The sequence below is a fragment of the Plantactinospora sp. ZYX-F-223 genome, from assembly GCF_039649625.1.
Taxonomy (GTDB): Bacteria; Actinomycetota; Actinomycetes; order Mycobacteriales; family Micromonosporaceae; genus Plantactinospora.
In genome coordinates, this window is sequence record NZ_JBDJAV010000006.1 from 1 (window position 1) to 56,518 (window position 56,518).

Annotated in this window: 51 protein-coding genes and 1 riboswitch (1 of these 52 cut by a window edge); of the genes, 17 read left to right on the top strand and 34 right to left on the bottom strand. The window is 71.8% G+C overall.

All coding sequences use genetic code 11. The features are described from left to right. Nucleotides 1–276, top strand: a 276-nt coding sequence (locus AAH979_RS07725; RefSeq protein ID WP_346257348.1) for a hypothetical protein, incomplete at its 5' end; no start/stop codon positions are given. A 307-nt stretch (nucleotides 277–583) separates the two neighbouring features. Here AAH979_RS07725 and AAH979_RS07730 read toward each other — a convergent pair. Together AAH979_RS07730 and AAH979_RS07735 are read right to left on the bottom strand one after the other, a co-directional pair. Beyond that, a complete protein-coding gene (locus tag AAH979_RS07730) occupies nucleotides 584–1,315 on the bottom strand; it encodes a DUF6766 family protein (protein WP_346257349.1) in 732 nt (243 codons plus the stop codon). 173 nt (nucleotides 1,316–1,488) lie between these two features. Next, entirely contained in the window at nucleotides 1,489–1,767 is a 279-nt protein-coding gene (locus AAH979_RS07735) for a DUF2188 domain-containing protein (protein ID WP_346257350.1), read from the bottom strand. A 17-nt stretch (nucleotides 1,768–1,784) separates the two neighbouring features. On the opposite strand from AAH979_RS07735, the gene AAH979_RS07740 reads away from it, so the two are divergent. Next, entirely contained in the window at nucleotides 1,785–2,762 is a 978-nt protein-coding gene (locus AAH979_RS07740; RefSeq protein ID WP_346257351.1) for a DNA topoisomerase IB, read from the top strand. Between the two features lie 105 nt (nucleotides 2,763–2,867). Here the strand turns inward: AAH979_RS07740 and AAH979_RS07745 are convergent, their stop codons facing one another. The 6 genes from AAH979_RS07745 to AAH979_RS07770 form a co-directional block, all read right to left on the bottom strand. Further along, nucleotides 2,868–3,521, bottom strand: a complete 654-nt coding sequence (locus AAH979_RS07745; protein ID WP_346257352.1) for a DUF3618 domain-containing protein — start codon at nucleotides 3,519–3,521, stop codon at nucleotides 2,868–2,870. After that, nucleotides 3,518–3,961 (bottom strand): phage holin family protein, encoded by a 444-nt coding sequence (locus tag AAH979_RS07750; RefSeq protein WP_346257353.1) that lies wholly within the window; start codon nucleotides 3,959–3,961, stop codon nucleotides 3,518–3,520. The genes AAH979_RS07745 and AAH979_RS07750 overlap by 4 nt, the downstream gene beginning before the upstream one ends. Continuing rightward, the gene (locus tag AAH979_RS07755) at nucleotides 3,958–4,638 is read right to left on the bottom strand and encodes a hypothetical protein (protein WP_346257354.1); all 681 of its coding nucleotides are present in this window, start codon (nucleotides 4,636–4,638) and stop codon (nucleotides 3,958–3,960) included. The genes AAH979_RS07750 and AAH979_RS07755 overlap by 4 nt, the downstream gene beginning before the upstream one ends. A gap of 250 nt (nucleotides 4,639–4,888) precedes the next feature. Further along, nucleotides 4,889–5,497, bottom strand: coding sequence for an NAD(P)H-dependent oxidoreductase (locus AAH979_RS07760; protein WP_346257355.1), 609 nt, complete (start codon nucleotides 5,495–5,497; stop codon nucleotides 4,889–4,891). A 153-nt stretch (nucleotides 5,498–5,650) separates the two neighbouring features. Next, entirely contained in the window at nucleotides 5,651–6,109 is a 459-nt protein-coding gene (locus AAH979_RS07765) for a hypothetical protein (RefSeq protein WP_346257356.1), read from the bottom strand. Nucleotide 6,110: 1 nt separating this feature from the next. Then, complete coding sequence (locus AAH979_RS07770; RefSeq protein ID WP_346257357.1) at nucleotides 6,111–8,594, bottom strand: nitrate reductase; 2,484 nt, start codon at nucleotides 8,592–8,594, stop codon at nucleotides 6,111–6,113. A gap of 515 nt (nucleotides 8,595–9,109) precedes the next feature. Between AAH979_RS07770 and AAH979_RS07775 the strand changes: the two genes are divergently transcribed. After that, complete coding sequence (locus tag AAH979_RS07775; protein ID WP_346257358.1) at nucleotides 9,110–9,526, top strand: CBS domain-containing protein; 417 nt, start codon at nucleotides 9,110–9,112, stop codon at nucleotides 9,524–9,526. A 146-nt stretch (nucleotides 9,527–9,672) separates the two neighbouring features. Here AAH979_RS07775 and AAH979_RS07780 read toward each other — a convergent pair whose 3' ends face one another. The 6 genes from AAH979_RS07780 to AAH979_RS07805 form a co-directional block, all read right to left on the bottom strand. After that, nucleotides 9,673–11,196, bottom strand: a complete 1,524-nt coding sequence (locus AAH979_RS07780; protein ID WP_346257359.1) for an FAD-dependent oxidoreductase — start codon at nucleotides 11,194–11,196, stop codon at nucleotides 9,673–9,675. Between the two features lie 35 nt (nucleotides 11,197–11,231). Continuing rightward, nucleotides 11,232–11,780 carry a DUF6098 family protein gene (locus tag AAH979_RS07785; protein ID WP_346257360.1) on the bottom strand — a complete coding sequence of 183 codons (549 nt, stop codon included), beginning with the start codon at nucleotides 11,778–11,780 and terminating at the stop codon, nucleotides 11,232–11,234. Between the two features lie 187 nt (nucleotides 11,781–11,967). Next, entirely contained in the window at nucleotides 11,968–14,487 is a 2,520-nt protein-coding gene (locus AAH979_RS07790; protein WP_346257361.1) for a glycosyl hydrolase family 65 protein, read from the bottom strand. Continuing rightward, the gene (locus tag AAH979_RS07795; protein WP_346257362.1) at nucleotides 14,484–15,464 is read right to left on the bottom strand and encodes a PfkB family carbohydrate kinase; all 981 of its coding nucleotides are present in this window, start codon (nucleotides 15,462–15,464) and stop codon (nucleotides 14,484–14,486) included. Before AAH979_RS07795 ends, AAH979_RS07790 begins: the two co-directional genes overlap by 4 nt. Nucleotides 15,465–15,667: 203 nt before the next feature. Continuing rightward, entirely contained in the window at nucleotides 15,668–16,027 is a 360-nt protein-coding gene (locus AAH979_RS07800) for an STAS domain-containing protein (protein ID WP_346257363.1), read from the bottom strand. A 108-nt stretch (nucleotides 16,028–16,135) separates the two neighbouring features. After that, on the bottom strand, nucleotides 16,136–17,332 hold the full coding sequence (locus AAH979_RS07805; RefSeq protein WP_346257364.1) for an MFS transporter: 1,197 nt from the start codon (nucleotides 17,330–17,332) through the stop codon (nucleotides 16,136–16,138). A 5-nt stretch (nucleotides 17,333–17,337) separates the two neighbouring features. Between AAH979_RS07805 and AAH979_RS07810 the strand changes: the two genes are divergently transcribed. Continuing rightward, nucleotides 17,338–17,868, top strand: a complete 531-nt coding sequence (locus AAH979_RS07810) for a MarR family transcriptional regulator (protein WP_346257365.1) — start codon at nucleotides 17,338–17,340, stop codon at nucleotides 17,866–17,868. A gap of 76 nt (nucleotides 17,869–17,944) precedes the next feature. Beyond that, nucleotides 17,945–19,720, top strand: a complete 1,776-nt coding sequence (locus tag AAH979_RS07815) for a glycoside hydrolase family 15 protein (RefSeq protein WP_346257366.1) — start codon at nucleotides 17,945–17,947, stop codon at nucleotides 19,718–19,720. An 83-nt stretch (nucleotides 19,721–19,803) separates the two neighbouring features. Here the strand turns inward: AAH979_RS07815 and AAH979_RS07820 are convergent, their stop codons facing one another. The 3 genes from AAH979_RS07820 to AAH979_RS07830 all read right to left on the bottom strand — a co-directional run bounded on the left by AAH979_RS07820 (nucleotide 19,804) and on the right by AAH979_RS07830 (nucleotide 23,485). After that, entirely contained in the window at nucleotides 19,804–20,754 is a 951-nt protein-coding gene (locus tag AAH979_RS07820; protein ID WP_346257367.1) for a nucleoside hydrolase, read from the bottom strand. A 239-nt stretch (nucleotides 20,755–20,993) separates the two neighbouring features. After that, a complete protein-coding gene (locus tag AAH979_RS07825) occupies nucleotides 20,994–21,836 on the bottom strand; it encodes a S1 family peptidase (protein ID WP_346257368.1) in 843 nt (280 codons plus the stop codon). A gap of 137 nt (nucleotides 21,837–21,973) precedes the next feature. Next, nucleotides 21,974–23,485, bottom strand: coding sequence for an SMI1/KNR4 family protein (locus AAH979_RS07830; protein ID WP_346257369.1), 1,512 nt, complete (start codon nucleotides 23,483–23,485; stop codon nucleotides 21,974–21,976). Nucleotides 23,486–23,684: 199 nt separating this feature from the next. Between AAH979_RS07830 and cpt the strand changes: the two genes are divergently transcribed. After that, nucleotides 23,685–24,218, top strand: coding sequence for a chloramphenicol phosphotransferase CPT (gene cpt, locus AAH979_RS07835; protein WP_346257370.1), 534 nt, complete (start codon nucleotides 23,685–23,687; stop codon nucleotides 24,216–24,218). Between the two features lie 42 nt (nucleotides 24,219–24,260). Here the strand turns inward: cpt and AAH979_RS07840 are convergent, their stop codons facing one another. Then, nucleotides 24,261–25,061: a TetR/AcrR family transcriptional regulator gene (locus tag AAH979_RS07840; protein WP_346257371.1), complete on the bottom strand. Its 801-nt coding sequence runs from the start codon at nucleotides 25,059–25,061 to the stop codon at nucleotides 24,261–24,263. An 87-nt stretch (nucleotides 25,062–25,148) separates the two neighbouring features. Between AAH979_RS07840 and AAH979_RS07845 the strand changes: the two genes are divergently transcribed. Both AAH979_RS07845 and AAH979_RS07850 read left to right on the top strand, forming a co-directional pair. Beyond that, on the top strand, nucleotides 25,149–26,159 hold the full coding sequence (locus tag AAH979_RS07845; protein WP_346257372.1) for an ATP-binding cassette domain-containing protein: 1,011 nt from the start codon (nucleotides 25,149–25,151) through the stop codon (nucleotides 26,157–26,159). Continuing rightward, nucleotides 26,156–26,998, top strand: a complete 843-nt coding sequence (locus AAH979_RS07850) for an ABC transporter permease (protein ID WP_346257373.1) — start codon at nucleotides 26,156–26,158, stop codon at nucleotides 26,996–26,998. Before AAH979_RS07845 ends, AAH979_RS07850 begins: the two co-directional genes overlap by 4 nt. A gap of 17 nt (nucleotides 26,999–27,015) precedes the next feature. On the opposite strand, the gene AAH979_RS07855 is transcribed toward AAH979_RS07850, so the two are convergent. Then, nucleotides 27,016–27,252, bottom strand: a complete 237-nt coding sequence (locus AAH979_RS07855; RefSeq protein ID WP_346257374.1) for a hypothetical protein — start codon at nucleotides 27,250–27,252, stop codon at nucleotides 27,016–27,018. 333 nt (nucleotides 27,253–27,585) lie between these two features. On the opposite strand from AAH979_RS07855, the gene AAH979_RS07860 reads away from it, so the two are divergent. Continuing rightward, nucleotides 27,586–28,005 (top strand): GntR family transcriptional regulator, encoded by a 420-nt coding sequence (locus AAH979_RS07860; protein WP_346257375.1) that lies wholly within the window; start codon nucleotides 27,586–27,588, stop codon nucleotides 28,003–28,005. Nucleotides 28,006–28,044: 39 nt separating this feature from the next. Here AAH979_RS07860 and AAH979_RS07865 read toward each other — a convergent pair whose 3' ends face one another. From AAH979_RS07865 to AAH979_RS07910, 10 genes are all read right to left on the bottom strand, one after another. Then, nucleotides 28,045–28,773 carry a GntR family transcriptional regulator gene (locus tag AAH979_RS07865; RefSeq protein WP_346257376.1) on the bottom strand — a complete coding sequence of 243 codons (729 nt, stop codon included), beginning with the start codon at nucleotides 28,771–28,773 and terminating at the stop codon, nucleotides 28,045–28,047. Nucleotides 28,774–28,871: 98 nt separating this feature from the next. Further along, nucleotides 28,872–30,074 carry a membrane dipeptidase gene (locus tag AAH979_RS07870; protein WP_346257377.1) on the bottom strand — a complete coding sequence of 401 codons (1,203 nt, stop codon included), beginning with the start codon at nucleotides 30,072–30,074 and terminating at the stop codon, nucleotides 28,872–28,874. Nucleotides 30,075–30,107: 33 nt separating this feature from the next. After that, nucleotides 30,108–31,100 (bottom strand): dipeptide ABC transporter ATP-binding protein, encoded by a 993-nt coding sequence (locus tag AAH979_RS07875; RefSeq protein ID WP_346257378.1) that lies wholly within the window; start codon nucleotides 31,098–31,100, stop codon nucleotides 30,108–30,110. Then, nucleotides 31,087–32,085, bottom strand: a complete 999-nt coding sequence (locus AAH979_RS07880) for an ABC transporter ATP-binding protein (protein WP_346257379.1) — start codon at nucleotides 32,083–32,085, stop codon at nucleotides 31,087–31,089. The genes AAH979_RS07875 and AAH979_RS07880 overlap by 14 nt, the downstream gene beginning before the upstream one ends. Beyond that, a complete protein-coding gene (locus AAH979_RS07885; RefSeq protein ID WP_346257380.1) occupies nucleotides 32,085–32,954 on the bottom strand; it encodes an alpha/beta hydrolase in 870 nt (289 codons plus the stop codon). Before AAH979_RS07885 ends, AAH979_RS07880 begins: the two co-directional genes overlap by 1 nt. Then, nucleotides 32,951–34,126 carry a Xaa-Pro peptidase family protein gene (locus tag AAH979_RS07890; protein WP_346257381.1) on the bottom strand — a complete coding sequence of 392 codons (1,176 nt, stop codon included), beginning with the start codon at nucleotides 34,124–34,126 and terminating at the stop codon, nucleotides 32,951–32,953. The genes AAH979_RS07885 and AAH979_RS07890 overlap by 4 nt, the downstream gene beginning before the upstream one ends. 3 nt (nucleotides 34,127–34,129) lie before the next feature. Continuing rightward, entirely contained in the window at nucleotides 34,130–35,020 is an 891-nt protein-coding gene (locus tag AAH979_RS07895; RefSeq protein WP_346257382.1) for an ABC transporter permease, read from the bottom strand. A 160-nt stretch (nucleotides 35,021–35,180) separates the two neighbouring features. After that, nucleotides 35,181–36,134: an ABC transporter permease gene (locus AAH979_RS07900; RefSeq protein ID WP_346257383.1), complete on the bottom strand. Its 954-nt coding sequence runs from the start codon at nucleotides 36,132–36,134 to the stop codon at nucleotides 35,181–35,183. Nucleotides 36,135–36,169: 35 nt separating this feature from the next. Next, nucleotides 36,170–37,807: an ABC transporter substrate-binding protein gene (locus AAH979_RS07905; RefSeq protein WP_346257384.1), complete on the bottom strand. Its 1,638-nt coding sequence runs from the start codon at nucleotides 37,805–37,807 to the stop codon at nucleotides 36,170–36,172. Continuing rightward, nucleotides 37,804–39,006 (bottom strand): membrane dipeptidase, encoded by a 1,203-nt coding sequence (locus AAH979_RS07910; protein WP_346257385.1) that lies wholly within the window; start codon nucleotides 39,004–39,006, stop codon nucleotides 37,804–37,806. Before AAH979_RS07910 ends, AAH979_RS07905 begins: the two co-directional genes overlap by 4 nt. 661 nt (nucleotides 39,007–39,667) lie before the next feature. On the opposite strand from AAH979_RS07910, the gene AAH979_RS07915 reads away from it, so the two are divergent. Next, nucleotides 39,668–40,321 carry a class I SAM-dependent methyltransferase gene (locus AAH979_RS07915; RefSeq protein WP_346257386.1) on the top strand — a complete coding sequence of 218 codons (654 nt, stop codon included), beginning with the start codon at nucleotides 39,668–39,670 and terminating at the stop codon, nucleotides 40,319–40,321. 155 nt (nucleotides 40,322–40,476) lie between these two features. Here the strand turns inward: AAH979_RS07915 and AAH979_RS07920 are convergent, their stop codons facing one another. Then, entirely contained in the window at nucleotides 40,477–41,841 is a 1,365-nt protein-coding gene (locus AAH979_RS07920) for a condensation domain-containing protein (protein WP_346257387.1), read from the bottom strand. Between the two features lie 385 nt (nucleotides 41,842–42,226). Next, the gene (locus tag AAH979_RS07925) at nucleotides 42,227–43,066 is read right to left on the bottom strand and encodes an NAD(P)H-binding protein (RefSeq protein WP_346257388.1); all 840 of its coding nucleotides are present in this window, start codon (nucleotides 43,064–43,066) and stop codon (nucleotides 42,227–42,229) included. A 263-nt stretch (nucleotides 43,067–43,329) separates the two neighbouring features. Next, nucleotides 43,330–43,561: riboswitch (cobalamin riboswitch) on the top strand. Nucleotides 43,562–43,744: 183 nt separating this feature from the next. Between AAH979_RS07925 and AAH979_RS07930 the strand changes: the two genes are divergently transcribed. From AAH979_RS07930 to AAH979_RS07940, 3 genes are all read left to right on the top strand, one after another. Beyond that, nucleotides 43,745–46,180, top strand: coding sequence for a ribonucleoside-diphosphate reductase subunit alpha (locus tag AAH979_RS07930; RefSeq protein WP_346257596.1), 2,436 nt, complete (start codon nucleotides 43,745–43,747; stop codon nucleotides 46,178–46,180). 83 nt (nucleotides 46,181–46,263) lie between these two features. Beyond that, nucleotides 46,264–47,259 (top strand): ribonucleotide-diphosphate reductase subunit beta, encoded by a 996-nt coding sequence (locus tag AAH979_RS07935; protein ID WP_346257389.1) that lies wholly within the window; start codon nucleotides 46,264–46,266, stop codon nucleotides 47,257–47,259. Between the two features lie 87 nt (nucleotides 47,260–47,346). Beyond that, entirely contained in the window at nucleotides 47,347–48,672 is a 1,326-nt protein-coding gene (locus tag AAH979_RS07940) for a cytochrome P450 (protein ID WP_346257390.1), read from the top strand. A 163-nt stretch (nucleotides 48,673–48,835) separates the two neighbouring features. Here the strand turns inward: AAH979_RS07940 and AAH979_RS07945 are convergent, their stop codons facing one another. The 3 genes from AAH979_RS07945 to AAH979_RS07955 are packed head-to-tail and all read right to left on the bottom strand — an operon-like array spanning nucleotide 48,836 to nucleotide 52,565. Further along, a complete protein-coding gene (locus AAH979_RS07945; protein ID WP_346257391.1) occupies nucleotides 48,836–51,274 on the bottom strand; it encodes an FtsX-like permease family protein in 2,439 nt (812 codons plus the stop codon). Nucleotides 51,275–51,277: 3 nt separating this feature from the next. Next, entirely contained in the window at nucleotides 51,278–52,015 is a 738-nt protein-coding gene (locus AAH979_RS07950) for an ABC transporter ATP-binding protein (protein ID WP_346257392.1), read from the bottom strand. Next, nucleotides 52,008–52,565 (bottom strand): PadR family transcriptional regulator, encoded by a 558-nt coding sequence (locus tag AAH979_RS07955; protein ID WP_346257393.1) that lies wholly within the window; start codon nucleotides 52,563–52,565, stop codon nucleotides 52,008–52,010. Before AAH979_RS07955 ends, AAH979_RS07950 begins: the two co-directional genes overlap by 8 nt. Nucleotides 52,566–52,902: 337 nt before the next feature. Here AAH979_RS07955 and AAH979_RS07960 point away from each other — a divergent pair, with 337 nt between their 5' ends. The 4 genes from AAH979_RS07960 to AAH979_RS07975 all read left to right on the top strand — a co-directional run. Further along, nucleotides 52,903–54,015: a glycerophosphodiester phosphodiesterase gene (locus AAH979_RS07960; protein ID WP_346257394.1), complete on the top strand. Its 1,113-nt coding sequence runs from the start codon at nucleotides 52,903–52,905 to the stop codon at nucleotides 54,013–54,015. Between the two features lie 161 nt (nucleotides 54,016–54,176). Next, a complete protein-coding gene (locus AAH979_RS07965; RefSeq protein WP_346257395.1) occupies nucleotides 54,177–55,376 on the top strand; it encodes a low temperature requirement protein A in 1,200 nt (399 codons plus the stop codon). Nucleotides 55,377–55,461: 85 nt separating this feature from the next. Next, on the top strand, nucleotides 55,462–55,908 hold the full coding sequence (locus AAH979_RS07970) for a VOC family protein (RefSeq protein ID WP_346257396.1): 447 nt from the start codon (nucleotides 55,462–55,464) through the stop codon (nucleotides 55,906–55,908). A gap of 225 nt (nucleotides 55,909–56,133) precedes the next feature. Then, nucleotides 56,134–56,518, top strand: partial view of an acyl-CoA synthetase gene (locus AAH979_RS07975; protein ID WP_346257397.1) — the 5' end (the start) only. The gene runs 1,013 nt beyond the window's last position; 385 of the gene's 1,398 nt are visible here — the first part of the coding sequence; it begins with the start codon at nucleotides 56,134–56,136; its stop codon lies off the right edge, out of view.

Sequence of the window (56,518 nt, forward strand, 5' to 3'; positions counted from 1 at the left end):
CCTGACCTCCTCGGGGGTTGCCCGTCGTCGTCCGAGGAGGTCCCGTTGACCTGGAACAAGTGGATTCGGCAGAGCCACCGCTGGCTCGCCGTCGCCTTCACGCTCTCCGTCATCGTTGTCATCGTCGCCGTCGGAGCACAGCAGGAACCCGCCGCCTGGGTGTACTACCTGCCGCTGCTCCCGCTCGTCCTGCTCATGTTCACCGGTCTGTACCTGTTCGTGCTGCCGTACATCACCAGGTGGCGCGGCGGGCGGCGCGCTGCTCGCGGGGGCTGACCCGGGTCAGCGCGGGAACGACAGCGCCAGGTCCGAGATCCGCCGGTACTCCATCGTGGAACTCTCCCCGGCGACTCTCAGCAGCTCAGCGGTGGCAGCGTGATGCGGGCCGACGTCCGCCGGGACAGGACTCCTACTCCTTGGCGGTCCGCACATCGACCCAGAGTTGCCGCCGCGACCGCAGGTCGGGCTCTGGCCCGGGATGGGTGAGTCGGTGCCACGTGCCGGGGTCGCGGCTGCCGAACACCGCGGTCAGGTAGGCGACGATCGCGGAGTCGAGGTCGAGTCCGCCGGCGCCGAGGTCCTGTCACGCCCCGGTTTCGTGATGCGGGGTGTTGACCGGCTTCGACTCCGGTGACCCATGCTGGCGTAGGAAGACACTGAGCACGATCAGTGTGCCGACGGCGAGGAATTCGCTCTGCCAGTTCTGCATGGACTGGAACCAGAATTCGCTGCTGCCGAGGAACTGCCATGCGGTGATCGGCGGCGCTCCGGTTTCCAGCGCCTGCTGTTCGTTGTATTCGGCGGTGCCGCTGAGCAGGTGCAGGACGAAGGAGGCGCCGAAGAGCAGGAAGAGCGCGATGGACAGGCTGTTGCGGTACAGCGCCAGCAGCAGGCCACCGGCGCGTACCGGCCAGGGGGAGTTCGATTTCGCCTTGACCGGGTTGTCGCCTGGCCGGTCCTGGTCCGGATCGGGCTTGGACTCGGCCGACCCGCGTTGCACCAGATAAACCGTGAGCAGCACGTACGCGCCCATCTGGAGGAATTCCGACTCCCAGTTCTCGAACACGGCCTCGGCGAAGTGTCCCGTGCCGAGGTAGTCGAGATAGCCCTCGGCACGCGCGCCGGCCTGGACCAGTTCGTCGTTGTGGGTCTGCCAGCCGAAGAGGCTCTGTAGGGCGAGGAAGATCAGGAAGGCGCCGAACATCGTCACGGCCAACCCGTGGTCGCGCAGCCAGTGGCGGGCCCGGGTGGCGGGCTGCGGGCCCGCCTGGCGCCGCGCTCTGGTCCGCCCTGGTGTGACGGTCTGTTGTCCCATGCCGGGACCTCCTTTCCCCCCGGAGGTGCCCTTCCCGGGTCAGGGAATCCCTCCTGCCCGGGCCTTGCTTCCCTGCACGGATTCGCGGAAAACCTGGTCACGGCGTGTCGCGGCGTGTCGCGGCCGGGGTGGGCGGAGCCGGGCGGCGCGCGCGGGTGATCGGCGTCGGGCGGTCAGCCGGCCGGCGGAAAGGGGTCGTGCTGATAGACGTGTACGGTCTCGATCCGCCCGAAGGGCTTGTGCACGACGAGCCGGCTCGGCTGATTCGCTCGCGCCACGTCACGGCCGGCGACGACCGCGCTCACCTTGCTGCCGTAGCGCCCGACGACGAAGCTACCCAGCAGGCGGTATGGGAAAACGGCGATCCATGTCGATGGATATATGTCACCGTGCCGGTGGGGCTTGCGGACCTTGGCGTGCCGGAGCGGGCCGGGGGGTAGAAGGGCGGGCATGACAGCGATGGTGAGACATGCGGTTGCGTCGCTCTGACCTCGGCGCCCCCGGTTACCGCCGCCGACGACGGGGACGTGGGGTGACGTTTCTCGACTCCGCAGGGCGGGCGATCACCGACTCGGCACAGCTGCGCCGGCTGCGTGGCCTCGCCATCCCGCCGGCCTGGCGGGAGGTGTGGATCTCGCCCGACCCCCGGGGTCACATCCAGGCCACCGGCATCGACGAGGCCGGGCGCAAGCAGTACCTCTACCACCCGGTGTGGCGACAGCGGCGGGATCGCGAGAAGTTCGCGCACGTCCTGGAGGTGGCCGGACACCTCGGTCGGCTGCGGAAGCAGGTCGAGGACGATCTGCGCGAGCGCGGCCTGACCCGGTCGCGGGTACTGGCCGTCATCGCCCGCCTGCTGGACCTCGGGATGTTCCGGATCGGCGGTGACCAGTACGCGGCCGGGGAGGTGCCGACGTTCGGTGTCGCGACGCTGCGTCCAGAGCATGCTCGGGGGGTCGCCGGCTGCGTGGTACTGGAGTTCCCGGCCAAGGGCGGAGTGGAGCAGAGCCGGCGGGTGACCGATCCGGACCTCTGCCAGGTACTGCGGGACCTGCGGCGCCGTCGTCGGGGTCGGGACCGGTTGTTCGGCTACTGGGAGCGGCGGCGCTGGTGGGACGTACGTGCCGAGGACGTCAACGACTACCTCCGGGAGGCCAGCGGCACCGACATGACGGCGAAGGACTTCCGCACCTGGCACGCGACCGTGCTCGCGGCCACCCGCCTGGCCGCGGCCGGGCCACGGAACTCGGAGGCGAAGCGGCGACGGGTCGTGGCCGGGGTGATGCGGGAGGTGGCCGAGCTACTCGGCAACACCCCGGCGGTGGCCCGGGCCTCGTACGTCGACCCCCGCCTTCTCGACCTCTACCGGGACGGCCGGCTCGGGCCGCTGGCGGGAACGTCCGGCCAAGCCGCCGAGCAGGCCGTGCTCGGCCTGCTCGGCGACTGATCCCGCCACGCCCACCCATCCGACGCCAGCAGAGGAATCCACCCGGGCGAGCAGCCCCGTCCCGGTACCCGCTCGGCGGGCCGCCCAGAGCGCTCGCCGGCCCGATCAGCGTCGGCGTACCTCGCCCATCGTCTCCTGGGTCTGCCCGCGCAACTCCTCCGCCGACGAGCGGGCATGCTCCCGCATCTCGCCCGCGTGCTGACCGGCGCGGGAACGGACCGACTCGACGGCGTGCTGGGCCGGTTCCCGTAGATTCTGCTGTGTCTGCCGGGCCATGCCGCTGGCCTGCTGCTTGAGCTGGTCGGAATGCTCGGCGACCTCGTCCCGGAGCCGGCCGGCCACCCGCTGCTCCGCCGGACTGGCCGGCAGCAGCGCGGAGGCGAGCACACCGAGCCCGAACGCGACGAGGCCGGCGGCCAGCGGGTGCCCTTCCGGCACCTGCCGGGTCTGCTGTCCCAGCGCCTGAGCCCGATGGCCAGCCGAGGAGAGTCCGGCCTGTGACGCCTCACGAGCCCGCTGCATGCTGCCGCGCGCCTGCTGGGCACCGCCTTGCGCCTGGCCGGCGATGTTCTGGCGGGCGCTCTCGGCGCTACCCATCACCGTCTCCCGCGCCCGCTGCCAGGCGTTCCGGGCCCGGCCAACCTGCTGCTGCGCCATGTTGCGCGGGTTCATCCGGTCGCCGAGCGCGTTCAGGTTCTCACCCAGGCGATCCTGGGTACGGTCGGCGTCGGCCCGGATCGAGCCTGGGTCGGTACTCATCCTTGTCCCCCCGATCGATGCTGTGTCCGGTCCCGCATGGCGGAAGGCATCCGCCGGATCGACTCGGACGTCTGCGGCAGCGGCCGGAGGCTACGCGCCTGACGCCTGGCCACCCCGACGAGAACCGCGGCGACCACTGCCCAGACCCCCGCGACGACCAGCGCCCCCCAGCCCTGGTCCATCACGTTCGACAACCCCCACCACAGGGCGTACGACAGGAAGAGCAGCACCATCAACGCGCCCAGCGCGGCGCCGCCGAACATCCCGGCGACCCGGCCGGCGGTGCGCATCTCCTGCCGTAGCTCCAGTTTCGCCAGCTGGATCTCCTGGCGGACCAGGGTCGACGTGTCGCGGGTGACGGCACCGAGCAGTTCGCCGATCGAGGCGCGGCTGGGGTCCTGCTCCCGCTCCGCGCCGAGCCCACCCGCCGAGACGCTCATCGCCGTACCTCGCTGGTCCGTCCGTCACCGGACCCGCCACGCTGTCCGGCCCCCGCCTCCGGGAGCGGGCTGCCGTGCGGTTGACCACCCATCCCGGCCGGCTGCCCGAGCATCCCGCCGGGCCGGACATCCGGCTCCGTCCGCCTCCCGTCGGGATGGGGACCGGACGGCCCGCCCTGCAACGCGTCCCGGGTCCGGGTCAGCCGGCCCGCGATCACCCCGGCGACGGCGGCCCCGGCGAGGAAGAGTCCGGGATTGCGGCGGGCGTAGTCGCGCACGTCGTTGAGTACCATCCCGGGTTCGCGCTGGTCGAGCCACTGAGCGGCCTGCTGGACGCGTTCGGACGCGTGCCGGACCAGGTCCGTGCCGACCCCTGGGCGGTCGCTGCGCTCGGACATCGCCCGCAGTTCGTCGCCGAGGGCCCGCAGGCCGGAGGCGGCCCGCTGCTGCTGCGCGCCCGCCTGTTCCTTGAGTTGGCCCGACGCCTGCCCCATCAGATCCTTGGCCTGGCGTCCCGCCTCGGCCGCGACGTCCCGGCCCCGGTCGGCGGCGCTGTGTGCCAGACCTCCTCCGGTCTGTGTCAACCGCTGTCCGGTCTCCGTGGCGCCCTGCCGGGCCACCTGGGTCTTCGACCGGTGACCGTCACCAGACGGGTCAGCAATCCTGTCCTGTGTCATCTCCGCCCCCAGCTTCGCCCGCGGTGTCGACGGCCGGATACCCCGCTGACCGGCTGTTATACCGACATGTGCCGACCGCGGGAGACCGTGACCGGGCCGGGTGGCGCGAGTCGGGCCTTCGCGGACGGGCAGCGGGGGGCGATAGTTCGCCCGGTTGCCCATCTCCGTCGTCATGGTCCGTTACCGGCCACCGGAGGCGGTCGAGGCCACCCCGGTGTGGTCAGTGTGCGGCAGGCGCTGACCGTTCAGATCAGCGCGCCGGGTAGGGCTGCGCCGCCAGCAGATGCGCCAGGTGTGCGGCGTTGCGGGCGAGGGCCCTGGTCGCGCTGCCGGTGGTGTCCGGCTTCGGTCCGGCATCCCGGTAGTCGGTGCCGCCCATGGCCTCGCCGACCCAGTAGGTGGACGCGGCGGCGGCGACGCTGAACCCGACGTCGTTGAGCGCCTGGAGTACCTCGGCGGTGACGTGGTGCGCCCCGTCCTCGTTGCCGACGACGGCAACCGCGCCGACCTTGCCGTACGTGCGCAGCCGGCCCTGGTCGTCGGTCTCGGACAGTTCGGCGTCGAGGCGTTCCAGCACCAGCTTGCAGACGCTCGACGGCTGTCCCAGCCAGATGGGGGTCGCCACCACCAGGATCTGCGCGTCCATCAGCTTGGCCCGGATGGTCGGCCACTCGTCGCCGTCGCCTTCGTCGGTGGATACACCGAACTTCACCTTGTGGTCCACCACCCGGATGAGTTCGCCGTCCACGTCGTGGTCGGCGAGTGCGGCGAGTACCTCCCGGCCCAGCAGTTCGGCACTGGACGGCGCGGGGGAGGGCTTGAGGGTGCAGCACAACACCAGGGCACGAAGGGTTCCCACAGGTCTGCTCCTGAACTCGAATCTCATCGGCTGACCGGTGTGCTCCTACCCCGCACCACCCGAGCCGAATCGTCCGATTCCACGTTCCCCGTCCGGGCGGGCGACGAGACCGCCGCCGACGGGTCGGGTGGGCGAGGCCGCGCCGCCGTCGGGCTATTCGGCGACGACGAGCGCCTGGGGGGCCGCCTGCTTCATCCGGGTACGCAACCAGCCGAGCTGGACGCTGGTCTCGGCGGCGCAGGACCGGAGGACCTCGAGCAGGTCCCGGTCCCGGACGCCCTGGGCGGCCTGCCCCACGACGGTCCAGCAGATGTCGGACTCGGCGGTCATCAGATAGAGGTCCTGAAGGTCGCGCAGCAGGCCGAGGCCGCCGCCCCGGGTGCCCCGGAACAGTTCGGAGTGCAGCCGGTCGGGTTCGTCCGGAGCCGACTCGGAGTAGCGGTGGGCGAACGGCTCCAGCCGGCGGGCCTGTGCCGCGCACTGCCGGGCGAGCCGCTGGCAGGTGTGCCGGATGTCGGGCTCGTCGCCGTGCTCCCGCGCCACCTCCCGGTAGGCGCTGTCGAGATTGGCCAGGGTCCGGTGCAGCAGGCCGAGATAGTGGGCGAGATGCATGTCAGTCCCTGCCCTCGACGGTGGCGGCGGCCTGTGCGCTCGGACCGCCGGTGGTGGCCGGTACCGCGCCGTCGGCCGGGGCCGCGGCCCCGACGGTGGGGGCCGGTGCGGCGTTGCCGTCCGCGTCCGCGACCTTGACCAGCCGGACCGCCGAGATCTTGAAGATCGGCTGTTTCGACACCGGATCCCAGGCGGTGAGAGTCAGCTCGTTGGCGGCACGTTCGTATCCCCGGCCCCGCCCGGCCGGAGTGTCCCAGTAGCCGTAGTGGAAGGGCACGAAGATGGTGCCGGGCCGGCCCGGACAGACACGTGCCCGGGCCACGAGCACCCCTCGGGACGACTCGACCCGCACCAGGTCACCCTCGGCCACCGACAGCCGATCGGCGTCGGCCGGGTCGACCTCGACCCACCCCTGCGGGGCGGCGTCGGCGAGCTGCGGCACCCGGCCGGTCTTGGTGCGGGTGTGGAACTGGTAGACGGTGCGGCCGGTGGTGAGCAGCAGCGGGAACTCCTCGCCCGGCACCTCGGGGGAGGGCTCGTAGTCGGCGGCATGCAGCAACGCCCGCCCGTCCGGGCGGCTGGCCCGGTAGTCGGACGCGCTGGCCTCCGCCCCGGTGCCGAGGTCCTGGCCGTAGGTCTCGCAGTAGTCCGGATCCGTGTTGAACCGGCCGTCGGCGTACAGCCGCTCGAGGCCGTCCGGATGCTCCTCGGTGCAGGGCCACTGGATGCCGCTGTCCGCCTCGCGCAGCCGGCGGTAGCTGAGACCGGTGTAGTCGCAGGGCCGTCCGGCGGAGCACTCCCGCCACGCCTCGAACGCGGACTCGGGGTCGGTCCACGTGACCAGCGGGGCCCCGTCGGCGTCCCGGAAGTCCATCCGCCGGGCGTAGTCGAGGAAGATGTCCAGGTCGGCGCGAGCCTCGCCGGGGGGTTCGACGGCCTTCTCGGACAGGTGCACCGTCCGGTCGGCGTTGGTGAACGTGCCCAGCTTCTCGCCCCAGGTCGCGGCCGGCAGCACCACGTCGGCGAGCTGGGCGGTCTCGGTGCGGAACAGGTCCTGTACCACGACGAACAACTCCGGCCGGGCCAGGATCCGGCGGATCCGGGCGAGGTCCGGCAGCGACACCGCCGGGTTGGTGGCGGAGATCCAGAGCAGTTTGATCGAGCCCTGTTCGGCGTACCGGAAGATCTGCATCGCGTGGGTCGGCGGCGCCCAGTGCGGGATGACGTCGGGGTGCACGTTCCACAGCCGGGCGAGCTCCGCGATGTGCTGCGGGTTCGCCCAGTTCCGCAGGCCGGGCAGGTCGCCGTCGGCGCCGGTCTCCCGGGTGTTCTGCGCGGTCGGCTGCCCGTTCATCTGGCAGAGGCCCGCTCCCGGCCGGCCGAGCATCCCGCGTACCAGGTGCAGGTTGTTCACCTGGCAGGCCGAGGCGGTGGCCTGGTTGGACTGGTAGAAGCCCTGTAACACGGTGGAGAAGAGCCGGGAGGCGGTGCCGAGCAGTTCCGCCGCCGCCTCGATCCCGGCGACCGGTACGTCACAGATCCGCGCCACCCGCTCCGGCGGGTACCCGTGCACGGTCCGGCACAGCGCGTCGAAGCCGAGGGTGTGCGCGGCGACGTAGTCCGGGTCGTACCAGCCGTTGCGGATCACCTCGCGGAGCAGGCCGTTGAGCAGCGCCAGATTGGTGCCGGGCCGGATCGCCAGATGCAGGTCCGCCTCGCGGGCCACCGGGGTGCTCCGGGGGTCCACCGCCAGCATGGCCGGCGGATGGGGGCCGCGGCGGCGGTCGAGCATCCGGGCCCAGAGCACCGCCTGGGTTTCCGCGACGTTGTGCCCCCACAGCGCCAGCGCGTCGCAGTGGTCCACGTCGCGGTACGAACCGGGCTGCCCGTCGGTGCCGAAACTGGCCTTCAACGCCGAGGCGGCGGTGGCGGTGCACAGCCGCGTGTTGCCGTCCATGTGCGGGGTGCCGATGCCCGCCTTGCCGATCACGCTCAGCGTGTAGTAGTCCTCGAGGAAGAGCTGACCGCTGGTGTAGAAGCCGAAGTGGCCCCAGCCGCCCTGGCCGGCGAGCAACTCCCGGGACCGGGCCACGATCCGGCCCATCGCGGTCTCCCAGTCGGTCTCCACCAGGTCGTCGCCGTCCCGGACCAACGGCCGCCGTAGCCGGTCGGGGTGGTTGTTCGCCTGCCAGCCGTAGAGGTCCTTCGGGTCCAGCCGGCCGTGGTTGACCCGATCCGTCGCCCGGCCCCGTACTCCGACGATCCGCCCCCCGCGTACCGCGATCTCCATCGCGTCACCGTTGGAGTGCAGCAGCGACGCCGACCGGACCCACCGCTCGACGTCCTCCTCGGATAATCCCGGTTCGAGGAACATGTCGACCCGTACCGGCCAGGCCGGTTCCCCCGACACCTGCCCGATCCCGCCGGCCTCCCGCGGCCCGTACGGTGTCCGGACGCCCCAGGGATCCGCGATGCGGTCGGTCACCTCAACCTCCACAGCCTGCTCGACCAGGTCGGGCCCGCTCCCTCGACGAGGGACGCCGAACAGACCCGGCAGGTACAACCGTCTCCGCTACCCCGTCGCCGGCGGACGAAACCGCCAGCCGGTCGCGTCGCGATCGGTGACTGGACCCGCGCGACCGGTGGCGGCCAGCCGTGCCCACCTCCTCGACGACGCCCATCGCCTCGTGTCCCAGACGGCGGACGGCGCAGATCACGCCTCAACGACGTACCGAGCGTTCCAACCGGACGGCCGGGTGGAAGTAGTCACCCGGGTCGGCCGGACACGCGGGGGAGGGGGCACACCATGCGGAAGAGGTCAGGCCTGGCGGCACTGTCGGCGTTTGCTCCTCGGCGTCGCCGCTTGTGGCGGGGTCGGCGGCACCGCAAGGGATGACGACGGCGCGGAATCGCCTGCTCTCGATGCCGCGACGGGCATCGAATCCCGGGCTTCTGGGTAGGAGGCTCGGCAAAGGCCATCCGTGGAGAAGGTGATTGGATATGACAACCGCACGGGAAATCATGACGCCGAACCCGACCTGTGTCGGCGAAGGCGAGGACATGGTGACCGCCGCCCGCCGGATGTCGGAGCTCGGCGTGGGTTCGATGCCGATCTGCGGCGGCGACAACCGGCTCAAGGGCATGCTCACCGACCGCGACATCGTGGTGAAGGTACTCGCCCAGGGGCGTGATCCGCGCAGTGTGACGGCGGGAGAACTCGCCCAGGGCAAGCCGGTGACCATCGGGGCCGACGACGACGCCGAGGAGATCCTGCGAACGATGGGCAGCCACCAGGTACGCCGGCTCCCGGTGATCGACGGGCACGACCTCGTCGGAGTGGTGGCCGTGGCCGACGTCGCGCGAGCCCTGCCGGACCGTCCCGTCGGTGACCTGGTCGACGCCATCTCGCAGCACTGACCCCGACAGCAGGATGCCGGGCGGTACGGCGCATCCGGGGAGCCGGCCGCCCGCTCGCTCCCATCCGGGCTCGACGGTACCGGCACCGTCAGCCCGGTTGGCACCTTCGGGCGGCGAGCCGGTCAGCGGCGAGGCGCGGCCCGGGATCAGGTGCGCGCGGGCGGCAGCGGTGTGGTGGCCGGCCCGTGCAGTACGGCGCCGTCGACATCGAAACGGGAACCGTGGCACGGGCAGTCCCAGGTCTTCTCGACATCGTTGAACGCGACGACGCAGCCCAGGTGGGTGCAGGTTGCCGAGACCGAGTGCAGGTCGCCGGAGTCGTCACGGTAGACCGCGCAGCGCCGCCCGCCCATCCGGATCACGGCCCCGTCGCCGGGTGCGAGCTGCTCGGGGGAGTCGGCGTAGCTGGCCGGTCGCAGCCGGTCTCCGACGAACCGCCTGGCGACCTCGGCCGCGGCTTTGATCAGGGGCACCGCCTCGACCACGGGATGCAGGCGGCGTGGGTCGTACAGCTTGCTCCAGGGCGGCCGGTCCGTTCCGTCGATGAGAGCGGTCAGCAGCCGGCCGGCCAGTACCCCGTTGGTCATTCCCCAGGCGTTGAAGCCGGTCGCCACGTAGACGTGCGAGGCGCCCGGGTGTAGCAGGCCGATGTAGGGGATCCGGTCGGTGCTGGTGTTGTCCTGAGCCGCCCAGTGGTATGCCAGCGTGTCGACCGGGAAGTGTTCACCGGTCCAGCCGGCGAGCCTGTCCAGGCGCTCGCGCACTCCCGGCGTTCCGGGCTGGAACGACTCGCCGGTCACGATGAGCAGCCGGCGCCCGTCGCCGTACGGGGCGGTACGGACCGAACGGGTGTTCTCCTCCGGCGTGACGTACATGCCGGCCGGGTCGTCACCGGCGTCGATGACGGCGGCGACCACCAGTTCACGGTGTGGTACCAGCCGGGTGAACAGGCCCGCCCGGTCGAAGATCGGGTAGTGGGTCGCGACCACGACGTCCCGGGCCGTCACCGTGGCACCGCTCTCGGTGCCGAGCCGGCACGGCTCGCCCTCGGTCAGGTCGACGACGCGGGTGCGTTCGAAGATGCGTCCGCCCCGGCGGACGAGGTCGGCGGCCAGCCCGAGCAGGTAACGGCGGGGATGGAACTGGGCCTGCCGGTCGACGCGGATGGCGGCACCGATCGGGTACGGCAGTCCGGACTCGGTGACCAGCGACGCCGGCAGGCCGGCGACGCGTGCCGCCTGGACCTCGGCCTCGATCTGGCCGCGTTTCCCCTCGGACAGGTAGGTGTAGGCGGGCAGTCGCTCCAGGTCGCAGTCGATGCCCAGGTCGAGGGCTGTCGCGGCGACGTGCTCGATGGCGTCGAGTTGGGACGTCGCGTACCAGCGGGCGGCCTGCTCGTCGAGTTTCGACCGCAGGTGGGCGTAGACGAGGCCGTGTTGGGCGGTCAGTTTCGCGGTCGTGTAGCCGGTGACCCCGGTGGCGATCCGGTCGGCCTCGAGGACCGCGACCGCGGCCCCGGTCCGGGCCAACTCCCAGGCCGTGCAGAGGCCCGCGATACCGCCGCCGATCACCGCCACGTCGACCTCGACGTCGTCGGCCAGCGCGGCGAACGAGGTCGCCGCCGTCGAATCCATCCAGTACGACTCCGCCGAACCCGGTTCATGCGTCATGTCGTCGCTATACCCGCGCCCGCTGACGGCCACGCTCACGGCGCGGCGCCCAGTCCCAACCCTCGCCGCTCGTCCTCGCCGTACCCTCGCTCGTCCTCGCCGTCCTGATCCGCACGGTGCAACGGGCCCCATTCTTCGGATCGTTGTCCCCGGATCGCCAGGTCGGCCTCGCGGAGTGCCTTCTCGCCCACCCACGCGACCGGTCGGCGGCAGATCACCAGCGGTTCGTTGTCCGGTCCCCGTCCGCACTCCCGGCCGGTCAGCACCCAGGGGGAGGCTCCCGGGCCGCGGAGTTCCCGGACATGGCAGTAGTCGTAGAGACGCCGGGCGACCCAGAGATGCAGCGAGCGGTCACCCCACCACGGCTCGACCCGCAGCGGGTTGGCGGACAGGCCCGGCAGTGGCACGCCGGTGAGCGCGTCCCGGCTGGTCTGCCGGGACGCACCCCGCCCGACGTGGTCGGCGTCCGGGCCGTGGGACCACCGCACGTACAGTTCCTCGTCCGCGGGCGCCTGCCGCACCAGTTCGGCCAACTGGCAAAGCTCCTCGATCAGGTACATCCCTGCGGTCGCCTGCTGATCCATGCCGTCACTCTGCCCCCGCACCGGCCAGGTCATTCCTGGTACGCCCGAGCTGTGCCGTCGGGCGCCGCCGTCCGGGCCGCCGCCGGTCCTCCCTCGGCAGATCCTGGCCGTCCGGACGGCGTCGGCGCGCCCGCTTCACCCGTGCGCCGGGGCCTCCGGCCTCGTTTGCCTGCCGCGGCCTCCGGCCTCATCCGGGTGCCGGGGCCTCCGGACCGGGCTGAGCCGGTGGCGGCACGGGCGCACCAACACCGGGCCGGGCCGCCCGGATGGCGGTCACCGGCTGCCCGGCAAGCCGGCGTCGGGGGGCCCGACCGGGTGGTGCGACGGGTTCCGGGCCGGGGTCGGGGAGTTCCGGCAGCGGCAGCCGACGGGGGCGGCGCGGTCGGAGGTGCACCCGCGTCCCGTGGTGGCGCAGCCGGATTCCGTGCTCGTCGGTACCGTCCCGCAGCAGGTAGGTCGCGGTGTTCCCGGTGACCGTGACCCGGAGCCGGCGGCCCCGCCAGCGGAGCGAGAACTCCAGTCGGGTCAGTGCCGCCGGCAGCCGAGGCGCGAACGCGAGTTCGCCGCCGCCGTCCCGGAGTCCGCCGAAGCCCGTCACCAGCGCCAGCCAGACGCCGGCGAGGGCGGCGATGTGCAGGCCGTCGCGGCTCTGCCCGGCGAGACCGTGCAGGTCCTGTAGGGCCGACTCGGCGAGGTGGGCGTAGCCGAGTTCGAGGTGCCCGAGTTCGGCGGCGAGGATCGCCTGCGCGCTCGCCGACAGCGACGAGTCGCCGACGGTACGCCGCTGGTAGTAGGCGAAGTTGCGGGCCTTCTGCTCCGGGGTGAACAGCTCACCGCAGTGCTGCATCGCCAGCACGACGTCGGCCTGCTTGATCACCTGTCGACGGTAGAGCTCCAGATAGGGGTAGTGCAGCAGCAGCGGGTACTCGTCGGCCGGGGTGCCGGCGAAGTCCCACTCCTCGAGCGCGGTGAACCCGGCACACTGCTGGTGCACCTCCCGTCCGTCGTCGTACGGAAGGTGCATCGCCTCGGCGGCCGCCCGCCAGGCGTCCAACTCCGCCTGCTCGACGCCGAGTTGCCGGGCCCGGTCCGGCAGCAGTTCGGCCGCCCCGACGGCACCGAGCAGGTTGCGCCGGGCCATGACGTTGGTGAACAGGTTGTCGTTGCCGAGCGCGGTGTACTCGTCCGGCCCGGTGACACCGTCGATGTGGAAGCCGCCCGCGTCGTCGAAGTGGCCCACCCGGTTCCAGAGCCGGGCCGTCTCGACCAGCAGTTCCAGCCCGGCGTCCCGGAGGAGGGCACGGTCGTCGGTGACGGCGACGTACCGCAGCACGGCTGCGGCGATGTCGGCGTTGACGTGCAGCGCCGCCGTACCGGCCGGCCAGTACCCCGAGCACTCCCGTCCGTCGATGGTCCGCCATGGGAAGGCCGCACCGGCCAGCCGCAGCTCGCCGGCCCGCTCCCGGGCCCGGTCGAGGGTGGCGTGCCGCCAGCGCAGCGCCGCCGCGGCGGCGTCCGGCCGCAGGTAGGTCAGGACCGGCAGCACGAATGTCTCGGCGTCCCACATGGTGTGGCCGTCGTATCCGTTGCCGGTCAGCCCCTTGGCCGGCAGCGGACGCTCACCCGCCCGGGCGGTGGCCTGCAACAGGTGGAAGAGCGCGAATCGTACGGCCTGCTGGAGCTGCGGATCGCCGTCGACGACCACGTCCGCGTCGGCCCAGAACCCGTCCAGGTAGCCCCGCTGGTCGGCGCGGAGTCCAGCCCAGCCGCCCCGTGCCGCCTCCGCGACCGCCGTACCCGCGTCGGCGATCAGCGCGTCGAGCGGTCGCTGCCCGGACCAGGCGTACCCGACCAGTTTCGTCACCCGGAGTCGCTGCCCCGGCGCGAGCCGGGTCTCGACGGCGACCCGCACCAGGTCCGGGCCGCTGTCCACGTCGACCTCCGCTCCCGCTGCGTCGAGCAGGTGCGTGACGGCGGCGACGATCCGGTGCCCGCTGCGCCGTGCCCGATGCGCCAGGACGCCACCGAGGCCGTCGGTCACGTGCCGCTCCGGCAGCAGCGGCCGTTCGAGGACGGTCGGCGCCCTCGGGTCCTCGGTGTCCTGCTCGGGCAGTGCCGGGTTGGCCCGAAGCTCCGAGTGCAGCCGGATCCGTACCGGCCGGTCGGTGGCGGCGACCTCGTAGCGGATCGCCAGCACCGCGGGGTGGACGAACGAGACCAGCCGGGTGCTGTGCACCTCTACCGCCGCGCCGGACGGGGCGGTCCAGCCGAACGACCGTCGAAGGGTGCCGTCGCGCAGGTCGAGGATCCGTTCATGCCGGTCCGTGCCGTCGACCGTCGGGTCGACCGGGTGGCCGGCCACGAACAGCCGGATCCGGGTCCCCTCCGGCGCACCGACCAGCACCTGGTTCCGCTCCGGAAAGGCGTAGCCGCTCTCCGGGTAGGTCAGCTCGCATTCCTCGTAGCACGAGTTGAGGTAGCTGCCCGGGTTGCCGCTGGCCCCGCCCTCCTCCAGTACGCCACGGACGCCGAGCTGGCCGTTGGCCAGCGCGAAGACGGACTCCAGGTCGGCCAGCGCGGTGTGGTCGAGGCCGTCCTCGCGGACCTGCCAGGTCGGCGCGTCCGGATCCGGGTGCCCGGTCCGGGGTCGCGGTATCGATATCGTCGGCTGCCGCTCCCCACGGGTGGGCCCGGTGTCGACGCTCACGCCTCGCCGCCGATCAGCCGATCGTCACCGGACTCGGGAGCGAGGTCCGCCAGCCGCTTCCGTACCGCAGCGCCGCCGAGCGCGGGGCGGCCTCCGGGATGCCCGACACTGGCCCCGGCGGCGGCCACCGCGTACCGGGCGGCGTCCGGCGGCGGATCACCGCGCAGCAGCGCCACGGTGAGCGCGGCGGTCAGCGCGTCTCCCGCGCCGGTGGTGTCCACGACCTTCTCCTCGCTGAGCGGCACCAGCAGATGCCCCCGGCCCCGGCGACGGTCGTCCCAGACGAAGAGGTTTCCCGCCGGCCCGAGGCCGAGCACGACCAGACCCGGGCCGGCGCGGAGGAGTCGCTCGGCAGCGGCGCGGACCCGATCCGGGTCGTCGGCGGAGGCACCGGTCAGCAACTCGGTCTCCCGGTCGTCCGCCCGCAGCACGTCGGCGGCCGCCAGCAGCGGCTGGCGGTGCTCGTCGTCGGCCGGCGCGCCGTCGAGCACGAGCAGCCGGCCCGCCTCCCGGGCGAGCCGCGCCGCCGCCAGCGCCGCCGGTGGTGGCTGCTGGAGCTGCACCAGTACGCCGTCGGCGGTGAACGCCTCCGCCGCCTCCCGCACGTCCGCCTCGGTCAGCAGCATGTCGTCGGGCAGGTGTTGCAGATAGCGCCAGCCTCCCTCGGCGTCCAGCGCCTCCACGATCAGCCCCGTGTCCGCCCCGACCCGGCGGCGTACCCGCGACACATCGACACCGTCCCGGCGCGCCTGCGTCAACAGGTCCGTACCGACCCGGTCGTCGCCGGCCAGGGCGAGCAGGATCGGACGGGCACCGAGCTGGGCCAGCGCGACCGCCTGGTTGGCGCCCTTGCCGCCGAGCATCTCGCGGCGGCACCGGACGTCGGCGGCGCTGCCGGCCGGCGGCACCCGGTCGACCACCAGTACGAGATCGCGGGCCAGTTGTCCGACCACCAGAACCTGCGGGACAGCGCTCACGGACCTTCAGCTACCCAGAACCGACCCGCGCTACTCGACCGGGCATCACAACGGCGTCCGGCGCGTGCTCCGGTACCGCGTCGGACGAAGCACATCGGGAGCCCGCTGGCGAAGCTGGGCCTGCCGGCGGACGAGGACGACCATCGCTGGGCCCGGCGGTCCTGATCTACCTGAACGGCCGACCGGCTGCCCGGTGCATGGTCTCAGGTGCCGTCGCCCATGACGGCGAGCAGGCCGGTCAACTCCAGGACCCGGCGAACGTTTCTCTGGCAGTTCACCACATTCAGACCGGCGTCTTGTTTGACCGCCCGGTTGTAGGCGTGCACGAGTGTGGCGATACCGCTGGAGTCCAGGAAGGTGACCCTGGTCAGGTCGACCGTGAGCCTGTCGGGCTTCTGGTCCAGCAGCTCGTCCAGACAGTCTCGTAGGTTGTCGGCGGTGCTCATGTCCACCTCGCCGTCGGCTGCCACCCGGATCCCGGTGCCGTCGCGTACCACCGTCAAGGACAGAACGGCCGCGGTGGAACCGAGTTCCGGGGACATCTCCCGCCTTCCGTCCGTCATCGCATCATAATGACACCTGTGGCGGCCCGTGAGGCGCAGCTCGGCGCTGGCCGGCCGATCTGGTCCCACATCGGAGCCAGGATGCGGGAGCCCGGCATCGTCATTCGATCAGGACGGCGCCCCTTGGAGGTCCGGATGTGACGGTCGGTAACGTTCACCTTCGGCGGCGGCCTGGAGAACCGCACGCTGCCGGTAGGCGACCGCGAAGCCGGCAAGCAGGGTGGTGGACACGACCAGGAACGCGGCCCTGGTGCCGATGTGGTCGTTGACCAGCCCGCTGCTGGCCGAACCTGCCGCCAGCCCGAGTTGGCCGGCGGTCTGCTGCCAGCCGTAGCTCTCCGCGCTGCGGTGCGGTGGCACGGTCCGGACCATGAGTTCGTCGGTGGTGGCGAGCCACGGCGCCAGCGCGAGGCCGAAAGCCAGCAGGGCGAGACCCATCTGGGGCACGGTGCGCGGCAACAGCAGCGTGCCGGAGGTGAGCGCCAGTGCCGCCAGCAGGGCCAGGTAGCTGACCACGACGCCGCCGGAGCGGCCCCGTTTCACCAGCAGCAGCCCACCCACCAGGCTCGCGGCCGACCAGACCGCGATCAGCAGCCCGGTCTGGTTCGGACGGCCGTTGTCCGTGGCGAAGGCGGGGAGCAGTACCCACATGGCGCCCATCCCGACCATGTACGCGAAATGCACTCCGACCAGCGTGAGTACGGCCACCCGGGCCGGCCCCGTCCGGGCCGGGGCGGCCGGCTCGGCGCGGCTGCCGAAGGGTGGGATGATCGCGGCGTCGAGGAGCAGTGCGATGGTGCCGACCGCGGTGAACGCCAGCAGTGCCGCTGCCGGACCGACGTAGCCGAGGATCACCGTCACGGCCAGCGGGCCGGCGACGTACAGCACCTCCTGCCCGACCGCGTTGAGCGCGTAGGCCCGACTGAGCGCGGAGGCGGGTACCAGGGCCGGCAGGATCGCGCGGCTGCTGCTGGTGACCGGAGGCGTGGCCAGACCAGCCACGGCGGCGAGGGTGAGGCAGCCGGCCGGGGTGGCGGCGAAACTGAGCCCGATCAGTGCCGAGGCGTGCAGCATCCCGAATCCGAGCAGGACTCTCCGATGCCCCAGCCGGGTGAGCAGCCGGCCGGCCAGCGGGGCGCTGATGGCGAGGCCGACCCCGCAGGCGGCGCCGGCGGCGCCGGCGACGGCGTAGCTGCCACTGTTGTCGTGGCCGAGCAGCACGACCAGTAGTTGTCGCAGGGCGATCGGTAGCTGGGCGAGGTTGGTCGCGGCGATGACGGCGAGGCTGCGATGCGGTAGATTCATGACTTATGAATGTTCCCGCCGACGACGCGCCAAACCTGCTCGGCGCGCTGAGTCTGCTTATCGAAGGCACGGTCCGGGCGGCCGTGACCGCCGAAGCGGGAGCCGCCGGGTCACTGCCCGAGGCGCTGGTAGTGCTCAAGGACCAGCCGGGAGCCACCGCGGAGTGGCTCGGCCACGTCCTCGGCCTCTCCCAACCGGGGACCGCACACCTCGTCCGCCGCCTCGTCCAGTCGGGCTGGATCGAGCGACGACCCGGCAGCGACGCACGCAGCTATCTCCTGCACCTCACCGCTGCCGGACTGCGGATCGCCGAACAGGTACTGCGGGCCCGACGCCAGGTCCTGACCGAGCTGCTCGCACCGTTGTCCGCCGAGCAGCGCCGGCAGTTGACCGGCATCGCCACGGCCCTCCTGCGGCCGCAGCCGGCCGACGAGCGGTGCCTGGCCCGGCTGTGCCGGCTCTGCGACCGGGCGGCGTGCACGGAGTGCCCGGTCTACGCGGGATACACGGATCGCAGGCCGGAGGGCTCCGGGTAGCCGGCCCACCGCGGACGCTCGGACGGCTCCGCTTCGCGGGAGGGCTAATCACAGCAAAATCGGGTATTCGCGCGGAATGTCCGAGGCCGCCATCGCCGACTACGGTCTGCTGTCTGACTGCGCGTCGGCGGCGTTGGTCAGCCGGGGCGGCTCAATCGACTGGTGGTGCCCGGGCCGGTTCGACGCGCCGTCCGTGTTCGGCCGGCTGCTGGACCCGGACGCCGGACACTGGGCCCTCTGCCCGGTGCCCGGATCGGAACCGCGGACGGAGCGGGCGTACGTCGACGGTTCGCTGGTGCTGCGGACCGTGCACCGTACCGGCACCGGCAGCGTCGCGGTCACCGACGCGCTGCTGGCGGAGCCCGGGGTGCATGCACACGACCTCGGACGGAATTCTCCGAGGGTGCTGGCCCGGGTCGTCGAAGGACTCACCGGCACGGTACGGATGCGCTGCGAGTACGTCCCGAGACCGGAATACGGGCTGATAGTTCCGTACCTGCACTGCCGCGACGGGCAGGTGCTCACCACCGCCGGCCCGCTGGCCCTGGCCCTGCGCGCCCCGGTGCCGCTGGACTGCGCGCGCGGGCGGGCGGTTGGCGAGTTCGACGTCGCCGCCGGTCAGGTCTTCGGCTTCGACCTGGCGTCCGCGCCGGCCGACGGCCCGCCGCCACGGCAACTGGATCCGGTACCGGCGCTGCGGGACACCGTCGAGGCGTGGCGGGCGGGGGAGGATCTGCACCGGTACGACGGCCGTTACCGCGACCTCGTGCGGCAGCACGCGTTGATCGTGCAGGGCCTGACCTACCGGCCCAGCGGGGCGGTGGTCGCCGCCGTCACGACGTCCCTGCCGGAGCGGCTCGGCGGCACCGACAACTTCGACTACCGCTACGCCTGGCTGCGGGACTTCTTCCTGACCATGCGGGCGCTCTGGGTCACCGCCTGCCCGGAGGAGACCGGCCGGCTCTTCGACTGGGCGGCCCGCTCGGCCGGCCGTACCGGTGACGAACCCGTGCCGGTCATGTACGGGGTGACCGGCGAGCGGAACCTGGCCGAGTACTCCCTCGACCATCTGCGCGGCTACGCCGGCAGTCGGCCGGTCCGGGTCGGCAACGGCGCCTGGCAGCAGCGGCAGCACGACGTGCCCGGCGAGGTACTGCTCTGTGCGTACCTGCTCCGTGACCGACTCGGCGACGTCACCGAGGAGCTACGGGCGTTGCTGGTCGGCCTGGCCGAGCAGGCCACGCACTGGCGGGAACCGGACGCCGGCATGTGGGAGGAACGCGGCCCCGGACGGCACTACCTCGCGTCGAAGGCGCTGTGCTGGGGCGCGCTGGACAGCGCGGTGAAACTCGCGCCGATCCTCGGCCCGCGCGCCGATCCGGAGCGGTGGACCGCCGTCCGCGACGAGATCCGGCGCACGGTGCTGCGCGACGGCTGGAACGAGCGCGTCGGCGCCTACACCGGAACCATCGGATCGTCGGAACTGGATGCCTCGGTGCTGATCCTGCCCGGGACGGGCATGGTGGCGGCCTCCGATCCGCGGATGCGGGCCACCATCGAGGCCATCGCGAGAGACCTGACGACCGAAGGACTGGTCCGCCGCTGGCCGGACGATCCGGCCGGCTTCGTGATCTGCACGTTCTGGTTGGTCGAATGCCTGGCGATGGCCGGCGAGACCGAACGGGCCGCCGCCCTCTTCGAACGCACCGCCGCCCGCGCCAACGACCTCGGGCTGTTCGCCGAACAGATCGACCCCCGCACCGGCGCGCATCTTGGCAACACCCCGCTGGCGCTGTCCCACGTCGGCCTCATCGGAGCCGCCTGGCGGCTCACCAAGCCCACCTTCATCTGAACCTGTCTGGCCTGACCCCGCCTCCGGCAAGTGCGCCGGCAACGGACGCGGCCTCCTCCGGCACCCTTCGGCACGCGCGGTCGTCACCGGCGGCGCGCCGGTGACGCCAGCCGTTCGACGGCGCCGAGCACCAACTCCCAGAACGCCTCGACGTCCAGGTGCAGTGCCACGTTGGCGTTGTCCGGCGTGGCGGTGCGGTGGTGCAGGTCGACCACGGTCGCGCCCCGGGTGTGTGCCCCGGCCAGTTCCACCGCGACCGGTGCCGGTACGCAGGCGACGATCGACGCGTCTATCACCCGGGCAACGGCGATCGGATCGTGCAGCGGCGGATCGGCCAGCCCGAACACGTTCTGGTACGTCGCAGCGAAGAACGTCATGAGGTCGATGCAGATCCGCGCGAGGTCGGTGTCGAGCCGCCGGAATCTCGCGATGACGTCCGGCGTCACCAGCGCCTGGTGTGTGATGTTCAGTCCGCACATCGTCACCGGCAGGCCGGAACGCAGCACGATCTGGGCGGCTTCCGGATCCACCACCACGTTGAACTCGCCGTACGGCGTGACGTTCCCGCGTCCGGTCGAGCCACCCATGAACACGATTTCGCGGATCTTCGGCGCCACCTCGGGGTGGTCCCGCAGCAGCGTCGCGATGTTGGTGAGCGGTCCGGTGGGGACGAGCGTGACGGGTTCCGGATGATCGAGCAGGATTCGGCGGATCAGCGCGACGGCGTGCTCGTCGAGGACTGGCACCGTCGGTTCGCCCAGAGTCGGGCCGTCGAGCCCGCTCGCCCCGTGGATCTCCGGCGCCACCCGCAGTTCGCCGGCGATCGGCCCGGCGCATCCGGCGGCGAGCGGCACGTCGGTGATGCCGGCGGCGGTGCAGATCCGCCGCGCGTTCACCGTGGTCTTGTCGAGGGTCTGGTTGCCGGCGACCGTGGTGATGGCGAGTAGGTCGATCCGGGGGTCGGCCGCGGCCAGCAGGAGGGCCAGCGCGTCGTCATGGCCCGGGTCACAGTCGAGGATTACCGGAGTGGTCACCGAACACAACCCGCTTCCGAGGTCGACGACAGCGGTTCGCCCAACCGTACGGCAAGGTGCGCCGCTGGCCGGCTCCGGCCGGCGCGGATGGTAGGAGTCGAGGGTTGCCGAACGGTTGGCGATGCTGCGGCCAGGTGGGAACCGGAGACCGGCTCAGTGGCGCGGAGTGGACGCCCGCTCGCCTGTGGAACCGATGCCCGTCGCTCGGGCACGGTGTGTGGCTGACCGGCGTTCCTGGGCTACGGGACGGTGACGCCGTACGCGGCGAGGATCTCCATGATCGGCTGGTAGTACGTCGTCCCACCGGTGGTGCAGTTGCCGCTGCCGCCGGAGAGGATGCCGAGGATGGTGCCGGTCGACGCGGAGTAGAGCGGGCCGCCGCTGTCGCCCGGCTCGGCGCAGATGTTGGTGCGGATGAGCCCGAAGACGCTGCCCTCGGCGTAGTTCACGGTCTGGTTGAGGCCGGTCACCGTGCCGCAGCGCACGCCGGTGGTGGCTCCGCTGCGGCAGACGGCCTGACCGACGTACGCGTTGCCGGCACCGGTGATCGGCAGCAGTTGCGGGTAGGTGTAGACCGCGCTGGGATGGCTGACCGCACCGGTGTAGCGCACGATGCCGTAGTCGTTGCCGGGGAAGCTGCTGCCGGCGTTGGGGCCGAGCGGGATCGTCCGGCTGCTGTCGGCGTACCAGGTCGAGGCGGCCCGGGTGCAGTGCCCGGCGGTGACGAAGTAGGACGTGCCGCTGGCGCGTACGTTGGCTCCGAGGGAGCACCGGCCGGCGGCGCCGTAGATGGCCTGTCCGCCGGCGATGAGTAGGCGTAGGCGGCCGGGTTCGCGGCGGAACGCCGCTCCGGAGCGGTCGGCGACGGCGCGCAGTACCCGGGCCTGGGCGTTGTCGACCGACTCGTCGACGGTGAGCGTGGTCCGGCCGGTCGCCGGATCGACACCCCACGCGGTTCCGGCGGTCCGCACCTCGGCCACGCTGGCCGGACCGGGTGAGGAACTGCCGTGCTCGTGTGCGGCGGCCGGGGCGGCGGGCAGCAGTGCGGTGAGCGTGAGGACGAGGACCGGTACGAGGCGCATCCCGCAACCCCCGATTGTCGACGGTCGATGTACTGCCCAGGATCCGTCCTCGCCGCTATGGTTTCAAGCCCCGGCGCGCGAGCGGGTCGCCCGCTGCCGACGCTGGCGGTCGTGGGCGATGTCGAGCCGGGGTCCGCTCATCGCGGCCCGGCGCCTCGTCGCAGCCAATCGGCCCACTCGTCGGCCTCCTCCAGCCGGGCGAATCCGTTCAGCGCCGCGGCAGCCAGCCCGGTCGGCAGCGAACCGGGGCCGCGTAGCTCCCGCCACTGGGCCAGGTTGAGCTCCAACACCCGGAGACCGGGCACATCCCTGATCCGGTGCAGGTCACTCACCTCGGCCCCGGACAGGTCGACGTGGACCAGAGCGGGGAGGTCGACCAGCGGCGCGATCGAGACCGGGGAGCGGGAGGCGAGCCTCAGCCCCCACAGGGTCGGATGCCCGCCGAGTTGCGAAAGGTCGAGCTCGGCGGCGTCGATCGACAGCCACTCGACCGGCACGTCGGGCGGGAGCGCCGTCGTGACCGCCGTCGCGCGGTTTATCGAGACACTGCGCAGCCGGCCGAGCGGCGCCAGGTCCGCCAGGTGGAGGGCAGTCGCGTCGTTGAGGTACAGCTCCTGCACGTCGAACCCCGTGACGACGTCGGCAACCCGCCGCTCGCCCACCCGCTCCGAGTGGTTGTACGGCGGATGAGCCGAGACACGCCGCGCAGTACCGTCGTCCCGCAGCGTCCCGAGACGGTCGTGCAGCGCCGCCGTCACGGACTCGGCGACGTAGCCCACCGGCCCATGGAAGTCCCTGCCGTACTGGATGAGCTGCCCGGAGGTTCCCTCCGGCCCCGGATCGAGGTCGACCATGCAGAAGTTGCCGCCCCGGTCGGTGCCGACCTCCACCCACCAGTCGTTGCGGGACACCCGCCGTACCCGGCCGGGCGGGTACGCCTCGTAGACGACCGGGAACACCGCGAACAGATCGTCGTTGCCCAGGAACGCTCCGGGCCCACCGTCCAGGTACTCGGCCACCACGGATTTCAACGGCAGCAGCGCTCCCGCCCCGAGTAGCCCGTACTCCTCACCGCCGGATACGGTCCGGTACAGGGCCCGGAGGTCCTCGGGCAGCCGCAGGCCCATGGCCGACTCGGCGGCCCGGATCTCCTCTTCCGAATGCCCGGCGCCGAGTTCGGGCGTGTCCCCGGTCTGCCGGGTGTACTCGCGCACGAACTCCGCGACGAGGGCACGGACGGTGGCGAGTACCTCCGGATCGGTGGGCCGGTCGGTGACGGCGACGTTGGGCGGCGCCGGCATCGGCGAGACCGGGTGGTGGGGGTGCCGGTAGTCGGGGTCCAGCACCAGCCGTACCGGCGCCACGGTGGGCAGGTCGAAGGTGTACCGCAGCTCGGCGCGGCCAGACCCGTCGCGGGCGAGTTCGACGACGAGCGGGCGGTCCTCCCCGTCCGGGCGTACCGCTTCGTCCACCCGGCGGAGCAGGTCGTGCAGGGCGAACCCGGTGCCCGCGACCGCCGACCGCCCGGCGGCGTCGAACGTGTGCAGCGAGCTGCCGCCCCGTGGCCGGTATCGCCCTTGCAGGACCGCTATGTCGCTGCGGCCCAGCGCCGACGCCATCTCACCGATCAGCCCCCGCAGATCCGTCATCACCAAACCCTCTCCGCACAGCGATGAGCCACGGACCACGAGGTACGAGGCACGCACACGATAGCGAGCAGCAGCACCATCCGGTCTGTCGCCGGGAGCGGTATCCACCGTCGGTCTGGCGATGCACGGATACCTTCGGCCTGGTAATTCGCCAGGGTCCGTTTCTCGGCGCAATGGGAAGCGGTTCTATCGTGACGTGGTGACAACTCAGGTGATCGTGCTGAATGGCGGATCGAGCTCGGGTAAGTCGGGAATCGCCCGGTGCCTGCAGGCGGTCCTACCGGATCCATGGCTTGCCATCGGGGTCGACACACTGATCGATGCGATGCCCGCGTCCATGCAGGCGACGGATGGGGGCATCGAGTTCACTTCGGATGGCGGGGTGAAAGTCGGGCCGGAGTTCCGGTTGCTTCAGACGGCGTGGATGGAGGGAGTCGCCGCGATGGTCCGTGCCGGCGCCCGGGTCATCCTCGACGAGGTTTTCCTCGGTGGAGGGGGGTCGCAGCAGCTCTGGCAGAAGGTCCTCGGCGGGCTGGACGTGTTCTGGGTCGGCGTCCGGTGTGAGGGTTCGGTCGCCGCGGGCCGTGAGGTCGCCCGGGGAGACCGGGTCCGGGGAATGGCCGTGTCACAGGCGGAGATGGTCCACCAGGGCGTCGCCTACGACCTGGAGGTGGACACGACGCATACCGAGTCCCTGGCGTGTGCGCGGACCATCGCCGCACGGCTCAGGTGACCCGAGCCGACCGGCGCCGGCCGACCGGCGCGCCGCGCGGTGTCATGAGCAGTCGGCGACCCCATCGACCTCCGGCGCATCGGCGGCCGGGGCCGAGCGGCGGGCGGCGAACAGCGCGGCGAAGCCGTCGAGTAGGCAGTGCAGGCCGAATTCGAAGGTCTCGTCCCAGCCCGCGTCGAACGCGTCCGCGCTGAGTGCGGCCATCGCCGGGTAGTCTCCGGAGGCCATGGCCCGCTCCAGCACCGGAAGGTGCTGGCTCCAGAACTCCTCGTCGCTGACGCCGCTCTCCTCGGCCGCGGCGAGGTACAGGATCCGGTGCCGGGCGTAGCCGGTGACGAAGCCGTCGAGCGCGATCATCACGCCGATCCGTTCCTGGCTGGTCAGGCCGAGACCGGTCAGCGCGGCGACGACGATCTCGGCCCCGGCGAGGCTGTTCGGGCCCATCACCGGCCGGGTCCAGTTGACCTGGAGCAGCCAGGGGTGCGCCAGGTGCAGCCGGTAGGAGTCGTGGGCTACTGCCGTCAGCAGTTCCCGCCAGCCCTTCTCCGCGGCCCGGACCGCCTCCTCGCCGGGCCCGCTGACCCTGTCCAGCATCAGTGCGAGGAGTTCCGCCTTGCCGGGGACGTACCGGTACAGCGTCATCGCGCCGACCCCGAGTTCCGCGGCCACCCGCCGCATGGAGATGGCGGCGGTGCCCTCCCGGTCGGCGACGGCGATCGCCGCTTCGACGATCTTGTCCAGGGTCAGGGTCGGTTTCGGTCCCCGGGCGGGGCGCCCGCCGGTGCCCCAGAGCAGTTCGATGCTGCGTCGCAACTGCTCGGTGGGGGTGAGCTCGCTCGTCATGGTGCCGTCAGCCTACAAGTCGGTTGTGATCTGGGTACAGCGTACGCTAATCTCCGTACACCGTACCCAGTCTAGGGAGGGTTTGTCTTGCCCACGTCTGACTACGTCGTCTTCACCGAGGGCCTGCAGAAGCGATATCGCGACACCGAGGCGCTGGCCGGGCTGGACCTCGCCGTGCCGCGCGGTCTGGTCTACGGCCTGCTCGGCCCCAACGGCGCCGGCAAGACCACCGCCGTGCGCATCCTGTGTACGCTGCTCCGGCCGGACGGCGGGCGCGCCGAGGTCGCCGGCTACGACGTACGGACCCAGGCCCGCCTGGTACGCCGCCGCATCGGCCTGACCGGGCAGAACACCGCGGTCGACGACAACATCAGTGCCCGGCAGAACCTGGTGATGTTCGGCCGCCTGTTCCACATCGGCGCGGCCGCCGCCCGGCAACGGGCTCAGGAACTGCTGGACCAGTTCGGCCTCTCGCACGCGGCGGACAAGACGCCGAAGAAGTTCTCGGGTGGGATGCGACGCCGGCTGGACCTCGCATCCAGCATGATCCTCGCGCCTGACGTGCTGTTTCTCGACGAGCCCACCACCGGACTGGACCCCGCCGGGCGACGCGAGGTGTGGCAGGCGGTGGGAGAGCTGGCCTCGCGCGGCACCACGGTGGTGCTCACCACCCACTACCTCGACGAGGCGGACCGGCTCTGCGACCGGATCGGGGTCATCGACCACGGCAGGAACCTCGTCGAGGACACCCCGAGCGGGTTGAAGCGCCGGATCGGCAACGAACGGCTCGAGGTCGTCGCGGCCGAACCGGCCGACCTGCCGGCGATCGGCGCGCTCGTGGGCGGGGTCGCCGCCGCCGGGCGTACGGCCACGGTGGACGACGCCGTACTCGCGGTCAGCGTCCCGGTGGACAACGGCGTGGCCGCCCTGACCGAGGTCGCCGCCGAACTGCGCCAGCGGGGCATCGCCGTGGCCGACCTGGGGCTGCGGCGCCCCACCCTGGACGAGGCCTTCCTGCACCTGACCCAAGAACGCCGGAATGCCGGCGCGCACACCGACGAGAAGCGTCCGACCGCCTACCTGGAGGCCAGCAGATGACCACGGTCCACCTCGCGCCGGATCCCAGCGACACCCTCGGTAGCCGGATCAAGTGGGCGGTCGTCGACTGCTGGACCATCCTGATCCAGGAAATGGCGCACCTCGTCCGGCAGCCCTCCAACTTCGCCTGGCAGCTCGGCTTCCCGATCGTCATGGTGCTGATGTTCGTCTACGTCTTCGGCAGCGCCATGGACGTCTCGGGGCAGGGTGCCGGCACCGGCTACCTGGAGTTCGCCATGCCCGGTCTCTTCGCCATGACGATGGCCTTCGGCTTCATGAACACCGCCTTCGCGGTAGCCATGATCAAGGAGCGGGGCTTCATCGACCGCTTCCGGTCCATGCCCATGGCTTCGTCCGCGGTGGTCACCGGCCGTGGCCTGGCCGACGTCATCCACGCCACGGTGGACCTGGCCATCCTGGTCGTCATCGCGCTGGTCCTCGGCTGGCGCCCCGGCGGCAGCCTCGCCGCGACCCTGACCGCCTTCGCGCTGCTGCTGTGGCTGCGTACGGCCCTCATCTTCGTCGGAATCCAGCTCGGGTTGATGCTGAAGAACACCGAGGCGGCCGGGAACCTGTTCGCGCTCGCCTTCCCGTTCGGCATGGTCTCCTCGGTCTTCGCGCCACCGGACCTGATGCCGGGCTGGCTCGGCGCGGTCGCCGCCTGGAATCCGGTCTCCTCCACGGCCGGGGCGATCCGGGAGTTGTTCGAGTCCCCGGCGGTGGCCAGCGGCTACTGGATCGAGGAGCACGCCGTCACCACTGCCGTACTCTGGCCGGCGGTCATCACCGCGATCTTCCTGCCCCTGGCGGTACGCCAGTACCAGCGCCTCAGCCGCTGACCACGAGCGGCGACCGGTCAGCCTGCGACGAGGTCCATGCGGAGGAACTCGGTGATGCGCAGCAGCTTCGGTGGGCGCGCCACATCGGCGGGGAGGGACTGGAACGCCTCGACCTCCCCGACGAGGCGTGGGGCGGTGAGTTCCACCTCCCTCCCCGCGACCCGGAGCCGCGCACCGCCGGCCGCCAGCACGTTCTGTACCCAGTCCGAGCGCGATCCGTACACCAGGACGAACAGGTAGCCGCCATACCTCACAGAGATGATCGTCGACCATGGCCTGCGGGCGGGTTACGACCCCGCACACGAGTTCGGCTACGGCCTGGACCTGATCCTGGATGCGCTCGAAGCACGCCGGAGGTAGGTCCGGTACCGCTACGACCTGACCAGGCCGGTCGGCGACCGGGTCCCGGTCAACCCGCCGGCGCTGAGGTGGGCGACGGCGGTGTCGGGCCGCTGACGCCACCGGCGGGCACGCCAGGTCCGCCACCGCGCACCGGCGGTGGCGGACCTGGTCCGCCGGATCGGCTGCCGCCGACATCGGCACCGTGGCGCGGAATTGGCGTATTGTCCTGCGACAACGGTTGCTACATGAGCGGAGGCATGGTGGGCAAGGGCTCGTCGGACGCGGGACCGGGGATCGTCATCGACGCGTCGTCGCCGGTGCCGCCGTTCGAACAGTTGCGCGTGCAGTTCGCCCGGCAGATCCAGGATCACACCCTGGTCGTCGGCACCCGCCTGCCGCCGATCCGCCAGCTCGCCGCCGATCTCGGCCTGGCCGCCAACACGGTGGCCAGGACCTACCGGGAGCTGGAGGAGGCGGGACTGATCGAGACCCGGGGCCGGGCCGGCTCCTTCGTGTCGGCAGCCGGTGAGCAGGCGCGCGAACGCGTGCGACGCGCCGCCGCGGAGTACGCGGCAGTGGTCACCAGCGCGGGCGTCGACCCGGACGAGGCTGTCCGGATCGTCCAGGCGGCGTTGATCACGGGTACGCCGGCCACTGCCGGATGACCCCGTCGCCTACCGCCAACGGGCTGCCGGGGGCGAGGCTCAGGCTCCCCGGGTGATCCGCAGGGTCAACACGTCGGTCCGGACCGTGATGTGCCCGTGGAACAGCGCCAACCCCTCGGCGTTGTAGCCGATCTGGGTGGCGCTGACCAGCGGGTGCCCGATCGGCACCTTGAGCCGTCCGACGGCTGCCTCGTCGGCGAGGACGGCGGCGAACTCGATCTCGGCCCGCCGTACCGGCATCCCGGTCGCACCGGCCAGGAACTCGAACATGTCCAGGTCGATGCTGACCAGGCCGGACGGGTCGAGTTCGCGGTCGCCGACCCGCAGCGGCAGGTGGTCGCGGATCCAGGCCGCCGCGACGCCGTCGACGGCGAAGAGCCGGTCGACCCGCCAGACCGGTGAACCGACGTCCAGCCCGAGGATCTTGGCGCAGTCGTCCGGGCACTCGGCCCGGCTCACCGCCGCGTCCTGGAGTGCCGGCCGGTGCCCGGAGGCGGTGATCCGGTCCCGCAGCGCGGTGACGTCGCCGATCGACACCGGTACCCGTTCGGTCGGCTCGCTGACGAAGGTGCCGACACCCCAGGTCCGGGTGAGTACGCCCTCGGCGGCGAGCTGCCCCAGCACCTCTCGCACGGTGGCCCGGCTGACCGCCAGCCGGTCGGCCAACTCGCGCTCGTTGGGCAGCTTGTCACCGGTCCGGAACTCGCTGCCGATCAGATCGCGCAGTTGGCTCTGCGCGGTCTGTAGCGCGGTCTCGCGCCGAGCCATCAACCCTCACCTCTTCGCTCCGCCGCGCCAGCCATGGCGTACGGAGTGTAGTAGCTGGGCGCCCACCCGAGCGGGTGCACGCCAACCACCCGACGTCGTTACCAGACCTGTTCCAGTACCCGGATGGTGTTGCCACCGATCACCTTGGCGATCTCGTCGTCCGAGTAGTCGTGGTTGACCAGCCAGCCGACGATGTTCCCGAACGCCTCGCCCGGGTTCTCCACCCCGGAGACGTACTCGACCCGGGGGTGCTCGGGCTTGTTGCCCGCGTCCTTGCCGTAGTTGCCGGCGTACACCTTGTGCACCCCGACGTGGTCGCCGAACATCGTGTCCGGGCCGAACGTCACGTGGTCGATGCCGACCAGGTCGACGCAGTAGGTGAAGTGGTCCATCACCGATTCGAGGGAGTGCTCCAGGTGCGCCTCGGACAGGGTGGTGTGCGGGGCGGCCTCGATGCCGATCACCCCACCCCGCTCGGCGCAGGCCCGGATCACCTCGTCCGGCTTCATCCGCGAGGTGTTCCACACCGACCGCGCCCCGGCGTGGGTGATGAAGACCGGCACCCGGCTCGCCTCGATGGTGTCCAGGCAGGTCTGGTCGCCGGAGTGCGAGACGTCGATGGCGATGCCGAGCTTGTTCATCCGGTCGACCGCGCGCCGGCCGAAGTGGGTCAGCCCGCCGTCCCGGGCCTCGGACAACCCACCGCCGAGCATGTTCGCCTGGCTGTACGCGATGCCGAGCTGTCGCACCCCGAAGCCGTAGAGGATGTCGATCCGGTCGAGTTCGTTCTCGATCGGGCTGCTGCACTCCAGGCCGGCGACCAGAGCCAGCCGGCCGTCCCGCTTCGCCGCCCGGATGTCGGCGAGCGAGGTGGCCAGCGTGACGTAGTCCTGCTGGTAGAGGTCGCTCATCCGCATCCCGAGGGCGTAGATGAGGTCGTTCCACTTCCAGCCGTTTTCGCTGGTCACGCAGGAGGCGCCGGCCATGAAGTTGTCGAAGACGGCGGTCAGGCCGGACCGGGCCAGCCCCTCGTAGCCGGTCCGCTGCCGGGCGGTCCGGTTGTAGGCGCGCAGCTCGGTGACGTCCGCCGGCAGGATCACAGGGTGCTCGTGCAGGGAGATCGCGATGTGCTCGGCGAGCAGGCGCGTGACCCGCTGCCGCTGCGTGTCGGAGAGCCCGAGGTCGTGCTCGGGTACCCGACCGATCTCCGGGGCCAGCTCGAAGACCCGGTAGTCGGCATCTGGCTCCAGGTACGAGTAGGACTTGTGGCCCTGGTACCGGGACGCGGGTTCTTGCAGCAACACTTTCTCCTTACGCGACGGAACGGTGCGTGGCTAGGCGGCGGCCAGCGGGTAGTGGCAGGCGACCGCGCGGTCGCCGCCGGCCAGCGGTGGTTCGGTGATGGCACAGGTCTCGGTCGCCTGCCAGCAGCGGGTGCGGAACCGGCAGCCGGATGGCGGGTCGACCGGGCTGGGCGGATCGCCGGTGAGGAGAATCCGTGTCCGCTCCGCCCGGCCGACCGGCTCGGGGACCGGCACCGCCGACAGCAGTGCCTTGGTGTACGGGTGGGCCGGCGCGTCGTACAGCATCGGCTCGGGGCCGCTCTCCACCAGCTTGCCGAGGTACATCACCGCCACCCGGTCGGAGATGTGCCGGACCACCGACAGGTCGTGCGCGATGAAGACGTACGCCACGCCCAGCTCCCGCTGGAGCCGTTCCAGCAGGTTGACCACCTGGGCCTGGACCGAGACGTCGAGCGCGGAGACCGGCTCGTCGCAGACGATCACGTCGGGTTGCAGGGCCAGTGCCCGGGCGATGCCGATCCGCTGCCGCTGCCCGCCGGAGAACTGGTGCGGATAGCGGTCCAGGTGCACGCTCGGATCGAGCCCGACCAGGTCGAGCAGCTCCTTCACCCGGTCCAGCCGGCGCCTGCGGTCCAGCACGTCCGGGTGGATCTCGAACGGCTGGAGCAGGATCTCCCGGATCGTCCGGCGCGGGTTCAGCGAGGTGTAGGGGTCCTGGAGCACGATCTGGATCCGCCGGCGCAGCGCCCGCAGGTCCCGCCCCCGGGCGGCGTGCACCACCGCGTCGCCGAAGCGCACCTCGCCTGCGGTCGGCCGCTCCAGCCCGACCAGCATCCGGGCCAGAGTGCTCTTGCCGCAGCCGGACTCGCCGACGATGCCGAGCGTCTCGCCCCGGCGCAGCGTGAAGGAGACCCCGTCGACGGCCTTGACCACCCCGCCGGAGGTGAACGGCAGCCTCCCCTTCACCGGAAAGTGCCGGACCAGGTTGTCGACCCGCAGCACCAGGTCGTCATCTGCGGACATGCAGCAACTCCTCCCGGTGGTGGCAGGCGCTGGCGCGGCCCTCGGGCAGCGGCTCCAGCGCCGGCAGCGTGGCCCGGCAGACGTCGTCGGCGCGCGGGCAGCGCAGGTGGAACGGGCACCCGCTGGGCAGCCGGGCCGGGTTCGGCGGGGCGCCGGGGATGGCGTACAGCTCCTCGTCGCGCCGGTCGATCCGGGGCATCGAGGCGAGCAGCCCCTCGGTGTACGGGTGCGCCGGACCGGCGAAGATCTGCTGCACGGTGGCCCGTTCGACGATCCGGCCGGCGTACATCACCGCCACGTCGTCGGCGACCTCGGCCACCACGCCCAGGTCGTGGGTGATCAGCAGCAGTGCCATCCCGCTGTCCCGCTGGATCTCCGCGATCAGCTCCATCACCTGCGCCTGCACGGTCACGTCCAGCGCCGTGGTCGGCTCGTCGGCGATCAGCACGTCCGGCTCCAGCGCAATGGCCAGCGCGATCATGATGCGTTGCCGCATCCCGCCGGAGAACTGGTGCGGATAGTCGCGTACCCGGTCCTTCGCGGCCGGGATGTGCACCCGGTCGATCAGCTCGACGGCGCGCCTGCGCGCCTGCGATCGGGAGAGCCCCCGGCGGACCCGGAGCAGTTCGCCGAGCTGCTCGCCGACCGGGTAGACCGGGTTGAGCGCGGCCATCGCGTCCTGGAAGACCATGCCGATCTCCTCGCCGCTGACCCGGTCCCGCTGTTTCGGGGTCAGGGTCAGCAGCTCCCGGCCGCGCAGCCGGACCGAGCCGCTGACCCGGGCCGGCGGCACGTCGAGGATCCCCATCACCGCCTGCGCGGTGACGCTCTTGCCGGAGCCGGACTCGCCGAGGATCGCCAGGGTCCGGCCGGACTCCAGGGCCAGCGACACCCCGTTGACCGCGTGCACCGCGCCGGCCGACCCGGTGCCGCCGCCCGGCCCGGGGAAGCTGACCCGCAGCTCCTCCACCTCCAGCAGGGCCATTACCGGATCCCGGCCGAGTCGAGGAAGTCCCGCACGGTCCGCTGGAACAGCTCCGGCTCCTCCAGTTGCGGCGAGTGCCCGGAGTGCTCGAAGACCACCAGTTCGGCGTTCGGGATCAGGTCGGCGATCACCTGCGAGGCGGCCACCGGAGTACGCCAGTCGTGCCGGCCGACGGTGACCAGGGTCGGGCAGGTGATCGAGGGAAGCTGCGGCTTCAGGTCGTAGCGCGGCATGTTCTGCCCGAACGCGGCGTTGTGGGTCCGGTAGTGGAACCGGGTCGCGTGCAGCTTCGCGGCGTCCTTGGCCGGGTCGTGCCGGTGATCGTAGAGCGGCAGGATCGCCTTCCAGTACTCCCGGAGCTGCTCGTTGCTCTCGAACCGGCCGGTGCCGATCCGGTCGATCGCCCACTGCGGGATCACCGTCCGGTCGGTGTTCCTGGCCTTCTCGACCGCGAGTTCGTTGTGCCCGCTGTCGGCGGCGGTGTCCCGCAGGATCAGCGCGGCGACCCGGTCCGGATGTGCGACGGCGTATTCGAGGGAGATGAAGCCGCCGTACGACCCGCCGGCCATCACGATCCGCTCGTAGCCGAAGTACTCCCGGATCGCGTCGACGTCGGCGACCCACTGGGCGTGGGTGAACGGCTCGTCGTCGCTGGACTCCCCGGAGCCGCGTGCGTCGAAGACGATCACCCGGTACCGGTCGGCGAACGGCCCGAACGACCGCTTCGGCTCGGACCGGGAGCCGAGCCCGGGCGCGCCGTGGTGCACGATCATCGCCGGTGCGTCGACCGGTCCGAACGCCTCGACGACCAGCTCGGCACCGTTGATCGTCAGCCGGCCGGAAAAGTCGGACGAGTTGTCGACCGTCATCGGACCTCCTCGATGATGTTGGATGCGAGATCGCGCGGATAGCCGGTCAGCCGGCGCGGCCCGGCCTCCTCGACCAGTACGGTGTCGGAGATCCGGTAGCCGGCGTGCCCGGGTACGTAGACGCCGGGCTCGCTGGAGAGCAGCATCCCGGGTTCCAGCACGGTGTGGTCGCCGTCCTCCACCCAGGGCGCCTCGTGGTTCTGCAACCCGATGCCGTGCCCCTGCCGGTGCCGGATGTAGTCGCCCAGACCGTGCCCGCGCAGCACGTCCAGGCAGATCTTGTTCACCTCGGCGCAGGTCCGGCCGGCCCGCATCGCCTCGGTGCCCACCTCCTGCGCCTCCCGGTCCGCCTCGTAGTAGCGCCGCTGTTCCGGGGTCGGCTCGCCGACGACGAAGGTGCGCTCGCTCTCCACGAACCGGCTGGCCACCGCCGCGCCGAGGGAGAGGATCAGGGTGTCGCCGGGCCGGACCCGCCGCCGGGTCGGCAGGCCGTGCGGCAGCGCCGAGTTCGGGCCGGCGTAGACCAGCCCGCCGGCCAGTTTGGTGGTGTAGACCACCAGGTCGTAGTCGGCGTACATCCGGTCGGTGCCGTACCCGATGACGTGCCGGGCGATCTCGTCCTCGCGGGGGAGTGCGGCTCCCCGGCGCAGCGCGTCCGCGATCAGTTCCCGGCCGGCGGCGAGCATCTCGTCGCAGATCCGCGCCGCCGCCTCGTGGCACGGGATCTCCTCGGGAAATTTGCGCAGCCGCAGCTTCGCCACCGCGTCGGTGGTGACCAGCGTGCTCCCGCCGAGCGCCCGGGACAGCGCCCGGTACGCCCCGATCGACAGCCCCGCGCTCACCCCGATCTGCTTCGCCCGCCGGCCGGACAGCGCCGTGCCGAGGGTCTGTTCGGCGCTCACCACCCCGGGGAACTCGACGTAGCTGACCGTCTCGACGCCGACGCCCTGCCCGGCGGCGTACTCCTCGTCGAGTCGGGGGATCACCAGCAGCGGGTCGCCGGCGCGGGGCATCCAGAGGTAGACCGGCCGTTCGGTGGCGATGTAGAAGAACCCGGACAGGAACGCCACGTCGGCGGGGGAGGTGGCCAGGAACCCGTCGAGGCCGCGTACGTCGAGCGCGTCGGCGAGCCGGGCCCGGACGGACGAGTAGAAACTGTCGGGCAGACGCACGGGTCAGCCTCCGTTCCGGCGGGGGTCTCGGATGTCGTTGAACCGCATGCCGGCGACCGTCGCGGCGAGCACCAGCAGCAGGATGGCCAGCGACGGGAAGAGGGTCTGCCACCAGGCGATGGCCACCACCCCGCTGCGCTGGGCATTGAGCAGGATCCGCCCCCACGACCAGGCGTCCGGGTCACCGAGGCCGAGGAAGCTCAGCCCGGCCTCGGAGATGACCGCCCGGGACGCGGTGAGCAGCACGCTGACCACGATCAGCGGGACCACCGCCGGCAGGATCTCCCGGGTGACGATCCGCCATCCGCTGGCGCCGAGTACCCGGGCACCGTCGATGTACGGCATCGCGCTGACCACCAGCCCCTGCGAGCGGATCAGCCGGGCCACCTCGGGCCAGGCGAAGACGCCGATGATCAGCGTCAGCGTCCAGACGCTCGGGTTGACGATCGCGGCCAGCATGATCATCAGGGGCAGCGTGGGCAGTGCCAGCATCACGTCGGTGACGACCGTGCCGACCGCGTCGACCCGGCGGAAGTAGGCCGAGGCGAGCCCGATCGCCGTACCCAGCACGATGGCGATCAGCGAGGCCGCCACCCCGATCAGCAGGCTGGTCCTGGTGCCCCAGACCACCTGGGCGAAGATGTCCTGCCCGAGATCGTCGGTGCCGAACAGGTGCGCGCCGGACGGCGACCGCAGCACGTCCGGGCTGGTCCCGCCCGGTTCGTCGGCGATCAGCGGCGCGAAGGCCGCGAGCAGCACCATCACGACCAGCACCGCCGCGGCGAGCAGCCCGGACGGCTGCCGGAAGAACGTCCGCCAGGCCGACCGGGCGCCGATCGCCGGCTCCGCGGTCGGAGCGGTCGCCTCCGCCTCGGTCACCAGTGGCGCACTCATGGCTGTGCCTCTTTCGTTCGTGACTGCGGGGCTCGCAAACCCGGCTCTCCTCGCATTCCGCCGCGACCTGTGGAGGTTTCCGCTCCGCCGCGTCCCACCCGGGCGGCCCGGGAAACCTTCGGTCCCACCCGAGCCGCCCCGGAACGCTCGCTCCTTGGGCTCACAGCCGGATCCTGGGGTTGAGCACCGCGTAGAGCAGGTCGGTGAGCGCGTTGGCGACCACCACGGTGATGGCGAGCATGATGAACGCTCCTTGCAGGACGGGATAGTCGCGTTGTCCGACCGCCTCGTAGATCAGCCGGCCGACGCCGGGATAGGCGAAGACGGTCTCGGTCAGCACGGCGCCGCCGACCAGGGTGCCGAGTTGCAGCCCCATCAGGGTCAGCGCCGGCAGGATCGCGTTGCGCAGGCCGTGTTTCCACAGTCGGCGCCGGGCGGACAGGCCCCGCGCCCGGGCCGCCCGGATGTAGTCCTCGCCGAGTACGTCGATCAGGTTGGTCCGCAGGGTCAGCGCGTACGGGCCGAGCTGCACCAGCACCAGCGACGCGACCGGCAGCACCAGGTGGTGCGCCAGGCTCAGGTACGCCGCCACGCCCCGGGTGTCCGGGTCGATCGCCCCGCCGATCGGAAACCAGCCGAGCCGGGCGCCGAGCCAGACCAGCAGCAGCATCGCCACGCTGGGCACGAAGAGGGCGTGCCCGGCGATGCCGAAGCCCTGGAGCAGCTTGTCCGGCCAGCGGCCCCGGTGCGCCGCCGCGGACACCCCGATCGGGATGCCGACGGCGATGGTGAGCAGGAACGCCACCCCGGCCAGCAGCAGGGTCCAGGGCAGCCGGTCGAGCAGGATGTCGGCGACTGGCTGGATCTGCCGGAACGAGATGCCGAAGTTGCCGTGCAGCAGTTCGCGCAGGTACGAGACGTACTGTTCCAGCAGCGGCCGGTCCAGCCCGTACGTCTCGAGCAGCGCCGCCCGCATCTCCGGCGTCATGTCCCCCTCGACCATCAGGGTCGTGGGGTCCCCCGGCAGCAACCGGAGCAGGAAGAACGTCGCGGTGATCGCTATCCAGACGGTCAGTACGGCCTTCAGCGCCCGGTTGAGCACGAAGCGTGCCACGTGGGGGACCCCTCCCTTCTACCTCGTCGCGCCGGTCAGCCGACCGGCTTGACCTGGGCCAGCGAGTACGCGGTGACCATGCCGAGCAGGTCGGACGGCGAGGCCACGAAGCCGGTGAACTTGCTGGCGTTGTAGGCGAACTGGAAGTTCTCCACGTAGAGCGGCGTCAGGTACGCCTGCTCGTGCACCACCTTGTCGATGTTCTTGATCTTCGTGGCGAACGCCGCCGGATCGGTGGTGGCCGCCGCGTCGTTGATGAGCTGGTCCATCTCCGGCGACTTGAGCAGGTTGTAGTTGATCCCGCCCGGGTTGCTGGAGAGGTAGGTGCTGCGGAGCTGGTCCATCGGGTTGTCGAAGACACCCCACTGGGACGCGTCGATGTCGTACTCGCCGTCCTTGGTACGGGAGAGGAAGGTGTTCCGCTCCACGCACTCGTTGGTCAGCTTGATGCCGGCCTTCGCCGCGCTCTCCCGGAAGAGCTGCACCACCCGGGTGAGGTTGGCGTTCGACTGGTCGCAGGCGACGCCGAGGTCCAGTCCGTCGAAGAGGCCGTCACCGTTGCCGTCGGAGTAACCGGCCGCGGCCAGCTTGGCCTTCGCCCCGGCCGGGTCGAACGGGTACGGCTGGATCTCGGTGTTGTCGTAGTCGGCGAAGATCGGCGAGATCGGTCCGGACATCTCCTTGGCATCGCCCTGGAGCACCGACGAGATGATCGACTTGGTGTCCACCGCCATCGACAGCGCCTGCCGGACCTCCTGCTTGGCCAGGTCCTTGTTGTTCATGTTGTAGGTCAGGTGGGCGAAGCCGAGCGCACCGACCTTGGTCAGCTTGATCTTCGAGTCGTTGGCGAAGGTCTTCGCCGCGGACGCCGGCACCGGGGTGCCCATCAGGTCGATGTCGCCGTTGCGCAGCGCCAGCATCATCGTGTTGACGTCCGGGTAGAGCCGGAACTCGACCTTGCCGACCGCCGGCTTGCCACCGGGCGCCAGCGGGTACTTGTCGTTGCGCTTCAGCACGTACCGCTGGCCCTTGGTGGCGCTCTCCAGTACGAACGGCCCGGCGCCGACCCAGTTGGAGTCGTTGGCGAACTTCGACAGGTCACCGGCGGAGGAGAAGACGTGCTTCGGCACGATCGACATCCAGAACCCGACGCCCTCGGCGAACGGCGCGTACGGCTGGGAGAGGTGGAACTTCACCGTGGTCGGGTCGGGTGCCTCGATCGAGGTGACCCAGGTCAGCTTGGCGGCCACGTTGCCGAGCTTGTACTTCATGATCGATTCAGCGCTGAACTTGACGTCCTCGGCCACCACCGGCTTGCCGTCGGTCCAGGTGAAGTCGTCGCGCAGCCGGAAGACCGCGGTCTTGCCGCCGTTCTCGTAGCTGTACTCCTTGGCCAGCTCCGGTGCCTTCTTGGCGTTGGCGTCGATCCGCAGCAGGTGCGGGTACATCGCGTTGAGGATCCAGGAGTCGGTCTTGCTCAGCGACTGGAGCGGGTTGAAGTTCGACACGTCGGTGGTGGTGCCGATCCGCAGTACGTCGCCGCCGCCGGAGCTGTCCCCGGACGACGAGTTGCCCTCGTTGAGCCCGCACCCGGACAGGCCGAGCGCGGCCGCCGCGCCGAGCGTGACGGCGACCCGCCACCGCCGGGTACGGCCGGAAATTGTCCTGCTCACCAAACCTCCCGAAGAACGCGAATGATGTTGCCGCCGATGACCTTGGCGATCTCGTCGTCGGAGTAACCGTGCGTGACCAGCCAGCCGACGATGTTGCTGAAGCACTCGGCCGGGTTCTCCAGGCCGGAGACGTACGGCACCCGGGGGTGGTCGACGGCGCCGTGCGCCTTGCCGATCGCCAGGTGGCCGGTGAAGCTGTCGTGCAGCCCGACGTGGTCACCGAAGTTGGTGTCCGGGCCGAACGCCACGTGGTCGATGCCGACCAGTTCGACGCAGTAGACGAAGTGGTCCATCACCGACTCGATCGAGTGGTGCGGATGCGCCTGCGAGAGCGTGGTGTGCGGGGCGGCCTCGATGCCGATCACGCCGCCGCGCTCGGCGCAGGCCCGGATGACGTCGTCCGGCTTCATCCGAGGGGTGTTCCAGACCGCGCGGGCGCCGGCGTGGGTGATGAAGACCGGTACCCGGCTCGCCTCGATCACGTCCAGCGAGGTCTGGTCGCCGGAGTGCGAGACGTCGATGGCGATGCCGAGCTTGTTCATCCGGTCGACGGCGCGCCGGCCGAAGTGGGTCAGCCCGCCGTCCCGGTCCTCGGAGAGCCCCGAGCCGAGCATGTTGGCCTGGCTGTACGCGATGCCCATCTGGCGTACGCCGAAGCCGTACAGGATGTCGATCCGGTCCAGTTCGTTCTCGATCATCGTGGCCGCCTCCAGCCCGGCCACCAGGGCGAGCTGGCCGTTCCGCTTGGCGGTGAAGATCTCCTCCAGGGTGGTCGCCACGACCACGTAGTCCTGCTTGGCGATGTCGGCGAAGCGCAGCCCGATGTCGTAGATGACGTCGTCCCACTTCCAGGCGTGCTCGCTGGTCACGCAGCCGGTGCCGTTCATGAAGTTGTCGAACACCGCGGTCATGCCGGACCGGGCCAGGCCCTCGAAGCCGAAGGAGTTGCGCCCGGTCCGGTTGTAGTCCCGCAACTGCGTCACGTCGGCAGGCAGGATCTTCGGGTGCTCGTGCAGCGAGATCGCGGCGTGCTCGCGCAGCAGCCGGGCGACCCGGTCGGACTGCTCGTCAGTCAGGCCGAGGTCGTGCGCGGGCACCCGACCGAGTTGTGGGGCGAGGTCGAACACCTTGAAGTCGACCTGTGGGGTCAGATAGTCGAACGACCGGTATCCCGTATAGCGGGAAGCACGTTCCTGCACTAGTCAGCTCACCTCGGAACACTCAGAGGCATGAGGATGGAGGTCTGACCTCCTGCCTTTCCGGGACCGTACGTGAGATCACTGCGCATTGGGAAGATCTCGTGATCCGACCGTTATCTACCGGGTGTCGTTGGACGCTGCCGGAAACCCGCTGGTAACAAGGCTTGTCGTGTCGGAACAGGGGCGCGACGAGGGGTCCGCGCAGCCGGGTCGACTGCCCGGCGAGCGTGAAGATCGGTTTCCTGGAGGTCTGACCACTGCCGATCGGGGTGGGCCGACGGGCCACTCGGCCGACCGCTGGAGCTGACCCGGGCACCAGATTCTGGGACACGGGAGCGCCGGTGGCGGCGCCGCCGGGACCGGACCCACGCCCGCTCCGGCAGGCTGGTCAGTGGCTACGGCGGCGTCGGCCCGCCGCCGGGCGACGGCGGTACCCGGCGGGGGATGGCTGAAATCATCACTGTCCTGCCATTGCTGCCAGATCCCTGGGCCGGCCGGACCAGCAGGGCCGGGAGGCTGGCCGGCAGGGGAGCCCTACGTCCCTCCTTGCCAAAGCGGCAAGGATAGTTGCTCGAATCGCACTTCCTCGTCACCGTTGAGGCAAGAGCAACACGGCTGTTGCCACCGGCTTCTTTCGGACGACTTCCCCAGGAGCAGAGCGATGAGCGAGGCCCACGACCAGCATGGATCGCCGCACGCGGATGACTCCGCGTTCGGGCCGCAGTGGTGGGAGCGCCACTACCAGGAGCACACGGCGAAACACGGCTCGCCGAGTCCTCAGTTGGTGGCCGAGGTGAAGGGCCTTCCCGCCGGGTCGGCCCTCGACGCGGGCTGCGGACGCGGAGTCGACGCGCTCTGGCTTGCCCGGCAAGGCTGGCAGGTGACGGCGGTCGACGTCTCACCGACGGCCGTCAGCGACGCCAAGGACTTCGCGCACCACGAGCCGGACATCGCCGCACGCATCTCCTGGGTCGTGGCCGACCTGACGACCTGGCAACCGCCCCAGCAGTACGACCTGGTGGTCAGCCAGTACGTCCACCCCGCCATTCCCTTCGGTGAGTTCGTTGCCCGGCTGGCCCAGGCTGTCGCCTCCGACGGCACGCTTCTCGTCGTCGGCCACGATCATGCCGATGAGCACTCGGCGGCCCATGCTCCGGACAGGGCGTCGATCGGTCTGGACGCCGTCACCGGCTCCCTGACCAGAAAGCTGTGGGAGGTCGACGTGGCGGAGTCGCGGACACGTTACGTCGGGCACGGTTCGACCCGGATGAGCATGCGTGACCTGGTGGTCAGGGCCCATCGCAAGCCGATGTGAGGGCGCTTCCGCCCGAAGCGACCGCTCGGGCCGACCCATGGTGCCAGTTCCGAGCCACCTGAGGACTGCGACCCGACTCGGCGCAACGACGCGGCGTGCCGGGTCGAGCCGTGCCGGCTCCGCTGCTCAGGGCTGTCCGCCGGCAGCGCTGGGCACTAGTCGGTGGGCAGCGGCTCGTCGTCCGGCGGGCGAAGCGCCGAGACCGGGCGCTCCGGATCCGTGGCGACCAGGCTGAGCAGAAGCGCGAGGTCGGTGACCAGGCTCTCGACCGTCTCCGGCGCGAAATGGCGCAGGTCGTACCTGGCGTGCAGCCCGAGCCGCTCGCCAGGCACGACGAGCAGGTTGAACGGGTGGTGCGACGCCGACCACCGGCCGTCGAAGCGTACGGAGAGAGTCGACGCGTCGGCCGTACCGGTGAACAGGTCGTTGTCCATCGGGTACGTCTCGAAGTCGAGCACGGTCTCGAACAGCGGCACCCCGGCGGGCAGCCCGGCCCAGGACCGGACCAGTGCCGGCGGCACGTGGTCGAACGGGCGGGCCAGTGCCTGGCGTGCCTGCAACCCGCGCAGCCACACCCCGACCGGCTGGTCGGGCCGGATCCGGACCCGGACCGGCACGGTGGTGGTCAGCGGGCCGACCAGGGCCTCCGCCGCCGTCCCGGCCGCCCGGCCAGCGACCGTCGAACCGATGACGATGTCGCCGGTGCCGGCACGGGCGGACAGCAGCCTCGCCCAGCAGCCCTGGATCACCGTTCCCAGTGCGATCCGCTGCTGACCGATGGCCTCGTGCAGCAGGTAGGTGTCCTCGCTGGTCAGTTCGAGGGAGTATTCGTCGAACGCGTCCGCCGGCTCTCCCCGCCAGTCCGGCGGATCGCTCTGGAGTGGACCGCACGCGGGCCGGTCGGACAACTCCGCGCGCCAGAAATCCTCCGCCTCGGCAAGGTCGCGGGCGGCGGCCCAGGCGATGTGGTTCCGGAACGGCGCCGGAGCCGGCAGCGGGGCGTCCCGGCCCTCGATCGCCGCCCGGTAAGCGGTCAGCACCTCGCGGAGCAGGATCGGCAGGCTCCAGCCGTCGACGACCAGGTGGTGGGCCGTCCAGACCAGCAGGTGCTCGGTCTCGGAGACGCGGAGCAGGGCGAACCGGGACAGCGGCGGGTCGTCCAGGGTGAAACCCCGGACCCGGTCGGCGGCGAGGAACTCGGCGAGGCCGCGCCGGCGCTGGCAGGCCCGGATCGTCCGTAGGTCGTCGAGGTGCCATTCGGGTGCCGGCGGCTCGGCCACGACCACCTGGACGGGCTCCTCGGCCCCGTGCCGGACGAAGCCCGTGCGCAGCACCTCGTAGCGGGCGATCACCTGGTGCCAGGCCCGCTGGAACTCGGCGACCCGCAGCCGGCCACGGATGACGAGCCGTACCTGTTCGAGGTCGCGCGCCGGATCCACCTCGTCGGAGGCCGGGTGGAGTATGCCGCGCTGGACCGGCGAGAGGGGGTAGCCGTCCCGTACGTCGACCGAACTGGTCATCCCGTCACCTCCTGAGGCCGGGTGGACGCGGCCGGAGACCCCGGGACGACCACCGGGCCTGGCGCGGCCTGCACCCGCGACGCGAGAAGAACTGAGCGGCTCATGTGGGCAGTGACAACTCCCTGTTCGCGCACCTGCCGGTACAAGGGACGACAGCGCACGGAAACATGGAGATCCATGATTCGACGCCGAGTGTCGCCGACGTTACCAGGGGTGGTGCGGCGCTGTCTCCCCGCCGCGCGTGCGATCGGATCCGGGGCCTTTTCGGCGAAATTGTGCCTGCTCGTCGTTCCGCTCTGCGGAACGGTGCTCGCCTTGATCATCGCGTCAATCCGTTCGGTGAGCCTCGGGCACACCACACTCCCGCCGAATCCGGACGGCTGCGCTATCCCGCCTGCTCCGACGGGCCGGCAAGGTACTCGCGCCAGGTGATCCGCCCCCGGTTGCCGGTCGAGGGCACCAGCGCACCCGCCCGGAAGGCGCGGCCGAGCCGGCCCGGCACCGGCAGCCGGAGCATCCGACGCCGGATCCGCCGCGCCGCCAGCCATTCCCGGACGAGCGTGCCGCCGTCCAGTTCCGCCGGCCCGCCGAACTCCTCGGTCGCCCCGGCGGGTGCGGCGGTGACCCGCCAGCGCAGGTGCGCGGCGACGTCGGCGACGTCGACCGGCTGCGCCGTGATTCCCGGATCGACGGGCAGCACCGGCAGCCAGGCCAGCCGGGACAGCGCCTCGGCCAGGAACCCGTGGAACTGGGTGACCCGGAGCGCTGTCCACGGCACCGGGCCGGCCGCGACCGCCGCCTCCGCCTCGATCTTGATCCGGAAGTACGGCCACGGCACACGGTCGGCGCCGACGATCGACAGGTACACCAGGTGCCGCACCCCGGCCCGGGCGGCGGCCTCGACCAGCCGGCGCGTGCCGGCCGCGTCGACCTGGCGGGTGTAGCTGCCCTGGTAGGGCGCGGCGGCAAGGTGGACGACCGTGTCGACCCCGTCGACCGCGGCCGGTAGCCCGTCCCCGGTGACCAGGTCGAGCCGGACCCGGCGCACCTCGCCGCCGGCCGGCCGGTCCGATCGGTCATGGCGGGATCCTCCGGGAAGCGAGCCGGGTTTCCCGGTCGGCGCCGGCGCCCGGCCGGCGGCCCGTACGGCGTGCCCGGCCCCGGCCAGTTCCGGGGTGAGTACCCGGCCCAGCCGCCCGGTCGCCCCGGTGATCAGGATTTCCATGGATGTCTCCGCAGGTCGTCGGATCGGGCCGACCCTGACCGACGGTCGGCGGGCGGGCCACGGTGGCGTCGCGGAAAGGACGGGCGACCACCCGTCGTTGTGACCGCGCCTCGGGCCCGCGCCACGTCAACGGCGGTGGGGAACGGGCGACCGTCGCCGTCCCGCTCGTCCCACCTTCCCCCACCCGTCACGTGGCGGGTGCGGGAGGATGTCGACACGCCGACACGACATCTTGGGGTATGACTTTCGGGCCGTCCCTATATATGGTGTTGATCGTAGCTGGTTCGGCCGCCGCCCGGCGGTCGAGGCAAGAGGGAACCCGGTGGGAGTCCGGGACTGCCCCGCAGCGGTGAGTGGGAACGACCGCCGTCATCACGCACTGGGTCGTCCGGCCGGAAACCGGACCGCCTGGGAAGCGACGGCCAGTAGGCGAACCCGGGTACGCCCGCGGCCGGCCCACGAGTCCGAAGACCTGCCAGCGCGCCGCGTACGAGCCCGTACGCGGCGGTCCGAGGCCGCGCGGGACGGCCGACGCCACCGACGTACGCCAGCGCGTGCCCGTCGGCGTCTCCGCGCGGGCTCCTCCACCGGAGGAGTCGAGTGCGCGAGGAGAGAGTTGTGACGGTCACCGAGGCCACGCCGAACGGGGCAGCGCCGGGAGACGCCGAGCGGTCGACGATGTCGGGAACCGCCGGTCACCGTGCCGGCCGGGACGCCGGACCGCCGCGGGTCCGGGACCGCGACGGCGGCACCGCGCCGGCCGACGTCGCCACGATCGCCCGCGCGCTGCGGCACGAGGCCGACGACCTCCCCGACGTCGACCCGGTACGGGCGGCGACCCGGGCGGTCAACGGCCTGCCCGACGGGGCGACCGCCGCCGAACTGCACCGGCTCTGCGTGCAGACCGCCGCCGACCTGATCGGGGAGGAGCCCCAGTACTCCCGGTTGGCTGCCCGGCTGCTCGCCGGTTACCTCGATCAGGAGGTCCGGGGGCAGGGCGTCGGCTCGTTCAGCGAGTCGATCCGACTCGGGCACCGGCACGGCCTGATCGGCGACGAGACGGCCGAGTTCGTCCGGGCGCACGCCGACGAGCTGGACGGCGCCGTCGACCCGGCCGCCGACCGGCGCTTCGAGTACTTCGGGCTGCGGACGGTCTACGACCGGTACCTGCTGCGGCATCCGGTGGACCGGCTGGTGCTGGAGACCCCGCAGTACTGGCTGCTTCGGGTCGCCTGCGGGCTGTCCCGTACCCCGGACGAGGCGATCGGCTTCTACCGGCTGATGGCCTCGCTGGCCTACCTGCCCAGCTCACCGACGCTGTTCAACTCGGGCACCCGGCACACCCAGATGTCCTCCTGCTATCTGGTCGACTCGCCCCGGGACGAACTGGACTCGATCTACGACCGGTACGCGCAGGTGGCGCGGCTGTCCAAGTTCGCCGGCGGGATCGGCATCGCCTGGTCCCGGGTCCGCTCCCGGGGCGCGTTGATCAGGGGCACCAACGGTGCGTCCAACGGGATCGTCCCGTTCCTGCGTACCCTCGACTCGTCGGTCGCGGCGGTCAACCAGGGCGGTCGGCGCAAGGGCGCGGCCTGCGTCTATCTCGAACCGTGGCACCCGGACGTCGAGGAGTTCCTGCAACTGCGGGACAACACCGGCGAGGAGGCCCGGCGGACCCACAACCTGAACCTGGCCAACTGGATCCCCGACGAGTTCATGCGGCGGGTCGAGGCGGACGGGACGTGGTCGCTGTTCGACCCGGACGAGGTGCCGGAGCTGCCCGACCTGTGGGGTGCGGAGTTCGACGCGGCGTACCGGGCCGCCGAGGAGCAGGGCCGCTACGTCCGCCAGGTCCGGGCCCGTGACCTCTACGGCCGGATGATGCGCACGCTGGCCCAGACCGGCAACGGCTGGATGACCTTCAAGGACACCTCGAACCGGCTGTGCAACCAGACCGCCGAGTCGGGCAACGTGGTGCACCTCTCCAACCTCTGCACCGAGATCCTCGAGGTCTCCAGCGACACCGAGACCGCCGTCTGCAACCTGGGTTCGGTCAACCTGGCCGCACACCTGGCCGCCGGCCCGGCCGACCCGGGCGGCGCAGCCGCCGCACCGGACGGGATCGACTGGGTACGGCTGCGGGAGACCGTCCGGACCGCGGTGACCTTCCTGGACCGGGTGATCGACATCAACTACTACCCGAGCCGGGAGGCGGCGGCGAGCAATCCGCGCTGGCGACCGGTCGGGCTCGGGGTGATGGGGTTGCAGGACGTCTTCTTCGCGCTGCGGCTGCCGTTCGACTCGCCGGCCGCGAAGGAGCTCTCCACCCGGATCGCCGAGGAGATCTACCTGACCGCGCTGGAGACCTCGGCCGGGCTGGCCGAGCGGTTCGGCGCCCATCCGGCGTACCCGCAGACCCGGGCGGCGGCGGGGCAGCTCCAACCCGACCTGCACGGAGTGGCCGGCCGCCAGACCGCGCGCTGGGCCGCGCTGCGCGACCGGATCTCGGCGTACGGGCTGCGCAACTCGCTGCTGGTCGCGATCGCCCCGACGGCCACCATCGCGTCGATCGCCGGCTGCTACGAGTGCATCGAGCCGCAGGTCTCCAACCTGTTCAAGCGGGAGACGCTGAGCGGGGAGTTCCTCCAGGTCAACACCGCCCTGGTGGCGGAGCTGAAGGCACGCGGGCTGTGGACGGAGCGGATCCGGACCGCGATCAAGCGGGCGGACGGCTCGGTGCAGGGCATCGAGGAGCTGCCGGCGCAGGTGCGCGAGTTGTTCCGTACCGCCTGGGAGCTGCCGCAGCGGGCGCTGATCGACCTGGCCGCCGCCCGGGCACCCTACGTCGACCAGTCCCAGTCGCTGAACCTCTTCATGGCCGCGCCCGACATCGGCCGGCTCAGCTCGATGTACCTGTACGCCTGGAAGTCCGGGCTGAAGACGACCTACTACCTGCGCTCCCGCCCGGCCACCCGGATCCAGCAGGCGACGGTCGCGGTGCCGCAGGGTTCCCGACCCGCGCTCGCCGCGGTGACGCTGCCCGGCGCGGACTCCCCGGACGCGGCGTCGGCCTGCTCGCTGGAGAACCCGGAGTCCTGCGAGGCCTGCCAGTGACCTCCGCCGCCACCCCGACGACCGACCCCGCCACCACCGACCCCGCCACCACCGACCGATGCCCCAGCGACCGTGAGGGACCCATGCTGCTCGACCCCGGAATGGACCTGACCCTGCGCCCGATGCGCTACCCGCACTTCTTCGACCGGTTCCGGGACGCGATCAGGAACACCTGGACCGTCGAGGAGGTGGACCTGCACGCCGACCTGGCCGACCTGGACCGGCTCTCCCCGGCCGAGCGGCACCTGGTCAGCCGGCTGGTGGCGTTCTTCGCCACCGGCGACACGATCGTGGCCAACAACCTGGTGCTCAACCTCTACCAGCACGTCAACTCGCCGGAGGGCCGGCTCTACCTGTCCCGCCAACTCTTCGAGGAGGCGGTGCACGTGCAGTTCTACCTCAACCTGCTCGACACGTACGTGCCGGACGACGAGGAGCGGTTCGCCGCCTTCGCCGCGATCGGGAACATCCCGTCGATCCGCCGGAAGGCCGAGTTCTGCTTCAGGTGGATCGACTCGGTCTTCGAGCTGCGTGCGCTGAAGACCCGTGACGACCGCCGGGCCTTCCTGCTCAACCTGATCTGCTTCGCCGCCTGCATCGAGGGGCTGTTCTTCTACGGGGCGTTCGCGTACGTCTACTTTCTCCGCTCCCGGGGGCTGCTGCTCGGGCTCGCCTCCGGCACCAACTGGGTGTTCCGGGACGAGTCGATGCACATGGCCTTCGCCTTCGACGTCGTCGAGACCGTACGCGGGGAGGAGCCGGACCTCTTCGACGACGAGCTGCGCGGACAGGTCCGCGAGATGCTCGCCGAGGCGGTCGAGTGCGAGGTGCAGTTCGCCGAGGACCTGCTCGAACACGGAGTCTCCGGACTCTCCCTGCCGGACATGCGGGAGTATCTCCAGTACGTCGCGGACCGCCGGTTGGCCCAGCTCGATATCGAGCCGCTGTACGGGTCGGCGAACCCGTTCGCCTTCATGGAGTTGCAGGACGTGCAGGAGCTGTCCAACTTCTTCGAGCGGCGGGTCTCGGCGTACCAGGTGGGGGTGACCGGCACGGTACGGTTCGACGACGACTTCTGACCCGCCACATTGCGCGCGCGGCGTGCCGGTCGGCCGCCGCGCGCGTACCGGTCCGGCGGACCGCGCGGCCACCGGTAGCCTGGCCGGGTGACCGGAGCGCCGCAGACGGAAGACCGAGCCCCCCTCTCCGCCGCCTCGCTGTTCGACGCGCGGTTCATCGCCGACCCCTATCCCGGGTTCGCCGCCCTGCGCACGGCCGCCCCGGTGCACCGGCTCACCCTGCCGGACGGCGCGAACGTCTGGCTGGTGACCCGCTACGCCGACGTCCGCGCCGGGCTCGCCGACTCGCGGCTGTCGCTGGACAAGGCGAACTCCACCGACGGGTGGAAGGGTTTCTCGCTGCCGCCGGCGCTGGACGCCAACCTGCTGAACATGGATCCGCCGGACCACACCCGGATCCGCCGGTTGGTCCGGCACGCCTTCGGGCCACAGCGGATCGCCCGGCTGCGGCCGAAGATCGAGGCGGCGGCCGAGCGGCTGCTGGACCGGATCGCCCCGGCCGGGCGGGCGGACCTGGTCGCCGAGTACGCCGGTCCGCTGCCGGTCACCGTCATCTCCGACCTGCTGGGGGTGCCGGAGGCGGACCGGGCCGCGCTGCGCGGCTGGACCGACGTGATGCTCGCCCCGCCGACCGACGATCCCCGCTCGGCTGGCCGGGCGGTCCTGGCGATCCAGGACTTCCTGGTCCGGCTCCTCGCCGACAAGCGACGGAACCCCGGCGACGACCTGCTCACCGCGATGATCGCGGCCCGGGACACCGGTGCGGACGACGCCGCTCGTGGCGTCGACGGTGCCGCTTCGGGCGCGCCGGATGGCCCCGGCCCGACGGCCGGCGGCGGCGCCGCGGACCCGGGCCGGCACAGCGGCGCCGACCGGTTGAGCGAGGACGAGCTGACCTCGCTCGCCTTCCTGGTGCTCTTCGCCGGCTACGAGAATTCCGTGCACGTGATCGGTACCGGCCTGCTCGCCCTGCTGCGCAACCCGGAGCAGTTGGCGCTGGTGCGTGCCGGTGCCGAGCCGTCGCCGGCCGCCGTCGAGGAACTGCTCCGCTATGAGCCGCCGGGCACGGTCGCGTTGCGCCGCTTCGCGGTCACCGATCTCACGATCGGCGGGGTCACGATCCCGGCCGGGGCCACGGTGCTGCTCTGCGTCGCCGCCGCGAACCGGGATCCCGAGCGATTCGCCGATCCGGACGCGCTCGACCTGGAGCGGCCGGACAACGCCCACCTGACGCTCGGGCACGGCATCCATTACTGCGTCGGTGCGCCGCTGGCCCGGCTGGAGGCGCAGATCGCGATCGGGACGGTCCTGCGCCGGTTTCCGAAGCTGGCCCTGGCGGTCGACCCGGCCGAACTGGCCTGGCGGCCGTCGTTCCGGACCCGAGGGCTGAGCAGCCTGCCGGTCACCTTCTGAGCGGCGCTCACCGGCCGGGCCGCCGGCGGCGGTCATGCTCGGCCCGGGTCCCGAGCGGTTCGAGGGCGGGACCGGGCGCCGCGCCCCACTCGTGGCGGACGGCGCCGCGTGTCATGCGTAGCCGACGGCGCCGCGCGTCACTCCTAGCCGACGGCACCCCGCGTCACTCGTAGCGGACCAGGTCGGCGGCCCGGGTCCGGGCCAGCGGGCCGGCGGCCAGGACGCCGGCGAACGCGCCGGCCAGGGTGGTCGCCGGCACGGTCGCGGCGAGCAGCATGGCGGAGGGGAGTTCGGCGAGACCGGGACCGGCGCCGATGCCGACCAGCACCTGGTCGGTGAGCAGCCGAAACACCAGTAGACCGATCGGCAGGCCGGCGAGCGCGGCGGCGAGGCCGAGCGCGGCACCGCCGGTCGCGGACTGGGCGAGGGTCTGCCGGACGGTGAACCCGACCGCGCGGAGCACTCCGAGGGTACGCGCCCGCTCCCGGGCACCGGTCAGCAGCGCGGCGGCCAGGTTGGCCAGGCTGACCGCCAGGACGAGGGCGGCCAGCAGGCGCATCGCCACGGTGTACGTACCGAGGTCGTCGGGGTCGGACGTCCGGGCGTGCACCGTGACGCCGGGGCCGAGTCGGTCCCGCAGCGCGGCGGCCAGCGCCTCCGGCGTACCGGCCGGGCCGGCCGAGACCAGGTACGCGTCCGGCGGTACCCCCGGCAGCATCTCGGCCCGGTACATCAGCAGTTCCCCGGTGTCCTCGGTCTCGCTGTACCAGCCCACGACGGTCAGCCGCAACGGGGTGTCACCGGCCCTGACCTCGATCGTGTCGCCGACCTGGAGTCCGAACCGGCGCAGCAGGCCGTACCCGGCGATCGCCTCGCCGGGTGCCCGCAGCGGCCTGCCCTCCCGGACCAGGAACCTGGCGTCGGCCGGATCCCCACCGATCGCGCGGGACAGGAACGTCTGGTCGCCGAGGGTGGTCCGCCGGTCGAGCTGGCTGTACCAGCCGGCGGCGTCCGGGGTACCGGCCAGCGCGGCGGTCAGGGTGGCCGGGTCCGTGCCGTCCGCCACCACGACGGCGTCGTAGGGGTCACCGGTCCGGGCCGGCTCGGCGATCAACCGGTCCACGGTGGCGGTGAAGCCGACCCCGACGACGACCGCCGCCACGGCGACCGCCAGGGCGGCGGCGGTCAGCGCCGAGCGCCCGGGACGGGTGAGTACGGCACCGAGACCGTACCGGCAGGCGGGGCCGAGCCGGAGCCGGTCGAGCATCCGGGTGACCCGGGCCGGGATCGCGCCGCGCGGCGGGGCGTTGCTCAGCACCTCGGAGACCGGTTGCCGGACCGCCCGCCAGGCCGGCAGTACGGTGGCCGCGGCGAGCACCGTGCCGACCAGCAGGGCGGAGCCGAGCAGCGACAGCGGCGCGATCCGCAGGCCCGGCCGGCCGAGCGCGCCACCGAGGCCGAGCTGGAGGAACGGGGCGAGCAGGGTGCCGGCCACCCAGCCGGCGAGTACGCCCGCCGCGCCGAGCAGCAGCGCCTCGGTGAGCAGACCGATGATCACCTGCCGGGTGGTGTAGCCGATCGACTGGAGCAGCGCGATCTCCCGCCGCCGGGCCATCAGCCGGGCGGTGGCGGTACCGGCGACCACGAACGCGGCGGCGAGCAGGACGAAGATGCCGAAGCCGGCCAGCGAGGCGCCGAAGATCCGGTCCCCGACGAGGATGTCCTCCCTGGTGTCCGGCCACGGCTGGACTCCCTCGACGCCGTTGCGGGTGCCGACCCGGGCGGCCACCGCGTCAGCCTGGCCGGGGTCGACCAGCCGGGCGACCAGCAGCGCGGTCCGCCCACCCGCCGTCGATCGACCGGTCCCGGGCGACCCGGCCGGATCACCGGCGCCCGGCGGGTCCGGGTTCGGAGCGGCACTCGGCGGGATCGGGTTCGGGCCGGCGCCCGGCGGCAGGGGATCACCGGCGCCCGTCGGTGTCGGGCCGGTCGTCGTGGTCGGACCGGCGGTCGGCTGCGGGGTGAGCGTGGCCAGGGTGGCCGGATCGACGAAGAGCCGGATCGGGTCACAGTCCGGATAGAAGCAGTCCGTCAGGTCGACCGCGGTGCCGACCACGGTCAGGGTCGCGGGCCGACCGCCGACGGTCAGCCGGACGCGGTCACCCGCGCGGATGCCGGCCTCGGTCGCGGCGGCCTGGTCGAAGACCACCTCCCCGGCTACGCCGGCCGCCGGCCACGCGCCGGTACGCAGCAGCGGCCGGCCCACCGGAGACGTACCGGTGACCAGGGTGGTGATCCGGGCGTCGACCGAGTCCCGGCCGAGCGCGACCGCCGCGTCGAGGTACGGGCTCACCGGGGAGGTCACCGCGAACGCCGGGTCCAGGCGTACCGCCTCCAGCGCCTCCGGCGTGCCGTAGACGACCAGGTCCGGGCGGCCGGCGTCGTGGTAGACCCGGTCCACCTCCGTACCGCCCTGATCCCGCACCGAGAGCCCGGCGACCACGCCGGTGGTGGCCAGCGCGGCGACCAGCGCGGTGGCGATCGCGGTGGCCCGGTTGCCGCCGCGCAGGCCGGAGCGGGCGAGCCGGAGGACGGCGGACACGGCTCAGCCCTCCAGGTTGATCAGGTTGCCGAACGCCGGCCGGCGGGCCGAGCCGGTCAGGTCCCGCTCGTCGGCGATCTGCCCGTCGAGCATGGTCACCACCCGGTCGGCGGCCGCCGCGACCCGGTGGTCGTGGGTGACCAGCACGATGCTCTGACCCTCCTCGTGGCGTCGGCGCAGCAGGTCGAGCACGGTCTCGGCGGCGGCCGAGTCCAGTGCCCCGGTCGGCTCGTCGGCCAGCAGCACGTCGGGGCGGTGCACCACGGCGCGGGCCAGGGCCACCCGCTGCTGCTGGCCGCCGGAGAGTTCGGCCGGCGCGGCGTCGGCGGCCTCGGCCACGCCCAGCTCGTCGAGGGCCTCCAGCACCCGGCGGCGCGCGTCCCGGCGGCCGACGCCCTGGAGCACGAGCGGCAGCTCCACGTTGCCGGCCACCGTCATCGTCGGCACCAGGTTGAGGAACTGGAAGACGAAGCCCACATGCCGGCGCCGCAGCATGGCCCGTTCGCTCTCCGAGCGGGTGTCCAACCGGTGGCCGGCCAGCCACACCTCGCCCCGGTCGGGGCGGTCGAGCCCGCCGAGCAGGTGCAGCAGGGTGGACTTGCCGCAGCCGCTCGGCCCGGTCACGGCGACCCAGTCGCCGGCCGCCACCTCGATCGAGACGTCCCGCAGGGCGGCCAGCTCCCGTACGCCGCCGTGGTAGGTGCGTACCAACCCGCGGGCGCGCAGCAGGGGGTCACTCATCGCCGTCTCCCTTCCAGGAGGTCTTGAGGTCGATCTGCGCGAGTTGCTGCTGGCACGCCTCCAGCCAGCGCAGCTCGGCCTGAAGGTGCAGCGCGGTCGCCTGCACCAGCAGGCCGCTGACGCTCGCGGCGGCGGTGCGGGCCGCCTGCCGGTCGAGTTCCCGGAGCGCCTCCAGGCAGCGCTGCCGGTGGTCGGTGATGACCGTCCGGGGATCCACGTCGGGCAGCAGTGGCGCGGCCAGCCGGGCGGCGACCAGCCGGAGCAGCACGTCCGGCTTGACCAGCGGGGGATCCGAGGGAGCGGAGAGCCACTCGTGCAGCGCCGCCGTGCCGGGTTCGGTGAGCCGGTAGACCTTGCGGTCGCGCCGGTCGCCGCCGGACTCGGTGGTGTGTGCGACCAGCCCGTCCCGTTCCAGCCGGCCCAGTGTCACGTAGATCTGGCCGATGTTGACCTCGCCGCCGGCGTCGGCGAACAGCTCGTCGTAGCGCCGACGCAGCTCGTAGCCGTGGGCCGGTCCGGCGGCGAGCAACCCGAGCACGACGTGTTTCATCCACCGACCTCCGATGCCTAGCCGCTAAAGTCTAACCGTTAGGCATTGATGGTCAAGTCAGGCCGCGCGGCGCCGACGTGTCTTCCTCGACCCCTACCCGCACCCGATCGGGCGTGCCGGCGTGGCCGGCCGGCGATAATTCCGGTCGACCCGGACGGACGAGGGCAGGGAGGCCGGATGACCGGGACCGATGCCGGGCCCCGACACCCCGGAGGTTCACCATCCGGACAGCCGCTGCCCGACTGCTGGTCGCCGGAGCGGGGTTGGATTCCAGGTCGATCCACGGGCGGAGCCGCGCCCAGCGGCACGGCACCGCCTCGACCGACGGGAGACGACATTGGCACGTACCCTTTCCGCGCTCGGCCTGGCCGGCGCGTTGCTGGCGACCGCCGTGGCGGTGCCGGCCAGCCAGGCCGTCGCGCACGACGACCGGTCGCGGCCGGTGGCCGGTGACCGCCCGCTGGTGATCGCGCACCGCGGCGCCAGCGGCTACCGTCCGGAGCACACCCTGGAGGCCTACCGGCTGGCGATCCGGATGGGCGTCGACTTCATCGAGCCCGACCTGGTCTCGACCCGGGACGGGGTGCTGGTGGCCCGGCACGAGAACGAGATCTCCGGCACCACCGACGTCGCCGCGCACCCCGAGTTCGCCGCCCGGAAGACCACCAAGACCATCGACGGAACCCCGGTGACCGGCTGGTTCACCGAGGACTTCACCCTGGCCGAGCTGAAGACGCTGCGGGCCAAGGAGCGGCTGCCGCAGGTGCGGGTGACCAACACCGCGTTCGACGGCCAGTTGCCGGTGCCGACCCTCCAGGAGGTCATCGACCTGGCCCGCAGCGAGAGCCGCCGGCTGGGCCGGACCATCGGCATCTACCCGGAGACCAAGCACCCCAGCTACTTCCAGTCGATCGGGCTGCCGCTGGAGGAGCCGCTGGTGCGGGTACTGCGGAAGAACGGCATGACCGACAAGAAGGATCCGGTGATCATCCAGTCCTTCGAGACCGCCAACCTCCGCAAGCTGAACAAGCTGACCGACGTACGGCTGGCCCAGTTGCTGGACGCGGCCGGCCGCCCGTACGACTTCACGGTGGCCGGTGACCCGCGTACCTATGCCGACCTGGTCAAGCCGGAGAACCTGCGCTGGATCGACAGCTACGCCGACGGCATCGGGACGAACAAGAACCTGCTGGTGCCCCGGGACTCCAGCGGCAAGCTGCTCGCCCCGACCACCGTGGTCCGGGACGCGCACCGGGCCGGCCTGGTGGTGCACGCCTGGACGTTCCGGGCGGAGAACCAGTTCCTGCCGACCGACTTCCGGATCGGCACCGACCCGAACGCCCGGGGCGACATCATCGCCGAGTACGAGCTCTTCTACGGACTCGGCCTGGACGGGGTGTTCAGCGACCACCCGGACACCGCCGTAGCGGCCCGGGCCGGGCTGGCCTGACCTGGCCTGACCGGAGGAGCGCCGCGAGCCGTACGGCGCCGGTGGGCGGCTGCCCCGGGGCGGGTCGTCGCCCACCGGTCCGTCGTTATGCCCGAGCGGAGGCCGGCGGTCGTGGTATGACTGCCGAGTGACGGGGCAGATCGGGACAAGGCGGACGGTCCGTGGCGGCCGATGACCGACGCGGACACCTCGGCGACTCCAGAAGCCAGGGGCGAGCCACCTTCCTGGAGCTCTTCCTCGATCTGGTGTACGTCTTCGCGCTCACCCGGCTCTCCCAGCGGCTGACCGACGACTTCACGGTCAGCCGCCGGACCCTGGCCTCCGAACTGGGACAGACCCTCCTCGTCCTACTCGCCCTCTGGCAGGTCTGGCTGCTCACCGCCTGGACGACGAGCCGGTTCGACCCCCGCCGGATCGAGATCCAGCTCGTGGTCATCGCCTCGATGTTCGGTGCCATGATCATGGCGGTGTCGTTGCCGCAGGCCTTCGGGGAGCGCGGCGTGATCTTCGCCAGCACCTACGTCGCGGTCCAGATGAGTCGCCCGCTCCTTCTGCTGATGGCGCTGCGCGGGCATCCCCGCAACGCGGAGTCGATCCGGGTCCTCTGCTGGACGACGATCGCCTCGGTGGGCTGGATCGCCGGGGCGCTCAGTGGCGGCACAGGCCGGGGGATCCTCTGGACGGCGGCCGTGGTCGTGGAGTTCCTCGGCGCCGCACTGCGCTGGCGGACGCCGGGCGTGGGCCCCAGCAACGCCGGCAACTGGGTCGTCAGCGCGGAGCACCTGGCCGAGCGCTACCAGCAGGTGCTGCTCATCGCGCTCGGCGAGGCGATCCTGGTCAGCGGCTTCGTGCTCAGCCCCGTCGGCTTCGCGGTCGAACGTACCGCGGTCTTCGTGGCGACCTTCGTCACCACCGTGCTGTTCTGGCGGATCTACTTCTACCGACCCGGGCCCGCGCTAGCCGAGGCAATCCGCCAGAGCCGTAACCAGCTCCGGTTCACCCGGGTCACCGGATACACCCACCTGGTCATGGTCTGCGGGATCGTCGCCACCGCGGTCGGCTACGGCCTGCTCATCAACGATCCGTACGCCGAGCACGACATGGCCTGGATCGGGACCATCTTCGGCGGTCCGGTGCTTTTCCTCGCCGGGCGGATGTGGGACGAGCGCGAGGCACACCGGAAGGTCTCGGTGACCCGCTGGTACGCCCTGCTGGCGTTCGCCCTGCTCACCCCGGTCGCCCTGGTACTGCCCCTGCTCGCCGCGCCGTTCCTCGCCACCGCGGTCATGGCCGGGGTCGTGGTCGCCGACGCGCTGCGCGACCCGGGGCAGTTCGCGATCGAGCCGAATCCTCCGCTCTGACCATGAGCGCCCCAGGAAAAGCTCGGGAGAAAGTCCAGGAGAAGTTCAGGAGAGTCCAGGAGAAGCCCAGGAGAAGGAGTCGACCATGGCGGACGAGGCACCCGACTACTTCCGGCCCGGGGCCGGGGCGGTGCTCACCACCCTGCTGATCGTCCGGGACGTCGACCGGTCCCGGGAGTACTACCAGCGGGTGCTCGCCGCCACCTGCGTGCGGGAGCGCGACCCCTGCGTCCTGCGGTTCCACAACAGCTACCTGGTGCTCAACACCGAGGGCGGCCCGACCGACGACAAGCCGACGGTCAACGCGCAGGCCCCGGCCGACTCGAACACGCTCGGCTGCGCGATGAACATCCGGGTGACGGACGTCCGGCAGGTCTACGCCGAGTGGTCGTCCCGGGGTGGCGAGTTCCTCACCGAGCCGAAGGACCACGGCGCCGAGATCCGCTGCTACCTGCGGGACCCGGACGGCTACCTGATCGAGGTCGGCCAGGGCACCGGCATCCTGGCCGAACAGGACTCGGCTTCCCGCTGATCGAAGCCTCCCCGGCCCGGCGGGGTTCGGTGCCCCGCCGGTGCCGGAGGCGTCGCGGGGACGGTTCGGTGCCCCGCCGGTGCCGGATCCCGTCCGGGAGGTCGGCTCGCCATGCTCCGTCCGGTCCGCCGTCGCCGGCGGTGGTCGGAGATCTGTGATCAACGGTGGCGACGGCGGTCGACCGGAGCTGGCAGGATCGTCGTCAGTCGACGGACGGGAGGAACGATGCTGCTGCCGGCACTGGGTGGGGTGCTGCCGGACCGGCCGGACGCGGTCCGGGTCGACGGTGAGGCGGCCTCCTGGGAGGAACTCCGGACCGCCGCCGCCGGGGTCGCCGGCCGGCTGGTCGGAGCGCCGGCCGTCGCCGTGTACGCGACCGCGTCGCTCTCCGGGGTGATCGGGGTGCTCGGCGGGCTGATGGCCGGGGTACCGGTGGTGCCGGTGCCGGCCGACTCCGGGCCGGTGGAACTGGCGCACATCCTCACCGATTCCGGAGCAGCGCTGCTGCTGGCGGACACCCCGCCGCCGCACCCGGTGCCGGTGCCGGTCGAGCCGGTCCGCGCCGCCGGGTCGGCGCCGTCCGTCACGCTCCCGGAGCCATCGGGTACGG

What these genes read in the sequence shown, in the direction of transcription:
- AAH979_RS07730 (WP_346257349.1), bottom strand. Translation starts at nt 1,315, where the DNA reads ATGGGACAACAGACCGTCACACCAGGGCGGACCAGAGCGCGGCGCCAG.
- AAH979_RS07735 (WP_346257350.1), bottom strand. Translation starts at nt 1,767, where the DNA reads ATGCCCGCCCTTCTACCCCCCGGCCCGCTCCGGCACGCCAAGGTCCGC.
- AAH979_RS07740 (WP_346257351.1), top strand. Translation starts at nt 1,785, where the DNA reads ATGCGGTTGCGTCGCTCTGACCTCGGCGCCCCCGGTTACCGCCGCCGA.
- AAH979_RS07745 (WP_346257352.1), bottom strand. Translation starts at nt 3,521, where the DNA reads ATGAGTACCGACCCAGGCTCGATCCGGGCCGACGCCGACCGTACCCAG.
- AAH979_RS07750 (WP_346257353.1), bottom strand. Translation starts at nt 3,961, where the DNA reads ATGAGCGTCTCGGCGGGTGGGCTCGGCGCGGAGCGGGAGCAGGACCCC.
- AAH979_RS07755 (WP_346257354.1), bottom strand. Translation starts at nt 4,638, where the DNA reads ATGACACAGGACAGGATTGCTGACCCGTCTGGTGACGGTCACCGGTCG.
- AAH979_RS07765 (WP_346257356.1), bottom strand. Translation starts at nt 6,109, where the DNA reads ATGCATCTCGCCCACTATCTCGGCCTGCTGCACCGGACCCTGGCCAAT.
- AAH979_RS07775 (WP_346257358.1), top strand. Translation starts at nt 9,110, where the DNA reads ATGACAACCGCACGGGAAATCATGACGCCGAACCCGACCTGTGTCGGC.
- AAH979_RS07780 (WP_346257359.1), bottom strand. Translation starts at nt 11,196, where the DNA reads ATGACGCATGAACCGGGTTCGGCGGAGTCGTACTGGATGGATTCGACG.
- AAH979_RS07785 (WP_346257360.1), bottom strand. Translation starts at nt 11,780, where the DNA reads ATGGATCAGCAGGCGACCGCAGGGATGTACCTGATCGAGGAGCTTTGC.
- AAH979_RS07800 (WP_346257363.1), bottom strand. Translation starts at nt 16,027, where the DNA reads ATGACGGACGGAAGGCGGGAGATGTCCCCGGAACTCGGTTCCACCGCG.
- AAH979_RS07805 (WP_346257364.1), bottom strand. Translation starts at nt 17,332, where the DNA reads ATGAATCTACCGCATCGCAGCCTCGCCGTCATCGCCGCGACCAACCTC.
- AAH979_RS07810 (WP_346257365.1), top strand. Translation starts at nt 17,338, where the DNA reads ATGAATGTTCCCGCCGACGACGCGCCAAACCTGCTCGGCGCGCTGAGT.
- AAH979_RS07815 (WP_346257366.1), top strand. Translation starts at nt 17,945, where the DNA reads ATGTCCGAGGCCGCCATCGCCGACTACGGTCTGCTGTCTGACTGCGCG.
- AAH979_RS07825 (WP_346257368.1), bottom strand. Translation starts at nt 21,836, where the DNA reads ATGCGCCTCGTACCGGTCCTCGTCCTCACGCTCACCGCACTGCTGCCC.
- AAH979_RS07830 (WP_346257369.1), bottom strand. Translation starts at nt 23,485, where the DNA reads ATGACGGATCTGCGGGGGCTGATCGGTGAGATGGCGTCGGCGCTGGGC.
- AAH979_RS07840 (WP_346257371.1), bottom strand. Translation starts at nt 25,061, where the DNA reads ATGACGAGCGAGCTCACCCCCACCGAGCAGTTGCGACGCAGCATCGAA.
- AAH979_RS07850 (WP_346257373.1), top strand. Translation starts at nt 26,156, where the DNA reads ATGACCACGGTCCACCTCGCGCCGGATCCCAGCGACACCCTCGGTAGC.
- AAH979_RS07860 (WP_346257375.1), top strand. Translation starts at nt 27,586, where the DNA reads ATGAGCGGAGGCATGGTGGGCAAGGGCTCGTCGGACGCGGGACCGGGG.
- AAH979_RS07865 (WP_346257376.1), bottom strand. Translation starts at nt 28,773, where the DNA reads ATGGCTCGGCGCGAGACCGCGCTACAGACCGCGCAGAGCCAACTGCGC.
- AAH979_RS07875 (WP_346257378.1), bottom strand. Translation starts at nt 31,100, where the DNA reads ATGTCCGCAGATGACGACCTGGTGCTGCGGGTCGACAACCTGGTCCGG.
- AAH979_RS07880 (WP_346257379.1), bottom strand. Translation starts at nt 32,085, where the DNA reads ATGGCCCTGCTGGAGGTGGAGGAGCTGCGGGTCAGCTTCCCCGGGCCG.
- AAH979_RS07885 (WP_346257380.1), bottom strand. Translation starts at nt 32,954, where the DNA reads ATGACGGTCGACAACTCGTCCGACTTTTCCGGCCGGCTGACGATCAAC.
- AAH979_RS07895 (WP_346257382.1), bottom strand. Translation starts at nt 35,020, where the DNA reads ATGAGTGCGCCACTGGTGACCGAGGCGGAGGCGACCGCTCCGACCGCG.
- AAH979_RS07915 (WP_346257386.1), top strand. Translation starts at nt 39,668, where the DNA reads ATGAGCGAGGCCCACGACCAGCATGGATCGCCGCACGCGGATGACTCC.
- AAH979_RS07920 (WP_346257387.1), bottom strand. Translation starts at nt 41,841, where the DNA reads ATGACCAGTTCGGTCGACGTACGGGACGGCTACCCCCTCTCGCCGGTC.
- AAH979_RS07925 (WP_346257388.1), bottom strand. Translation starts at nt 43,066, where the DNA reads ATGGAAATCCTGATCACCGGGGCGACCGGGCGGCTGGGCCGGGTACTC.
- AAH979_RS07930 (WP_346257596.1), top strand. Translation starts at nt 43,745, where the DNA reads ATGTCGGGAACCGCCGGTCACCGTGCCGGCCGGGACGCCGGACCGCCG.
- AAH979_RS07935 (WP_346257389.1), top strand. Translation starts at nt 46,264, where the DNA reads ATGCTGCTCGACCCCGGAATGGACCTGACCCTGCGCCCGATGCGCTAC.
- AAH979_RS07950 (WP_346257392.1), bottom strand. Translation starts at nt 52,015, where the DNA reads ATGAGTGACCCCCTGCTGCGCGCCCGCGGGTTGGTACGCACCTACCAC.
- AAH979_RS07955 (WP_346257393.1), bottom strand. Translation starts at nt 52,565, where the DNA reads ATGAAACACGTCGTGCTCGGGTTGCTCGCCGCCGGACCGGCCCACGGC.
- AAH979_RS07970 (WP_346257396.1), top strand. Translation starts at nt 55,462, where the DNA reads ATGGCGGACGAGGCACCCGACTACTTCCGGCCCGGGGCCGGGGCGGTG.